Genomic DNA, 56,593 nt, shown 5'->3' with positions numbered 1-56,593 from the left:
ACCGGGCCGCCGACGCCTACGAACGTCGCCGTCGCGGGCTGCTCGCCGCGCTGGCCGACCGGGGCGTGGCGGGGCACGGCCGCAGCGGCATCAACGTCTGGCTGCCGGTGCCCGACGAGACCGCCACGGTCACCGCGCTACGCGACGCCGGCTGGTCGGTCGCGCCAGGTGGCCTTTCCCGGCTCGGCAGCCCGCCCGCCGTGCGGATCACGGTCAGCGCGCTCGACGACGCCGACCTCGTGCCGCTGGCCGACGCGGTGGCGGCGGCGGTCCGCCCCGCAGGCCCGGTCGGTTTCACCGCCTGACCCGCGCCGTCGGCCCGCTCCCGCCCCGCTGCCCGGGGGTCGGTTCCGGTGGCGCGGTCAACCCCGCCGGACGTACGAAGACCTTCCGGCGGGCGACCGCGTCGCCGGCTGCGTCCAGTTGGTAGCCCTCCAACCAGACCCATCCGTCGTACGTGGGCCAGTCGAGCACCCGGATGACCCGCAACCGGATGGGTCGGAGAAACTGCACGCTGGCGGCGCTGGTCACGTACACCAGGTCGCCAGCCCTCACCGGCCGTCCCGGTCCCGTCGGGCGCGCAGCTTCCGCTGGACGCGCCGGTCCCGCCAGGCGCGCAGCGTCGCGCCCGCGTCGGCGAGGCGGGCGCACGAACCGTCCGGCCGGCACCTGGAGCAGGCGTTGCGGTGGTGGAAGTCGACGACGTAACCGGCCATCACCACGGCGAACGGTGTCGCGGTCGTGGGCCGGGGCCTGATCTGTTGTACGACGTTGACAGGTTCAACAGGCGGATGGAACCACTTCCGACGAGACATGCGCGCTTCCTGACACTAGTACGGCAGCCGCCGTTCGGGATCATGGCTGGTGTTCGAGGTTGAGGCGTCGGGTGTAGTGGGCTTGTCGGGCTCGGGCTTGATGGCGGCGGCGCCAGTCTGACCAGCGCAGACAATGGGTGAGGTGGTGGATCGGTCGGATGACGCAGGCGTTGATCAGCCGGCGGATCTCGTTGATGGTGAGCTTGATCAGTCCGGTGTCGGCCGGGTCGTGGTCGGCGGCGTCGGCGGCGCAGATGGCCAGGACGGCGAGGGCGGCCAGGGCAAGGGTGGTGAACCGGTGCCAGGAGTCCCAGCGGCGGACCTGGTGCTGGTCGAGACCGACCTGGCCCTTGGCGGCCTGGAAGCTCTCCTCGATCGTCCAGCGGATGCCCGCGACCCGCACGAGTTGGGCCAGGGTGGCCGGTTGTGGGGTCCAGCAGCGGTAGAAGGCCAGCTCGTCGGTGGTGGTGTTGCGGCGGATCAGGAGGCTGTGGTGGCCGCCGTCGTCGGGGTCGGCATCGGCGCAGACGTCGTCGAGCCACGCCCATGCGTAGAAGCGTGGGCCTTTGGATCCGGCTCCGGCGCTGCGGCGTTGCCACGCCGAGGCCGGTAGCTCGGCGGCGACCCGGTCAGCCCGAACCCGGGTCTTGCCGCTGTCGAGGGGGACCAGGTGGCTGCGGGACACGGCCAGGACGTAGCCCAGGCGGTGTCCGCGCAGGTGGGCGCGGAAGACGTTGCTGTTGCCGTAGGCCTCGTCCGCAGCCGCCCACCCGGCCGGGACGCCGGCATCGAGGGCAGCGGTGATCATCTCTGCGGCGAGGTCAGGCTTGGTGGCGAACTCGATCGTGTCGGGGACTCCGGCGGCCTGGCAGCGGACCCGGTCATCAGTCCAGGACACCGGCAGGTAGACCCTGCGGTCGACCAGCGTGTGCCCATGCCGGCTGGCATAGCCGCAGAGCACCCCCACCTGTGCGTTCTCGATCCTGCCGGCGGTGCCGGTGTACTGGCGTTGCACCCCGACCGTGTGCACACCCTTCTTCAGGTCCCCGGTCTCGTCCACGACCAGCACCGCGTCCGGATCACCGAACCGGCCCACGACCACCGCCCGCACGTCGTCGCGGACCTCATCGGCGTCCCACACCGCCCGGGACAACAACCGCTGCATCGCATCCGGCCGGGCATGCCCGGCCCGTTCCGCCAACTGCCAACACGTCTTGACCTCGACATCCGAGAGCAGCCCCGACACGAACGCCGCCGCCGTCCGACGCGGCTCGACCCGCCCGAACCGTCCCGCGAACGCCTCGCACACCCCGGCCAGGACCTGCCGCCACCGGGCAGGGTCTACCCTGTGGCACGCGGCCACCGCCAGATCTGAAGTTATGTCCACAGCAGACAGATGATCACGCGGTGGCCGCACCTCGTCCACCCGGCTCCACCAGCAACATCTCAAACGGCGGCTGCCGTACTAGGGCTGGCGAAAAGTCGAGTGCGTCGCGGCAGCGGCTTCCGTGGTGCACGATTTTCCGGGCAGCAATAGCGGGGCACAGAAGGTTTGTTGCCATCGCATCCCATATCTAAGATTGTGGGTATGGCTCTGCTCAGAGGAACCCGGTTGGAGGTGTGGGGAGCTGGCGAGATCCAGGAGCGTCTGGGGATCTCACGGCAGCGCGCCTACATCCTGATCGGACGCAGGGATTTTCCTCCGCCGGCCGCTATTCTCAAGATGGGTCAGATCTGGTTGAGATCCGACGTGGAGGCGTGGATTCTTGAGAAGCGACCTCACCTGGTCGAGGTCGATGAGGAGTTGTAGCGGAACGCTCCAGTCGAAAGTCGTTGGTGTGCGTCAATGGTTTCGGTGGTTCTGGAGCCATGTGGTCTTGCGCATCTCGTTGCCTCTTGAGGTGTTGGTGAGACGCGCGAGGTCTGAACCCGGGTCACTTTCTGTGCCCGTCATGTCACCACATTAGGCCTGTCTAGACAGGAGTGTGGTGGGAGTCGTCGCAACCGGTGGGTAAGTTGACGGATGTGCCTACCCCGCACGTAGAGCCGCGTCGGTACCGGATCGTGGCCGACGAGTTGCGCCGCCGGATCACGGATGGCGCGATCCCACCCGGCTCCCTGCTGCCCAGCGAATCCGCCCTCATGGCGGAGTTCTCCGTCGCCAGGGGTACCGTGCGGGAGGCCTTGGCGCTGCTGCGCGCAGAGGGCCTGACCGTGGCAGAGAAGGGCAGGGGCACCTACGTTCGCCCGGTCGTGCCCGTTCGCCGGCTCGGCTCCGAGCGGTACCGAGTCGAGCTTGACCAGGTACGGAACGGTGAGCTGGGCACGGCCTTCACCGTCGATCAGCAGGTGGCCTGGTCGGCGTACACCCTGGACAGGGAGTTCAGGGATATTCCCGCGGCTGCCCCTGTGGCAGGACTCTTCGGGGTGCCGCCCGGGACGATGCTTTTGGAGCGTCGATTCGTCTTCCGTACCCACGGTGTCCCGCAGCAGATGTCCACCTCGTACCTGTTGCTGTCGATGGTGGCGGGTACCCCGGTGGCCGATCCCGCGAACGAGCCGTGGTCCGGCGGCAACACCTCCCAACTGCACAGTCTGGGCCATGCCGTTACCGCCGTGCGTGAACAGGTGAGCGCGCGAATGCCACTGCCGACCGAGATACAAACCCTGCGGATTCCGGGCGGTATACCGGTCGTCGCCATTACTCGGCAGACCTATGTGGATGACGTGGTCGTGGAGGTCGCCGATATCGTGCTCCCGGGAGACCGGGTTCGCCTCGACTACCTGATCGACCTCGCCTGAGCGGCCTGACACGACTGAGAACGTGCCGGCCCGGTGGGTCCGTCGCGGGTGCACTGGCGGGAACGGGTAGAACAGTCGCCATGGCCGAGCAGACCGACGCACCCGGTGCCCAGCAGTTCATCCCGCCGCAGGCCGGCACACTGGCCGAGCTGCGGGCCGCAGCCACCGGTTGCCGGGGCTGCGAGCTGTACCGGGACGCCACCCAGACCGTCTTCGGCCGGGGCGACGAGAGCGCCCGGGTGGTCTTCGTCGGCGAGCAGCCCGGCGACCTGGAGGACCAGCACGGGCTGCCTTTCGTCGGCCCGGCCGGCCGGCTGCTGCGCCGGGCGGTCGACGACGCCGGCCTCGACCCGGCCCACCTCTACATCACCAACGCGGTGAAGCACTTCCGGCACGAGTTGCGCGGCCGGCGTCGCATCCACCAGACCCCGGACCGGGTGCACATCGTCGCCTGCCGGCCGTGGCTGGTCGCCGAGTTCGCCCGGCTCCGCCCGCACCTGGTGGTGGTGCTCGGCGCGACGGCGGCGAAGGCCCTGCTCGGCCCGACCTTCCGGGTCACCCGGCAGCGTGGCGAACTGCTGCCCTGGCCGGCTGCCGCCGAGCATCCGGGGGACTTCACCCGGGCTCCGGACCGCGCCGGCGCGCCCGCCGCCCGGGTGCTCGCCACCATCCACCCGTCGGCGGTGCTGCGCGCCGACAACCAGGACGTCGCCTACCGGGGGCTGGTGGACGACCTCACGGTCGCCGCCCGCGCCCTGACCGGTGCTCCACAGGGGAGTGTCGACCGTCCTGACCGGGTAACCGGACGGTATGGCCGAACGAACGCCGGGACGTCGTGAACTGCTGCTCCGGCTCGGTGCTCCCGGGCCGTACGTCCTGGCGGCGGCCTTCGCCACCGCGCTGTGGTTTCCGCTGCGGCTCTTCGAAGACCCGGACCGGTCGATCCCGCTGGCCCTGGTCCGGGCCGGGTTGACCGGTGTGGTGTGGGGGCTGTTCCCGTTCCTGATGGCCGCCGTGTCCCGCTCCCGGGCGCAGGACCGGAGCCTGGTCGCGCTGCGTCGGGGCGTGGTGCCGGTGGACGAGCCCGACCGGGCGGCCGTGGTCGACCGCCTCCCGGCGACCCGGCGGGGCGCGCTGATCGCGGTGGTGGGCGGCGTCCTGCTCTTCGGTGGGCTGGCGGCACTCGCCCCGACCGTCGACCGGACCGCCTCCGGGGTGGCGTTCCTCGTGGTCCTGATGGTCGTGCTCACGATCGCCGGGGTCACCCTCGGCCGGGTTCGCCGGCTCGGCCGCCGGCTGGCCGGCACCCCGCAGGCGTCCCGCCCACCGATCTGACCGGCCGGACCACGTCCCCGGCCGGGGGGACTGCCGCCCCTGCCGTCACCCGGGACGCCGTTCGGTCGCGGCCCCACCGGGAACCCCGGTGCGGGCGGGGGGCGGGCTGCGCGAGGATGGCCTCCCCGGACCAGGAGCTGCGATGACCGTCGACCTGCGCGTGCCCGCCCGGCCCGACGTCGCCCCGATCCAACGGCGTACGTTGCGGCTGCTCGTCGCCACCCAGACCATCGGTGGGGTCGGGGTGGCGATCGGGATCTCGGTCGGGGCGCTGCTGGCGGCCCGGGTCGCCGGCACCGCCGTGGCCGGGCTGGCGCAGAGCTGCGGGGTGGTCGGCGCGGCGCTGCTCGCCGTACCGGTCACCCGGATCATGAACGGGCACGGCCGGCGGCCGGGGCTGGTGGTGGCCTACCTGACCGGGGCGGTCGGGGCGCTGCTGGTGGTGCTCGCCACGGTCACCGGCGGGGTGCCGCTGCTCTTCCTCGGGATGCTGCTGTTCGGCGGCGGCACGGCGGCCAACCTCCAGGCCCGCTACACGGCGGTGGACCTCGCCGAGCCGGCCCGCCGGGGCCGGCAGCTCTCCCTGGTCGTCTGGGCCACCACCATCGGTTCGGTGGCGGCACCCAACTTCGCCGCGCTCGCCGACCGGGTCACCCGGTCCCGGGGGCTGCCGTCGCTGGCCGGCCCGTTCGCGTTCAGCGCCGTCGCGTTCGGCCTGGCCGCGGTCGTACTGCTGCTGTTGCTGCGGCCCGACCCGCTGCTCACCGCGCGGCGGCTCGCGGCGGCCGAGGCGGGGACGCCGCCCGGGGCCGCCACCCCGGCGACGACCGCGCCGGGCGCGCGGCGGGCCGGTATGCGGGTGGCCTGGCGGGTGGTGCGCGGCCGGCCGGCGGCCCGGCTGGGCATCGCCGCCGTCGCGGTCGGCCACCTGGTGATGGTCGCGGTGATGGCGATGACCCCGGTACGCCTCGGCGAGTCGCACTCCGACGCGGACGTGCTGCGGGTCGTCGGCATCGTGCTGAGCGTGCACATAGCCGGCATGTACGCGTTCTCACCGGTGGTGGGTTGGCTCACCGACCGGTGGGGCCGGCGCGCGGTGATCCTCACCGGCGTCGGCACGCTGCTTTCGGCGTGCGCGGTCGCCGGCACCGCCGGGCACCACACGCCGCGCCTGTCGGTCGGCCTGGCCCTGCTCGGGCTGGGCTGGTCGGCGACCATGGTGGCCGGCTCGACGCTGCTGTCCGAGGCGGTGCCGGCCCGGGTGCGCCCCAGCGTGCAGGGGCTCTCCGACCTGACGATGGGGTTGGCCGGGGCGGGCGCGGCGGCGGCCAGCGGGTTTGTCATGCGGGTGGCGGGCTATCCGACCCTGACCCTGCTGGCGGCGATCGCGGTGGTGCCGCTGGTGGCGCTAGCGTTGCGGCGGGTGCCACCGACGGCACCCGACGAGGAGGAGTGATCACGTGCGGCTGACCGACTTCTGGACCCGGCTGGACGAGGCGTTCGGGTCGGGCTACGCGACCAGCATCGCCAGCGACCAGGTGCTCTCCCAACTCGACGGGCGGACAATCGAGCAGGCCCTCGCGGCCGGCGAGCAGACCCACGTGGTGTGGCGGGCGGTGGTCGCCGCGTACCCCGACCGGGTGCCCGCGCGACTACGTTGAGCTGCCGTCGGACCCCGTCCGCGTGTCGCTTGCCGGCTCGTACACCTGTTCGGCTATTGTCCACAGCGGGGTGCTCGTCCACAGCTCGCGGCCCGTCGGCTGGTTTTCTGTCGGACCCAGCGCCTAGCGTGTCCGCGTGACGCGAAGCTCAGGAAAGACGCCGGCGAAGGCAGGAGTGGCAAACATGGCCGCAGGGCCCGACCGGGAGAAGGCACTCGACCTTGCTCTCGCTCAGATCGACAAGCAGTTCGGCAAGGGGTCGGTGATGCGGCTGGGCGAGCGCCCGGTCGTCCAGACCTCGGTCATCCCGACCGGTTCCATCGCGCTCGACGTGGCGCTCGGCGTGGGTGGCCTGCCCCGGGGCCGGGTCGTCGAGATCTACGGTCCCGAGTCCAGCGGTAAGACCACGGTCGCCCTGCACGCGGTGGCCAACGCCCAGCGGGCCGGCGGCATCGCCGCCTTCGTCGACGCCGAGCACGCGCTCGACCCCGACTACGCCAAGGCGCTCGGTGTCGACACCGACGCCCTGCTGGTCTCCCAGCCGGACACCGGCGAGCAGGCGCTGGAGATCACCGACATGCTGGTCCGCTCCGGCGCGATCGACATCATCGTGATCGACTCGGTGGCGGCCCTGGTGCCGCGTGCCGAGATCGAGGGCGAGATGGGCGACAGCCACGTCGGCCTCCAGGCCCGTCTGATGAGCCAGGCGCTGCGGAAGATCACCGGCGTGCTCAACAACACCGGCACCACGGCGATCTTCATCAACCAGCTCCGCGAGAAGATCGGTGTCATGTTCGGCTGTATGTCGTACTCGACCAGGGTGACCCTGGCCGACGGCACGCAGGAGAAGATCGGCAAGATCGTCAATCAGCGGATGGACGTCGAGGTTCTCTCCTACAACCCGGAAACCGACCGGGTGGAGCCGAAGCGGATCACCAACTGGTTCAACAACGGCCCCGCCGAGCAGTTCCTCCAGTTCACCGTGGCCAAGTCGGGCGGCAACGGCCGTGCACAGTTCGCCGCCACCGCCAACCACCTGATCCGCACGCCCGGCGGTTGGCGGGAGGCCGGCGAGCTGATCGCCGGTGACCGGGTCATGCTGGCCGAGCCGCGTCAGCTCAGTGAGCAGCAGTGGCAGGTCGTGCTCGGTTCGCTGATGGGTGACGGTGCCCTCTCGCCCAACCGGGCGGACCGCTCCGGTGTCCGTTTCCGCCTCGGGCACGGCGCTGCGCAGGTCGACTACCTCGACTGGAAGGTGTCCCTGCTCGGCAACATCACCCACTCCCGCCGCACCGACGAGCGCGGTGCCGCGTTTGCCGACTTCACGCCCCTGCCCGAGCTGGACGAGTTGCGTCGTGCGGTCTATCTGGGCGACGGCAGGAAGCACCTCAGCTGGGACTACCTCAAGGCCCTCACGCCGCTCGCCCTCGCCGTGTGGTATATGGACGACGGGTGCTTCACGGTCCGCTCCAAGGGCGTGCAGGAGCGCACCGCCGGTGGCTCCGGCCGGATCGAGATCTGCGTCGAGGCGATGGCGGAAGGCAGCCGTGAGCGGCTGGTGGAGCATCTGCGCGACGCGTACGGCATGGAGGTGAAGCTGGTTTCCCGGGGTGCCCGGGGAACGGCGTCGATCATCTTCACGACGGCGTCGTCCGCCCGGTTCCAGGAACTGGTCGCGCCGTACGTGCCGGCGGCGATGCACTCGAAGCTGCTTCCCCGGTTCCAGGGGCAGTGCGCGGTCGAGCCGCAGTTCGCCTCGGCGGAACTCACCCCGGTGCCGGCCCGGATCATCGACGTGCACGTCAAGCCCAGGACCCGCTCGATGAACCGGTTCGACATCGAGGTGGAGGGCAACCACAACTACTTCGTCGACGGGGTCATGGTGCACAACAGCCCCGAGACGACCACCGGTGGTCGGGCGCTGAAGTTCTACGCCTCGGTCCGGCTCGACGTGCGCCGCATCGAGAGCCTCAAGGACGGCACCGACGTGGTCGGCAACCGCACCCGGGTCAAGGTCGTCAAGAACAAGGTCGCCGCGCCGTTCAAGCAGGCCGAGTTCGACATCATGTACGGCAAGGGCATCTCCCGCGAGGGCTCGCTGATCGACGTCGGCGTGGAGCAGGCGATCATCCGCAAGTCGGGTGCCTGGTACACCTACGACGGTGACCAGCTCGGCCAGGGCAAGGAGAAGGCCCGGGAGTTCATGAAGGAGAACCCGGACGTGGCCGCCGAGATCGAGAAGAAGATCCTGGAGAAGCTCGGGGTCGGGGTCGGCGCGGGTGACGCCGCCGGTGGCCCTGAGCTGCCGCCTGTCGACTTCTGACCGGTCGCGCCCCGATGGCAGGACGACGCGCCCGCACGGGGCGGGGCTGGGACGCCTCCCCACCCCGTGCGGGTGCCGATGACACGACGCCCCGCCCCCGGCGAGGTCGCCGGGGGTCGTCGGACGAGACCGAGCCGACCTCTGGTGAGCCGACGCCCCGGGACGAGGGCGAGATGGCCCGGGAGATCTGCCTGCGGCAGCTCGCGGTGCGCCCGCGTACCCGGGCCGAGCTGGCCGGGGCGCTGGCCAAGAAGGGCATCTCCGACGAGGTGTCCGCCCAGGTGCTCGACCGTTACGACGAGGTCGGCATCATCGACGACGCCGCCTTCGCCCGCGCCTGGGTCTCCAGCCGGCACAACGGTCGCGGGCTGGCCCGCCGGGCGCTGGCCAACGAACTGCGCCAGCGGGGCGTGGACGGCGAGGTGGCCAGCGAGGCGCTGGGCGAGCTGGACGAGGAGACCGAGGCGCAGACCGCCCGCGCCCTGGTCGACCGGAAGCTGCGGACCGCCCGGGGTGAGCCCGACGCGGTGTTCCGCCGGCTGGTCGGCATGCTCGCCCGCAAGGGCTACCCGCCCGGGGTGGCGATCCGGGCGGTGAAGGACGCCCTGGCCGCGCAGAGCGCCGAGGCGGCCGAGTTCGCCGAGCAGATCGACGCCGACGCGCTGGCCGACGCCGAGGGCGAGCGGGGCTGACCGTGTGGAAGGCGTCCCTCAACGGTGCCCGGCGGCGCGACGAGCACCCCGCCGTGCCGCTGACCGCGGCCGAGCTGGCCGCCGACGCGGTGCGCTGTGCCGAGCTGGGGGTGGCGGCGGTGCACGTCCATCCCCGCGACGCCGACGGTGCCGAGTCGCTGTCCCCGTCGGTGATCGCCGGGGCGGTGACCGCGATCCGCGCCGCCCGGCCGGGGCTGCCGGTGGGAGTGAGTACCGGCGCGTGGATCGCACCTGATCCGGCCGACCGGGTCGCCGCCGTCCGCGCCTGGTCGGTGCTGCCCGACTTCGCCTCGGTCAACGCCCACGAGGACGGTGCCGAGGCGGTCGCGGCGGCCCTGCACGAACGAGGCGTGCTGGTCGAGGCCGGCCTGTGGACGGTGGACGCGGTCCGCGCCTGGCGCGCCTGGCGGGTGCCGACCGGTCGGGTCCTGGTCGAATGCCTGGCCGACGAGCCGGACCGGGCGCTGGCCGACGCCGCCGACATGCTCGCCCGCCTCACCCCCGGTGATCCTCCGGTGCTGCTGCACGGCGAGGGGCCGGCCACCTGGCCGGTGTTCTTCGAGGCGGTCCGCCGGGGTCTGGACACCCGGATCGGCCTGGAGGACACCCTGCACCTGCCGGACGGGTCACCCGCCCCCGACAATGCCGCCCTGGCGGGCTGCGCCCGCGCGCGGGGGGCCCGCTGACCCGACCGGGTCCGGCCCCGACACCGCGGACCTTTGGGTTTTTTGTAACGCCGTGTCCGGACTCGGATCACCGCTCGGTGACGTTGTCAACTCTCTCCGTTCGGGGGGTTTGATCATGAGTTCTTGACCGAACGGCCTTCCGCGACCTAGCCTCGCCATACAGGCTCACTTTGCCCGACCAGCGCAGGCTAAGCGCACAACATAGATCGCGTAACGGAACTGCAACACTTTGGCCAGCTCCACCGGCCTTGACGGTCCCTCCGGACAGCCGGTCCGGAGCCGATCCGACAACTGCACCCGGCTGTCGGCGATGCCGCATGGGCATCGCCGACGGAGAGCTATCCCCACGGCCAGCCGCTCGGTCGGGCGTCCGGAGCCGCAGAGGTGGCGTGCCGTCGGCACGGTTTCCCTGCGGCGTAGACGTTTGGGGAGGCGCGACCATGGCTGGTCGGCACAGGGACCGGGGGTCCCCAGGAGGTGACGGCGCGCGCAGTCGCGCCGGCACGGTGTTGCGGCCCACCGGCCCGGGTGACGGGACACCGGCATGAGCACCTTCGACGTGGTGCTCCTGATCGTCGTCGGGGTCCTCGCCGCCGTCGTGGTCGGCGTCGTCCTGGTCGGCGTACGGGCGCTGCGCCGGATCGGCACCGCCCCCGCCCCGGAGGATCCCGCCTTCATCGCGGAGAAGGACCGGCAGGAACAGTCGCTGGCCGCGTTGCGCAGCGCCGCCGACGAGGTGAACAGCACCATCGACGTGGCGAAGTCCGCCGCCTCGGCGGCGCGGGCCGAGGCGGCCGGGGCCAAGGCGGAGGCGAAGTCGGCCCGTGCCGAGGCGCGCCGGGTCCTCGACGACGCCCGCGCCGAGGCGGACACCGTCCTGGAGCGGGCGCACAAGCAGGCCGAGGCGGACGCCGAGCAGTTGCGGGCCGCCGCCCGGCGCAGCGGTGAGCGTGAGGTGGCGGTGCTCGCCGCGACGACGCGGGAGCAGGCGGCCGAGGTGGAACGCCGGGCCGCCCGGATGGACGAGCGGGAACGGCTGCACACCGAGGAGGTGGAGCGGCTCGCCGAGCGGGAGCGGCAGCTCACCGCCGCCAGCGCCGCGCTGGCCGAGCGGGAGGCGGCGGTCACCGCCCGGGAGGCGGCCCTGACGGTGGCCGAGGAGCAGCGCCGGCGGGAGTTGGAACGCGTCGCCGGGCTCACCGCCGACTCGGCCCGCACCGAGCTGATCGAGGCGATCGAGACGCAGGCGAAGCGGGAGGCGGCGCTGCTGGTGCGGGACATCGAGTCCGACGCCCGCAACACCGCCGAACAGCGCGCCCGGCACATCGTGGTGGACGCCATCCAGCGGGTGGCCAGCGAGCAGACCGCGGAGAGCGTGGTCAGCGTGCTGCACCTGCCGGGGGACGAGATGAAGGGGCGGATCATCGGCCGGGAGGGGCGCAACATCCGCGCCTTCGAGTCGGTGACCGGGGTCAACCTGATCATCGACGACACCCCGGAGGCGGTGCTGCTGTCGTGCTTCGACCCGGTGCGCCGGGAGGTCGGCCGGCTCACCCTGGAGAAGCTGGTCCTCGACGGTCGAATCCACCCGCACCGGATCGAGGAGGTGCACGACCTGGCCCGGCAGGAGGTGGAGGAGCTGTGCCACCGGGCCGCGGAGGACGCCCTGGTGGAGGTGGGCATCACCGAGATCCACCCCGAACTGGTCACCCTGCTCGGCCGGTTGCGCTACCGCACGTCGTACGGGCAGAACGTGCTCAAGCACCTGGTGGAGACCGCGCACATCGCCGGGATCATGGCCGCCGAGCTGCGACTGGACGTGCCGACGATCAAGCGGTCGGCGTTCCTGCACGACATCGGCAAGGCGCTCACCCACGAGGTGGAGGGCAGCCACGCGATCATCGGCGCCGACCTGGCCCGCAAGTACGGCGAGAGCGAGGACGTGGTGCACGCCATCGAGGCGCACCACAACGAGGTGCCGCCGCAGACCATCGAGGCGGTTCTCACCCAGGCCTCCGACGCCTGCTCGGGTGGGCGGCCGGGGGCCCGGCGGGAGAGCCTTGAGGCGTACGTCAAGCGGCTGGAGCGGATCGAGGAGATCGCGGCCGGCAAGCTCGGCGTGGAGAAGGTCTTCGCGATGCAGGCGGGCCGGGAGATCCGGGTGATGGTCAAGCCGGACGACGTCGACGACATCGGCGCGGCGGTCCTGGCCCGGGACGTGGCCAAGCAGATCGAGGAGGAGTTGACCTACCCGGGGCAGATCCGGGTGACCGTGGTCCGCGAGTCCCGGGTCACCGAGATCGCCCGCTGACCCCGTACGACCAGGAAGGGCCGGCCCGGAGATCCGGGCCGGCCCTTGTCGTGTGCGGGTCAGTTGCCGCCCGCGCCCTCGGCCTGGGAGGCGAGTGCGGTGGGCGGGGCCTGCGGGGCGGGCGTGCCGGCCGACTTGCGCCCGCGGGACAGCCGCCGCTGGACGAACTGGGCCAGCTTCGACAGCGAGTAGTTGGCCAGGATGAACAGTGCGGCGATCACCACGTAGACCTGGATCGGGTTGTCCAGCACGCCGATGATCTGCTTGCCGATGTTGAGGGTCTCCTCGTAGCTGATGATGAAGCCCAGCGAGGTGTCCTTGAGTACCACGACGAGCTGGCTGATCAGCGCCGGCAGCATGATCCGGAACGCCTGCGGGAGCAGGATCATCCGGGTGGTCTGGGCGGGGGAGAGGCCGATCGCGGCGGCGGCCTCGGCCTGCCCGCCCGGCAGCCCCTCCATGCCGGACCGGAGGATCTCGGCGATGACCACGGAGTTGTAGACGGTCAGGCCGATGACCAGGTACCACAGCGTGTCGAAGGAGATGCCGAACTCGGGGAAGCCCCGGGCCACGAAGAAGATGGTGAGCACCACCGGCAGGCCCCGGAACACCTCGACGCAGACCCGGGTGACCGCCGAGAGGGTGACGCTGAGCCCGCGCAGCAGGTAGGCCACCGGGGTGGCCATCCCGGTGAAGCGCCGCCGGGTGAGGCTCTTGAGCTGGATGCGCAGCATCGCGAGCAGGGTGCCGACCACCAGTGAGGCGATGATGGCCAGCACGGCGGCGGTGAGGGTGTTCTTCAGCCCGAAGCCGATCCGGTCCCAGACCTGGGAGAAGTTCTCGTGGGAGGGGTCGACCAGCGGCCCCCACAGCTCCATCGAGAACTGGCCCTTGTCGTCCAGCGGGCGGTAGATCAGGAAGTACGCGCCGACGGCCAGCAGCACGGTGGCGACGATGCTGCTGATCAGGGTGATCCGGCGCTGGCGCGGGCCGGGGACGTCGTACAGGACGCTGGTCTGCTGACTCATCGGGCCACCGCCTGTCGCTTCTCCAGCCGGTCGAGCAGTGCGCCGAGCGGCACGGTCATGATCAGGTAGCCGATCGAGATGCCGATGGCGACCGGGATGAAGGCGTAGCCCTCGGCGGAGGTGAGCTGGTCGGCGCTCTGGGACAGGTCGCCGACCACGCCGAAGAAGCCGATCAGCGCCGAGTTTTTGATCATCGCGATGATCACCGAGCCGAGCGGCACCACCGACGCCTTCCAGGACTGCGGCAGCACCACGTGCCGCAGGTTCTGGCCGAAGGTCAGGCCGAGCGAGCGGGCGGCCTCGGCCTGGCCCGGCGGCACCGCGTTGACCCCGGAGCGCAGCGCCTCGCAGACGAACGCGGCGGTGTAGAGCACCAGGGCGAGCAGCGCGAAACGGAAGTACGGCAGGTCGGTGCCGAGCCGGGTGAACAGCGAGTCCAGCACGGGGACGCGCAGGAAGTCGGCGTTGGAGCCGAGCGCCGGCAGGCCGAAGGCGGCGAAGAACATCACCACGGTCAGCGGCATGTTCCGGAAGATGTTCACGTACGCGGTGCCGACGGCGCGCAGCGGCGGCACCGGCGAGATGCGGAGCACCGCCATGACGGCGCCCAGGATCAGGGCGCCGATCGCGGCGAGGACGCAGATCTGGAGGGTGAGCCAGAAACCACCCGCGAAGACGTCGAACTTGTCGATGAGCACACTCACGGGTCGGTGTTCCTCCCCACCCTCCAGATCGAGGTCAGATCAGTAGCGGTTGATGGTGGGCGCGCTGCCCAGCTCCGCGCCGAACTTGCCGGCGGTGTCGTCCCAGGCCTTCTTCCAGCTGCCGTCGTTGAACGCCTTCTCCAACGTGTCGTTGATGAAGGTGCGGAAGTCGTTGTCCTCCTTCTTCACCCCGATGCCGTACGGCTCCTTGGTGAAGTTGTCCCCGGCCAGCTTGAACGACGCCTCGTCCTCGGCGATGTAGCCGAGCAGGATCACGTTGTCGGTGGTGACGGCGTCGACCTGACCACCCTTGAGGGCGTCGCGGCACTTGGGGTAGGTGTCGAAGAGCACCAGCTGGGTGCCGACGTCCTTGATGTACTTCTTGATCTCCTCGGCCGGGGTGGACCCGGTCACCGAGCAGACCTTCTTGGTGCCGTCCTTGAAGGAGTCCGGCCCGGTGATGGTGGTGTCGTCCTTCTTGACCAGGATGTTCTGGCCGGCCTCGTAGTACGGCCCCGCGAAGGCGATCCGCTCCTTGCGCTTGTCGTTGATCGTGTAGGTCGCCGCGACCAGGTCGACGGTGCCGTTGACGATGGCGTCCTCACGGACCTTCGACGGCGTCTCGACGTACTCGATCTTGTCCTCGGGGATGCCCAGCTCCTTGACGATGAGCTTGGCGACCTCGACGTCGAAGCCCTCCGGCTTGCCCGACAGGCCCTTCTGGCCGAAGCCGGGCTGGTCGAACTTGGTGCCGATCTTGATCTTCTGCGCCTTGTTGAGCTTCTCCATGGTGCTGCCTGCGGCGAAGGACTTGCTGCCGGCGCCGGTGCCCTCGTCGGCGTCGTCGCCACCGCAGGCGGCCAGACCGAGCGCCAGGGTGGCCGCCGCGGCGACTGCCGCCACGCGCTTCATACGCATACTGAACTCCTTCTTCGTCGGAATGCACCGGTGACCGGCGCGCTCCACTACGGACGCCTAGTGCGTGAGGATCTTGGAGAGGAAGTCCCGGGCCCGCTCGCTGCGCGGGTTGGCGAAGAACTCCGTCGGCGGGGCGTCCTCGACGAGCTGCCCGTCGGCCATGAAGATCACCCGGTTGGCGGCGTGCCGGGCGAAGCCCATCTCGTGGGTCACCACCACCATGGTCATGCCCTCACTCGCCAACGAGGTCATCACGTCGAGCACCTCGCCGACCATCTCCGGGTCGAGCGCGCTGGTCGGCTCGTCGAAGAGCATCGCCTTGGGCTGCATGGCCAGCGCGCGGGCGATCGCCGCCCGCTGCTGCTGGCCGCCGGAGAGCTGGGCCGGGTACTTGTCGGCCTGGTTGGCGATGCCGACCCGGTCGAGCAGGGCCAGGCCGCGCTCGCGGGCGGCGGCCGGCTTCTCCTTGCGGACCTTGACCGGCCCGAGGGTGACGTTCTCCAGGATGGTCTTGTGGGCGAAGAGGTTGAACGACTGGAAGACCATGCCGACCTCGCTGCGCAGCTTCGCCAGCGCCCGCCCCTCGGCCGGCAGTGGCTGCCCGTCGAAGGTGATCGTCCCGTCGTTGATCGGCTCCAGCCGGTTGATCGTCCGGCAGAGCGTCGACTTGCCCGAGCCGGACGGCCCGATCACCACCACGACCTCGCCCTTGCCCACCGAGAGTGACACGTCGTCGAGCACGTGCAGGGGGCCGAACCACTTGTTGACCTTGTCCAGCACGATCAGCGGTTCGCCGGTCGCCACGTCGTCCACCGTCCCTGTCGTCGTACCGGAAAGCGGGGTCGGTCGACCCCCGGTTGGGCCACTGTAGGCGGGGCGGCGTGGCGGATCGCAACTCAACGGGTCACGGAGAGGTAACACCGGTGTCGGGTGTACGCCGACGTCCGAATTCCGTCACTCCGCCGGGCCGTCAGGTGGCGGCGCGGCGGGGTGACGGAGATCATGGGGGGATGACCGACCGGGTCCGCCTGACCGAGTACGCGCGTGGTGGCGGCTGCGCCTGCAAGATCCCACCGGGCGAGCTGGAGGCGATGGTCGCCGGCCTCGGGCCGGCCACCGGCACCGCCGAGCTGCTGGTCGGCCTGGACCACGGCGACGACGCCGCGGTGGTCCGGCTGGACGGGCACACCGGATTGGTCACCACCGCCGACTTCTTCACCCCGGTCGTCGACGACGCCTACGACTGGGGGCGGATCGCCGCCGCGAACGCCCTGTCCGACGTGTACGCCATGGGCGGCACTCCGCTGGTCGCCATCAACCTGCTCTGCTGGCCCCGGGACACCCTCCCGCTGGAGCTGGCCCGGGAGGTGCTGCGCGGCGGTCAGGAGGTGGCCCGGGAGGCCGGCTGCCACCTGGCCGGCGGGCACAGCGTCGACGACGACGGCCCCAAGTACGGGCTGGCGGTGACCGGGCTGGTCCGCCCCGACGAGCTGATCACCCTGGACGCCGGCCGGGCCGGGCTGCCGCTGTCGCTGACCAAGCCGCTCGGCGTCGGGGTGCTGAACACCAGGCACAAGGCCACCGGCGAGGTCTCCGCCGAGGCGGTGGCGTCGATGACCACGCTCAACCGGGACGCGGCCCGCGCCGCCGTCGCGGCCGGCATCCGCTGCGGCACCGACGTGACCGGTTTCGGGCTGCTCGGGCACGCCTCGAAGCTGGCCCGTGCCAGTGGCCTGACGGTGGCGATCGACGCCGCCCGGGTGCCCTACCTGCCCGGTGCCCGGGCGGCGGTGCGCGACGGGCACGTCAGTGGCGGCACCCGGCGCAACCTGGACTGGGTCAGCCCGTGGACCGGGTTCGGGTCGACGGGTGAGGCCGACCGGCTGCTGCTGGCCGACGCGCAGACCTCCGGCGGGCTGCTGCTGGCCGGCGAGGTGCCCGGCGGCACGGTGATCGGCGAGCTGCTGCCCCGGGGCGCGTCGATGGTCGTGGTGCGCTGACCCGCCCGGCCCGGTGACGCGCGCCCTGGCCCGGTGACGTGCCCGGCCGGGTGAGGTGCGCCCGGTCTGCTGGCGCGTCCGGTGGGCGTCGGGGCGGCGGCGCGCCGCCGGGCTGGCCCGCGCCGGGCACCGTACCCGATAAACTGTCATCTTCCTGCCACTCCCAGCAATGGCACCCCGGGAAATTTTGCCCGGAATGGTCACAGACCGGTAACTTGCCCCCGGCTGGGGGCAAATGCCCCCCACCATCGTCAGTAAGGCCCGATCCGGAGGCCGGTGGGAACTAACGCAGCGAGGAGGCGGCATGACCGAGCTGTGGAACTGGAGAATCGACCGGGCCGAACCCGTGACGGTCTACCCGGCCCTGGCCGAGGCGCTCGGCCGGGTGGTGATGCCGCTGGCGGTGGCGGACCCGGCCCGGCTGCCCCGGCACGCGGTGATCTGCGACGTCTGGCAGGCCCCGGGGGAGTTCGGCACCATGGTCGACTGTTACGGCGTCCCGGAGTCGCGGCACGAGCTGGGCACGATCGCCGCGCTGGCCCGGTTGCTCGACCGGGACTGCCTGCTCACCGACGACACCCTCGACGCCGGCCGGCACCTGCTGGTCGCGCCGGGCGGCACGATCCGCCCGGTGCACTTCGAGGTGACCGAGACCGACGACGGCGAGCTGCTCTCCGCCCGCCGGCTCTGCACCCTGGCGCACCCGGCCTGCCGTGGCTGGTCGCGGTGCCGCGGCTCCCGCTGGGCCCCCGACTCGGTCAACCCCGCCCTCGCCGCCGCCTGACCCCCCACCCCACCCCACCCCACCCCGTCGATCATGGAGTTGTGGCGCTCGCAGAACAGGTCAAACCGGCCTAATGCGTCCACCACAACTCCATGATCGACAGGAGCGTGGGGGGAGCGTGGGGTGAGGGTCAGGGGGCCGGGGTGGGGCGGGTGCTGCGGACCTGCAACTGGTCGAGGAGGGTCGCGGTGGCGGCGGTGACCGCCTGCACCGCCGCCTCGAAGGCCGCCGCGTTGTGCGCGGCCGGGGCCCGGAAACCGGAAACCTTCCGCACGTACTGCAACGCCGCCGCCTCGATGTCGGCAGGGGTGACCGTCGGGACGTACGGCTCGCGCAGGGTCTTGATGCTCCGGCACATGGTTCCTCCATCGTCGGGGTCTTCCCGGTCGGCCCGGGTCGGTCGGCCCGGATACGCTGTGCACGTCATGACTACCGCAGCCGCGGGCAGCCCGCGCACCTACCAGGTGCGCACGTACGGCTGCCAGATGAACGTGCACGACTCCGAGCGCATCTCCGGCCTGCTGGAACAGGCAGGTTACGTGCGGCTCGCCGAGGCCGACGACAACCCGGACGTGGTGGTGTTCAACACCTGCGCCGTCCGGGAGAACGCCGACAACCGGCTCTACGGCAACCTCGGTCACCTGCGCCCCGTGAAGGACAGGCACCCGGGGATGCAGATCGCCGTCGGCGGTTGCCTGGCCCAGAAGGACCGCGGCGACATCGTCCGCAAGGCCCCCTGGGTGGACGTGGTGTTCGGCACCCACAACATCGGCTCGCTGCCGGTGCTGCTGGAACGGGCCCGGCACAACACCGCCGCCGAGGTGGAGATCCTCGAATCCCTCGACGTCTTCCCGTCCACCCTGCCGACCCGGCGCGAGTCGACGTACGCCGGCTGGGTGTCGATCTCGGTGGGCTGCAACAACACCTGCACGTTCTGCATCGTGCCCTCACTGCGCGGCAAGGAGAAGGACCGCCGCCCGGGTGACGTCCTCGCCGAGGTGCGCGCGCTGGTCGCCGAGGGGGTGCTGGAGGTGACCCTGCTCGGGCAGAACGTCAACTCCTACGGCGTCGAGTTCGGCGACCGGTACGCCTTCGGCAAGCTGCTGCGCGCGACAGGCGAGATCGACGGGTTGGAACGGGTCCGGTTCACCAGCCCGCACCCGAAGGACTTCACCGACGACGTGATCGCCGCGATGGCCGAAACCCCGAACGTCTGCCACTCGCTGCACATGCCGTTGCAGTCCGGCTCCGACGACGTGCTGAAGGCGATGCGTCGCTCGTACCGGTCGGAGCGGTACCTCGGCATCATCGAGAAGGTCCGCGCGGCGATGCCCGACGCGGCGATCACCACCGACATCATCGTCGGCTTCCCCGGCGAGACCGAGGCCGACTTCGAGCGGACCCTCGACGTGGTCCGCGCGGCCCGGTTCTCGTCGGCGTTCACCTTCCAGTACTCCAAGCGCCCCGGCACCCCCGCGGCGACCATGGACGGCCAACTGCCCAAGCAGGTCGTGCAGGAACGCTACGAGCGGCTGATCGCCTGCGTCGAGGAGATCACCTGGGCGGAGAACAAGCGGCTGGTCGGCGAGACCGTCGAGGTGCTGGTCGCCGTCGGCGAGGGCCGCAAGGACGACCGCACCGGCCGGCTCTCCGGCCGGGCCCGCGACGGCCGCCTGGTGCACTTCGCCACCGGTGGGCCCGGTGAACCGGGCGCGGCCGGCACCGTCCGGCCGGGCGACATCGTGCACACCACCGTCACGTACGCCGCCCCGCACCACCTCAACGCCGACGGCGCGCCGCTGGCGCACCGCCGCACCCGGGCCGGGGACGCCGCCGAGGCGGGCCGCGCACCGCGTACCCCCGGGGTGTTGCTCGGGTTGCCCACGGTCGGCGCACCGGCCGTGCCGCCCGCGCCGACGACCGGCTGCGCCGCGCACTGACCCCGGCCGGGGCCCGCCACGCCGGCGGACCCCGACCGGTGCGCGGTCAGACCGAGATCCGGCCCGCGCCGGCGCCCGCCGTCACGATGGACTTCACGCTGCTCGCGCTGTCCAGGGTGTACGGGTACGGGATGCCGGCGACGCTGCCGCCGGTCTGCCCGGCGGGCGAGTTGACGAAGTGGTTGTTGCGGGCCACCAGGCTGCCCGGCCCGGAGTCGGCCTCGCCGAGGTGGTAGGTGTCCTTGACGTTCTCGAAGTAGTTGCCCTCGACGAGCACCCCGGCGCTCATCGTGGACGCCACCCCGTAGCCGGCGTTGTTGTAGTAGTAGTTGTTGTAGACGTGCACCGGGTTGCCGAAGCGGACCCGGGGGTTGCGCTGCTTGCTGCCGTCGTACCAGTTGTGGTGGTAGGTCACCCGCAGGTGCCCGATGTCCTGGCTGCCGTTGTCGTCGCTGTGCCCGAGCAGCATCGTCTTGTCGTGGCTGTAGACCCGGTTCCAGGAGACGGTGACGAAGTCGGAGCCGCGCTTGATGTCCACGGTGCCGTCGTAGCCGTTGCTGAACGTGTTGTGGTCGATCCAGATGTTGGTGGCCGAACTCTCCACGTTGACCGCGTCGTCGCTCCAGTTGCGGAACGTCAGGTTCCGGATGATCACGTTGCGGTCGCCGTTGACGGTGAAGCCGCAGCCGACGATCGTCGCCCCGACGTTGCCGAGGATCGTCTTGTTGGACCGGACCCGCAGCATGCCCGAGCAGTTGATGGTGCCGGAGACCCGGATCACCGCCGCGCCGGTGGCGTTCAACGCGCTGGTCAGCGCCGAGGCGGTGGAGACGGTCGTCGCGCCCGCGTTGCCGCCGCCGGTGGTGCCGCCGTTCTGGGTGGCCCAGCCGACCAGGCCGGTCTGCGGCACGCTGGGCGGCGGGGTGGTCGCCGGTGGGGTGGTCGGCGGGGGCGTCGTCGGCGGGGGTGTGGTCGACGGCGGGGTGGTCGGCGCACCGGTGGGGGCGGTGCTTCCGGTGCAGGTCACCCCGTTGACGGTGAAGCTGGTCGGCGTCGGGTTGCTGGAGTTGTTCCAGGTGCCGTTGAAGCCGAAGGAGACGGTGCCGCCGGTCGGCACGCTCCCGTTGTAGCCGACGTTGGTGGCGGTCACCGTGCTGCCGCTCTGGGTCACGGTGGCGTTCCAGGCGTCACTGACCGTCTGGCCGGCCGAGTACGACCAGCGCAGGCTCCAACCCGACAGCGGGTCGCCGAGGTTGCTGATGGTGATGTTGCCGGTGAATCCGCCCTGCCACTGCCCGCCGACGGTGTAGCTGACCGCGCAGCCGGGGGCGGCGTGGGCGGCGACGGCGGTGAGCGTGCCGGTGGCGAGCAGGGCGACGGTGGTGGCGGCGATCAGCGTCGTACGACGCCGAGGTGTGCGCATGCTGCGTCCCTTTCGGGTGGGACAGGCGGCCGTCGACGGGGGAGCCGCCGGTGGGCGCCGCGCCCGTCGGCACCGGTGACTCGCCGCGTTCGCCGATCGGCCCCTGCCGGGGGGTCAGGTCGGTACGAGGTGGCTCCCGTGTGGTGCGCCCGCGGCCCGGACAAGCGCTTTCCCGAGCAAAGCATAGACAGTGACGGATGTAAATCGGCGTGCCGGTCACCTCCCGGCAGTGCCGCAACGGCCGGCGGGCCGCCGGTCGACGGACGTGTCGACAGGCGGCCCGCCAGGGTGCGGACGGGACCGGCTCAGCAGGCGGTGCCCTTCAGCTTCACCGAGGCCGGTGCGGCGGCCGTACCGTTGGCGGTGAAGCCCACGGTGATCGACGCGCCCGCCGCCAGCGACGGAGCGTAGCTCGGCCCGGCGGCGGTCACCGTCGTGCCGGACTGGGTGACCGTGGCGTTCCAGCCGTTGACCAGGGTGACCCCGGCCGGCCAGGTCCAGGTCACCGACCACGGGTTCACCGCCGCCGAACTGGTGTTCTTGACGGTCAGCTCACCCTGGAAACCACCCTGCCAGGCGTTGACCTGCTTGTAGGTGGCGGTGCACCCACCCGCCGGCGGGGGCGTGGTGGTGGGCGGCGGCGGGGTGGTGGTCGGCGGGGGAGGCGTGGTGGTCGGCGGCGGCGTCGGCCCGGTGGTGGTCGGCGTCGGGGTGCCCGTCGGGTCGACCCCACCGGCCACCGGCGCGATCAGATACGGCTGGAGGATCGCCTGCTTGGCGGTGTTGATGTTGGTCCAGTCGTCCAGCGCGATGCCACCCGTGTCACCCGAGTTCGGGTTCCACGACCAGTAGGTGAAGGACATCCCGTTCACGCCGGTGCCGGTGTAGGCCATCAGCTTCTCCAGCCACACCTTGTCCCGGGGGTCGGCCAGGGTGCTGCCGAACTCGCCCATCATGATCGGGGCGATGTTCTGCTTGTAGAGGTAACCCCAGTAGCGGTCCCAGACCGCCGGCAGGTTCGCCGGGAAGTCGGCCGCCTTGAACCACTCCTGCTCGTAGACGCTGGTGGCGTACTCGTGCGGCGAGTAGACCAGCCGGTTCGCCACGTTCAGCCGGACCGGGAACTGCCCGGCCTTGGACAGGTTGCCACCCCACCAGCCGCAGTCCTCGTCGTTGCTGGTGTCGTTGTCCCAGACGTTCGACAGGCCGCCGCTGGGGCAGCTCACCCCCTCCACGAAGATCAGCCAGTTCGGCTGCACCCCGAGGATGGCGTTGCCGGCCCGCTCGGCGGCCAGCCGCCAGTCCCGGGTGGTGTCGCCGCAGCCCCAGCAGGCGCCGGTCGCGGCCGGGTTGGTGCCCTCGGCGTGCGGCTCGTTGTGCAGGTCCGCGCCGATCACCGTGGTGTTGCCGGCGTACCGCTGGGCCAGCATCTTCCAGTCGGCGAGCCAGGTCGCCTCGGAGACCGTGGAGGTGTACCAGAGCGGCGACTGACCGGCCGACGTCGGCCGGTGCCGGTCCAGGATGACCCGCATGCCCTTGCTGCCGGCGTAGGCGATCACCTTGTCGAGGATCTGCAACGGGGAGAGCCCGATCAGGTCCGGGTTGACGAAGTCGTTGATCCCGGTGGCGGTCGCGCCCGGCTTCACCGAGTCGTTCGAGTACGGGATGCGCAGCGTGTTGTAGCCCAGGCTGGCCATCTTGTCGAGCTGCCCGCGCCACGGGTTGTTCGACCACAGGCCGTGGAACGTGCGGTTGTCGGTCTCCATGCCGAACCAGTTGATGCCGGTCAGCCGTACCGTCGCGCCGGTGCTGTCGACGATCTTGTTGCCGTTGGTGTGCAGGTAGCCGGTGCCGGTGCCGCCGACGGCGGCGGCGGCCGGGGTGGTGCTGACGGCGGCGGCGACGAACACGCCGGCCGCAGCGGTGGCGAGCGCGGTGAGCGCGGCGCCGAGAGTGCGGGGTCGGTACATGCGGGCTCCACTTCGGATGCCCGGCGTCGCGACGGCGACGCGGGGCGGAAAACCGGGGGAAACGCCGGCCGCCGCCGTCCGTCCCGCTCGTTTCGGGATACGCGGACAGTGCGCGACGCGCCGGGTCACGTGGACACGGCCACTCGCTGCGGTGCACCGGCGACTCCCGACGACGGTGTCCGTCGTCGGTGCCCTCGCGCCGGTGGGATCGACCTGGCTCTGCCGCTCATTCTGATCAGCCGGTCTCGATGCGTCAACCGCAGGTCGCGGCGGCCCCGCCGGATGGGTGGTTCCGGCTGGTCGCCGACGTGCCCGGGATGCTCCCCGCCCGGGTGGTCCGCTCGGCGACCAGCGCGGACACGCGCGAGCCCCCGGTCCCTTCACCAGGGACCGGGGGCTCGGGTGTGTCCGATCAAACCGGCGCGGACGGCCGGCCGGGGTCAGCCGGCCTGTTCGGCGAGCTGGAGGAACTGCCGCTTGGAGGCGAGCGCCTGCTCGGCCTCCTTGACCCGGCGGGCGTCCCCGGCGGCCTGGGCGCGGGCGAGCCGCTCCTCGGCCTCGGCGACCTGCGCCCGCATCTGGGCGAGCAGCGGGTTGTCCTCCTTGGTGGTCCGCCGCCAGGCCGAGTCCATCACCTCGCGGACCTTGTCGTCGATGGCCCGTAGCCGCCGCTCCAGGCCGGCGGCGGCCTCCCGGGGCACCCGGCCCGCCTCGTGCCACTGGGCCTGGATGTCGCGCAGCTTCGCCTGGGCGCCCTTCGGGTCGCCGTCGACGTCGAGCGCCTCGGCCTCGGCTAGCAGCGCCTGCTTGCGCTCCAGGTTGGCCCGCTGCTCGTTGTCCCGGGCCGAGAAGACCTCACTGCGCCGGCTGAAGAAGGCGTCCTGGGCGGCGCGGAACCGTTCCCAGAGCTTCTGCTCCGACTCCTTGGAGGCGCGCGGGGCGGCCTTCCACTGGTTCATCAGCTCCTTGAGCTGGTTGGCGGTGGCCGCCCAGTCGGTGGAGTCGGAGAGCTTCTCGGCCTCGGCGACCAGCTCCTCCTTGACCGTGTGCGCCTGCTTGCGCTGCTGGTCGAGGGAGGCGAAGTGGGCACCCCGACGCCTGGTGAAGCCGTCCCGGGCGGCGGCGAACCGCTTCCACAGCTCACCGTCGGCCTTCTTGTCGATCCCCCGGATGGTCTTCCACTCGTCGAGGATCTCCTTGAGCCGGTCGCCGGCGGTCTTCCAGCCGGTCGACTCGGCGGCCAGCTTCTCGGCCTCCTCGACCAGGGCGGTCTTACGGGCGAGCGCCTCACCCCGGGCGGCCTCCCGGGCGGCACGGGCCTCGCCGGCCTTCTCCTCGGCGAGCACGGCCAGCTTGTCCAGGCGCGCGGCGAGGGCGTCGATGTCCCCCACGACGTGGGCCTCGGCCAGCGAGGCGCGGATCCGCCGCACGGTGCTCAGCGAACCTCCCGCGTCGGCGGCGCCCGAGTTGAGCCGGGCCTCGGTGAGGTCCACCTCGGTGACCAGGTCGGCGAAGCGGCGGGCGAAGTGGGCCAGGCCCTCCTCGGGCGCGCCCGCCTGCCAGGAACCGACCACCCGCTCGCCCTCGCTGGTCTTCACGTACACGGTGCCGTCCGCGTCCACCCGTCCGAAGGCAGTCCAGTCGCTCATGTGCCCATCCTCGTTCTCCCGGCGTCGTCGGGAAACCCCCCGCGATCGCCGCCACGGCGCAGCCAACTTGCTCCCGGCATTGTCACAGGTCCGCCCCCGTCCGCGTCGAGCGCCTGTCTCTGACCGTGACCATACGGTGTCCTAGCACCCACACACAGGCTCCGTGGGGCGAGTGTCGCAATGCGCCGTACGCTGTACGGTAGGCCGTACAGGATGCTGCCGCCCGTGCTGCGGGCGGGCGAGGAGGAGCAGGATGACCCAGTCCCACACCCGGATGACGCCCCCGGCCGACCCCGGGTTCGTGCCCGACGCCGCCGATCTCGCCGAGCTGGACGAGTGGTTCCGCCGGTACGACGCCCTGGCCGAGGCGGGTGACGTCGCCGGCACCGCCGACCTGGCGATGTTCCCGCTCAACACGGTCACCGACGACGCGGCCGGCGAGGGGTCGGCCCGCCAACTCGACCGGGCGGCCTACCTGGAGATGATGGGCGGCGTCCTCGGCGGCGGGGGCGACCTGCGGATGGAGAGCCGCCGCACGCCCTACTTCCTCACCCGCAGCCTGGCCGTGGTGCTCACCGAGGCCGAGTTCACCCTCGACGGCCAACGCCAGCGGGTGCGCTACGCCGACCTGCTGGTCCGCACCGGCGGGCAGTGGCGGTTCCAGACCATGGTGCAGGGCGGCTGGGGCGGCCAGACCGGCTGACCGTCGACCCCCGAGCCGGCGGCCGGGCCGACCACCCGCATGCCCGCCCCCGCGCCGCACCCGGGCATGCCCGACGGCGGGGTGGGCGGAGCGGGCGGTGCCCGGCCGCTACCGACGTGCGCGGCGCGCTGGAGCGGCGGCTCGGACTGGCGGGGTGGGCGGAGCGGGCGGTGCCCGGCCGCTACCGTTGCCTGGTGCCACTGCTCGCCGCCGCCGTCTGCCCACACCCGCCGCTGATCGTGCCGGAGCTGGCCGGGGCCGCCGCGCCCGAGCTGGCGGAGCTGCGTGACGCCTGCGCCGCCGCCGTCGCCGCCCTCTACGCGGCCGGGGCGGACACCGTCGTGCTGGTCGGTGCCGGCGAGCGCACCACCGAACTGGCGCTGCCCCGCCGGGGCAGCTTCGCCCCCTGGGGACTGCCCCTCACGGTCGACCTCGGAACACCCCACCCCGACCCGGCCAGCCCCTCCCCGGTCCGGACCGCCCCGCCACGGTCCGACCACCCTGCGCTTCTGCGGGCCGTGCCTCCCCGGGGCGGCAGTGGGTCGCTGCCGGCCGTGCCCCCGCCGGGCGGCGTGGAGCCGGTGCCGCTGCCGGCCGACGACGCGGGGCTGCCGTTGAGTCTGCTGGTCGGGGCCTGGCTGGTCGAGCGGACCGCCCCGCCGGCACCGACCGCATGGCGGATGGTGAGCGTCGCGTCGGACGAGCCGGCCGACCGGTGCGCCGCCCTCGGGGCCGGGCTGCGGGTGGACGGGCCCTGGGCCCTGCTGGTGCTCGGTGACGGGTCGGCCTGCCACGGCCCGAAAGCGCCGGGCTACGACGACCCGCGCGCCGGGGCGTACGACGAGGGGGTCGCCCGTGCCCTGGCCGACGCGGACGCCGACGCGCTGCTCGGCCTGGACCCGGTGCTGTCGGCGCAGCTGGGGGTCGCCGGTCGGCCGGCCTGGCAGGTGCTGGCCGGGGCGGTCCGCGCGGCCGGCGGCGACTGGCACGGCGAACTGCGCCACCACGGCGTCCCCTACGGCGTCGGCTACCTGGTGGCCTCCTGGACGCGGACGGACCCGACCGGCCCGGACGGGACGCCGGCGGGTGACGCCGGGACAATGGCGGGTGACGCCGGGACGGCAGCGGCGGGCGGTGTGACGCGGTGAGCGGCACGGTCGTCGCCGTGGTCGGCCCGACCGCGGCGGGCAAGTCGGCGCTGAGCATCGCCCTGGCGCACGCCCTCGGCGGTGAGGTGGTCAACGCCGACTCGATGCAGCTCTACCGGGGCATGGACGTCGGCACCGCCAAGCTCACCCCGGCCGAACGCGACGGGGTACCGCACCACCTGCTGGACATCTGGCCGGTCACCGAACCGGCCAGCGTCGCCGAGTACCAGCGGCTGGCCCGCGCGGCGGTCGACGACATCCTGGCCCGGGGGCGGGTGCCGCTGCTCGTCGGCGGCTCCGGCCTGTACGTGCGGGCGGTGCTGGAACAGTTCGAGTTCCCCGGCACCGACCCGGCGGTACGCGGCCGGCTGGAGGCGGAGCTGGCGCAGCTCGGCCCGGCCCCGCTGTACGCCCGGCTGGCCGGGGCGGACCCGGCGGCGGCGGCGGGCATCCTGCCCGGCAACGGTCGACGCATCGTCCGGGCGCTGGAGGTGATCGAGCTGACCGGGGCGCCCTTCACCGCCGCGCTGCCCGCCCCGACCCCGTACTACCCGGCGGTGCAGCTCGGCGTCGACCTGGACACCGCGCTGCTCGACGAACGGATCGCGGCGCGGGTCGACCGGATGTGGGCCGACGGGCTGGTCGCCGAGGTCCGTACGCTGTGCGGGCAGGGCCTGGCCGACGGCCGGACGGCCAGCCGCGCGCTCGGCTACCAGCAGGTGCTGCGGTTCCTGGCCGGGGAGACCGACGAGGCGCAGGCCCGGGACGAGACGATCCGGGCCACCCGCCGGTTCGTCCGACGGCAACGCTCCTGGTTCCGCCGTGACCAGCGGATCCACTGGCTGGACCCGACCGTGCCGACGTTTGTCGAGACTGCCCTGCGGGTGGTCGCCGGGCATCGGCCATGATGGGGGCGTGGAGTTCACCAAGGGTCACGGCACCGGCAACGACTTCGTCATCCTGCCCGACCCGGACGGCGCCCTCGATCTGACCCCCGGCCTGGTCGCCGCGCTCTGCGACCGGCGGCGCGGCCTCGGCGGCGACGGCGTGCTGCGGGTGGTCCGGGCGGCGAAACACCCCGACGGGGTCGCCCTCGCCGGGGAGGCCGAGTGGTTCATGGACTACTGGAACTCCGACGGCTCGTCCGCCGAGATGTGCGGCAACGGGGCCCGGGTCTTCGTCCGCTACCTGCTGGCGACCGGGCTGGCCACCACGACCGGCGGAACCCTGCCGGTGGCCACCCGCGCCGGCCTGGTGCGGGCCCGGGTCGACGGCGACACCATCGCCGTCGAGATGCGCCGCCCCCGGCTGTACGACGCCTCCCGCGCCGTCCTCGGCGGACTGACCCTGCCCGGCACGGCGGTGGACGTCGGCAACCCGCACCTGGTCTGCGCCCTGCCGGCCGGCATCGACCTGGCCGACCTGGACCTGACCCGCGCACCCGAATTCGACCCCCGGGTCTTCCCGCACGGGGTGAACGTCGAGTTCACCGCCCCCGCCGACCCGGTCGACGGCACCGACGAGCACGTCCTGATGCGGGTCTACGAGCGTGGCTCGGCCGAGACCCTGTCCTGCGGCACCGGTGCCTGCGCGGTCGCCGCCGTGGCGCTGCGCGACGCCACCCGGGACACCGGCATCGTGGCGGTGGACGTCCCCGGTGGCCGGCTCACGGTCACGGTGACCGCCGACTCCTGCTGGCTCGCCGGCCCCGCCGTCCTGATCGCCACCGGCACCCTCACCCTCCCCTGACGCCGCTCCCTCCCTCCCTCCCTCCCGTCTCGCCTGCCCCTGCTTGCCTTGCCCCCGCTTCGCCGTGCCCCCGCTTCGCCTTGCCCCGTGATCAAGAGGTTCAGGTCAGAACCGGGGCCATGGATGACGCATACCTCTTGATCACCGGCACCGGAGGGGGTGGTGTCGGGTGATCAAGAGGTATGCGTCAGAGATGGCGGGTGGGTTGACGTGAACCTCTTGATCACCGCTGTCAGGCGGGTGGCGCGGGGTGATCAAGAGGTTTACGTCAGAGTCGGGGCCTTGGGTGACGTATACCTCTTGATCACCGGCACCGGAGGGGGTGGTGTCGGGTGATCAAGAGGTATGCGTCAGAGATGGCGGGTGGGATGACGTAAACCTCTTGATCACCGGGGCGAGGTGGGGGAGGTGGGGCGAGGTGGGGGAGGTGGGGACGGGGAGGGGCGTCGGGGTCAGGGGGTGGCGCTGGCGGTGGCGGCGATCTCGGGAAGGTCGGCCGGGCCCGGGTCGGCGGCCGGCGGCGGGGTGACGGCCGGGTTCTGGGCGGCGGCACGGACGGCGGCGGCGACCGCCGGGGCGACCCGGGAGTCGAAGACGCTCGGCACGATGACCGTTGGGTTGATCTTGTCCTCACCGACCACGTCGGCGATGGCACGGGCCGCCGCGATCGCCATCTCCTCGGTGAACTCCTCGGCGTGCGCGTCGAGCATGCCCCGGAAGACGCCTGGGAAGGCAAGCACGTTGTTGATCTGGTTCGGCTGGTCGGAGCGGCCGGTGGCGACGATCGCGGCGTGCTTGCGGGCCTCCCGGGGGTCGACCTCCGGGTCGGGGTTGGCCAGCGCGAAGACGATCGCGTCCTTGGCCATGGTGGCGATGTCGTCGCCGGTCAGCAGGTTGGGGGCGCTCACCCCGATGAAGACGTCCGCGCCCCGGACCGCGCCGGCCAGGTCGCCGGAGTAGTTGTCCCGGTTGGTGTTCTCGGCCAGCCACTGCCAGGCCGGGTTGAGGTCGGGCAGGTCGCGGTGCAGGGCGCCCTGCCGGTCGTACGCGATGATGTCGCCGACGCCCTGGCGCAGCAGCAGTTTCATGATCGCGGTGCCGGCCGCGCCGGCCCCGGAGACGACCACCCGGACGTCGGCGAGCTGCTTGCCCACGACGCGCAGCGCGTTGGTCAGCGCGGCCAGCACGCAGATCGCGGTGCCGTGCTGGTCGTCGTGGAAGACCGGGATGTCCAGCGCCTCGCGCAGCCGGGCCTCGATCTCGAAGCAGCGCGGCGCGGCGATGTCCTCCAGGTTGATCCCGCCGTACGCGGGGGCGATGGCCTTGACGATCGCCACGATCTCGTCGGTGTCCTGGGTGTCGAGGACCACCGGCCAGGCGTCCACCCCGCCGAACCGCTTGAACAGGGCCGCCTTGCCCTCCATCACCGGCAGCGACGCCGCCGGGCCGAGGTTGCCCAGACCGAGCACGGCCGAGCCGTCGCTGACCACGGCGACCGTGTTGCGCTTGATGGTGAGCCGGCGGGCGTCCGCCGGGTTCTCCGCGATCGCCATGCAGACCCGGGCCACCCCCGGGGTGTACGCCCGGGACAGCTCGTCACGGGTCCGCAGCCCGACCTTGGAGTGCACCTCGATCTTGCCGCCGAGGTGCAGCAGGAAGGTCCGGTCGGAGACCTTACGCACGTCCACCCCGTCCAGGGCGGTGAGCGCCTCGACGACCTGGTCGGCGTGGCCGGCGTCGGCGGTGTCGCAGGTGAGGTCGACGATCACGTGGGTCGGGTCGGAGTCGACCACGTCCAGCGCGGTGACGATCGCACCTGCCTCGCCGACCGACGTGGTCAGCCGGCCGATCGAGGAGGCGTCCGCGGGGACCGCGATCCGGATCGTGATCGAGAATCCGGCACTCGGCAGTCGGGTGATGGCCACGGAAATACCTCCGTCGTCGCTGGCGGCTCGTCAGCATTTCTACTCGCCCGCCGGGCCACGGCGGCAGCCGGCCCCGCGTTCGGCGACCTCCACCACGGGCATATAGCAGTCGCGCTCGGCGTTGACCCATGTCAGGATTACTCGGTACATGCACAGAACGGACAGGAGTCGCAGCTTGCGAGACCAGGAGACCCAGACCCCCTACTCGGACGACGACCTCGACGCCACGACCGGCGAGTACGAGCTGTCGGAGCGGCAGGCGTTGCGGCGGGTCCCCGGCCTCTCCACCGAGCTGACCGACGTCACCGAGGTCGAGTACCGCCAGCTGCGGCTGGAGCGGGTCGTCCTCGTCGGCGTCTGGACCGAGGGCACCCAGCGCGACGCCGACAATTCGCTGACCGAGCTGGCCGCCCTGGCCGAGACCGCCGGTTCACAGGTGCTCGAAGGGCTGATCCAGCGCCGCAGCCGTCCCGACCCGGCCACCTACGTCGGCCGGGGCAAGGTCGACGACCTGACCGGCGTGGTGCTCTCCACCGGCGCCGACACGGTGATCTGCGACGGCGAGCTGTCCCCGTCCCAGCTGCGGAACCTGGAACAGCGCACCAAGGTCAAGGTCGTCGACCGCACCGCGCTGATCCTCGACATCTTCGCCCAGCACGCCAAGAGCAAGGAGGGCAAGGCGCAGGTCGAGCTGGCCCAGCTCGAATACCTGCTGCCCCGGTTGCGTGGTTGGGGTGAGACGCTCTCCCGGCAGACGGGTGGTTCCGGGCGGGGTGGCGGCGCCGGTGGCGGGGTGGGCCTGCGTGGTCCCGGTGAGACCAAGCTGGAGACCGACCGTCGGCGCATCCGGCACCGCATCGCCCGGCTACGTCGGGAGATCAAGGCCATGAAGACGGTACGCCAGACCAAGCGTGCCCGTCGTTCCCGCAACGCCGTTCCCGCCGTGGCCATCGCCGGTTACACCAACGCCGGCAAGTCGAGTCTGCTCAACCGGCTCACCGGCGCGGGCGTGCTGGTGGAGAACGCGCTCTTCGCCACCCTGGACCCGACCACCCGCCGGGCCACCACCTCGGACGGGCGGCTCTACACGCTCTCCGACACGGTGGGTTTCGTCAGGCACCTGCCGCACCAGATCGTCGAGGCGTTCCGCTCGACGCTGGAGGAGGTCGCCGAGGCCGACCTGGTGGTGCACGTGGTCGACGGCACCCACCCCGACCCGGAGGAACAGGTCCGGGCCGTCCGCGAGGTGCTCTCCGAGGTCGGTGCCGACCGGCTGCCCGAGCTGCTGGTGGTCAACAAGACCGACGCCACCGACGAGGAGACCCTGCTGCGGCTCAAGCGGCTCTGGCCGGACGCGGTGTTCGTCTCCGCGTACAGCGGGCGCGGCATCGAGGCGTTGCGTGAGGTGATCGAGCAGCGGCTGCCCCGCCCGGCGGTGGAGGTCCGCGCGGTGCTGCCGTACGACCGGGGTGACCTGGTGGCCCGGCTGCACCGGCAGGGTGAGGTGCTCAGCACCTCCCACCTGCCCGAGGGCACGCTCCTGCACGTCCGGGTGGGGGAGGCGCTGGCGGCCGAGCTGACGCCGTTCGTGGCGGCGGGTGATCCGGCGGTGGCCGGCAGTCGGTGAGCGCTCCGGTGTGACCTGAGGTTCATCGCGGCATGCGACACTGACGCCATGCGCCGCGCTGTCTCCTCGGTCACGGTTGCCCTCGCCCTGTTCGGCGCGGCCGTGGCACCCGCTGCTGCCGCCGGGGCGGCACCGGTCTCCGCCGTCCCCGCCGGGGTGGCCCCGCCCGTCACCGGAGCGGGGCCGCTGGCCGTCGGGGCGGGTCCGCTCGCGGCGGCGGGCAAGAAGAAGTGCACGATCAGCGACGAGCGGCTGCGCGAGGTGTCCGGTCTGGTCGCCACGAAGACCGGCTACATCGTGATCAACGACGGCACCCTGGAGGAGAGCCGCAAGCGGGTCTTCTTCCTGGACACCAAGTGCAAGATCGCCAAGGAGCCGGTGAAGTACTCCGGTGACGGCCCGTTCGACACCGAGGACCTGGCCCTCTCGCCCGACGGCAAGACCCTCTGGATCGCCGACACCGGCGACAACGTCACCAGCCGGGAACGGCGTACCCGGGTCGCGGTCTGGACGATGCCGGTCTCCGGGTCCAAGCAGCCGGTGCTGCACCGGCTGTCGTACCCGGAGCGTAAGCCGCACGACGCCGAGGCGCTGCTGGTCGGCGCGGACGGACTCCCCCTGGTGATCACCAAGGTGCCCAGTGGCAAGGCGGAGATCTTCACCCCGGAGGCCAAGCTCGACCCTGACGGCAACACCGATCCGGTGCCGATGAAGAAGGTCGGCGAGATCACCCTGCCCAAGACCACCACCGACAACCCGCTGAACATCATCGGCCGGGTGGCGATCACCGGGGCGGCCCGCTCGCCCGACGGCAGCCGGGTGGTGTTGCGTACCTACGCCGACGCCTTCGAGTACGACGTCAGCGGCGACGACATCGTGGCCGCCCTGACCACCGGCAAGCCCCGGGTCACCCCGCTGGCCGACCCGTTCGGCGAGGCCATCTCGTACACCCCGGACGGCACCGGGTTCGTCACCGTCTCCGACGGCGGGGAACTCGCCCCGGAGGACCCGATCGACATCCTCGGCTACACGCCGTCGACCAAGGGTGCCGAGCCGGTCGAGGGCGAGGCGGGGGCCAAACCGGCGACCGAGAAGTCCTGGTACGACAACCTCAGCCTGGACCAGATCACCTATCTGATCGGTGCTGTCGGCGTGGTCGGCGCGCTCCTGGTGGGGGCCGGCATCGTCGGGATCGTCAGGTCCCGGCGGCGGGCTGCGACGGTCGGCGACGACCCGGTCGACCAGGACGACGACGTGTTCACCTCCGGCGCGGTCTCCCGCGCCGAGGGGCGGTCGGCAGGCGACGGTCCGCACGCCGCCGAGCCGGTCGCGGACCGGCCACGCGGCGGTGTCTACGGTGCTCCGGCGACGCCCGGCGGGTCGCCCGCCCGCCCGGCCGGCGGCGGGGTCTACGGCGGTGGCCGGCCCCCGGCCGGGTCCGGTGCGGCTCCCGCCGGCCGTCCGGCCGGTGGGCCGCCACCGACCGGCGGTCGCCCGGCGGGCGGCGGGGTCTACGGCGGTGGTCGTCCCGCCGGCGGCGGGGTCTATGGTGCCGCCCCGGCGGGTAACGGCGCGGGTCCGCGCGGTGGTGCTCCCCATGGTGCCCCGGCCGGCGGCGCGTCCCGGGGCGGCCCGCCGGCTGTGGACCCGCGTGGCGGTGCTCCCGCCGGTGGGCGTGGTGGTGCCCCGGCCGGCGGCCGAGGTGTCCCTCCGGGGGGCCGTGGCGGTGCCCCGGTGGCCGGGCGCGGCACGCCGCCGGGTGCCCGGGGTGGCACGCCGCCGGACGGGCGCGGCGCTGCCCCGGGCGGTGGCCGTGGTGGTGCCCCGGCCGGCGGCCGGGGCGGTCCGCCTCCGGGCGGCCGTGGTGGCGCGCCGGCCGGTGGCCGGGGCGGCGGTGGCGGTGTCTACGGCGGTGGCGGTGGGCGGGCCGAGCCGCCGCGCCGGGAGACCGACCCCCGCGAGCCGCGCTCCGGCCCACGTCGTGAGGGCCACGACGACCGGCGCGGCGGCCAGTACGGCCCACCGCCCGGCCGCAGCGGCGAACGCTACTGACGCGACGGCGAACCTCCCGACACACCTGACCGGTCGCCCTTCCTCCCGGGAAGGGCGACCGGTCAGGTCACGGGTCAGATCCGGCGGAGCACGGCGACGACCCGGCCCATGATGGTGGCGTCGTCACCGGGGATCGGATCGAAGGCCGGGTTCTGCGGCATCAGCCAGACGTGGCCGTCGCGTCGCCGGTAGGTCTTGACGGTCGCCTCGCCGTCGAGCATGGCGGCCACGATGTCACCGGCCTCGGCGGTCGGCTGTTGCCGGACGACCACCCAGTCGCCGTCGCAGATCGCCGCGTCGAGCATCGAGTCGCCCTTGACCTGGAGCATGAAGACCTCGCCTTCACCCACCAGCTCGCGGGGGAGCGGGAAGACGTCCTCCACCGCCTGCTCGGCGAGGATCGGGCCGCCGGCGGCGATCCGGCCCAGCATCGGCACGTACGCCGGGGTGGGGCGCTGGGCGCGGCTCAGCTCGTCGTCGGCGTCGCCGCCGGGGGCGCGCACGTCCACCGCGCGGGGCCGGTTGGGGTCGCGCCGCAGGAAGCCCTTCTTCTCCAGCTCCTTGAGCTGGTAGGCGACGCTCGACGGGGAGACCAGGCCGACCGCCTCACCGATCTCGCGGACGCTCGGCGGGTAGCCGTGCCGCTCCACCCAGCTGCGGATGAACTCCAGGATGCGGCGCTGCCGGGCGGTCAGGTCGACGGCGGTGGGGTCGGGGAAGCCGCTGACCACCGGGGTGACCGGGCGGACGGCCGGTTGGCCGGTACGGCTGCGGGCGGCGCGGGGACGCCGACTGGCCGGGGGACCCGCCTCGGCGCTCGGCTGCGGGTTCTTCTGCCGGCTGGCCCGGTCCTCGGTCACGTCCGTCCTCCCTGGTCGGCGCTGGGTGCCTTGGCGGCTCGTGGTGCGTGCGGGGGTGTCGCGGTGCCGGACCGACGTGGTGCGCCGTGCCCGGTCGTTCATGACCGTATAGGTGAGATCGGTCATTTTCAAACATCTGTACGACGCAACTCGGCGTGTCGGGTGGAAATCCTGGCCTTTCGTACGCCTGTTCTGGTAGATGGTACGTCCCGCCGGGCCTGGTCCTCCGTCCGGAGGGTTGTCCGGGTGGCCGGTAACCTCCCGTGGCTCCGGTCGGTTGCACTCAGCGTGCCCCCGGGATGACGGGTCGCCGCCGGTGGTCGCCGGTGACGCGCCAGACACGCGGGCAACTTGACCCGACTCCCTCGGCGGCCTACGGTCGACCCCTAGATGTAGTAGTCACACGGGCGTAAGTTGCCCACAGGTTGGGTTACGACTACCCACCGCACTCCCGTACCGTCGACCACGGCGACGGCTGGCGAAGCCGGCTCCGCCGGGCCGACGCGTGCCCGGAGGTGGGCGGGCGGCCCCGGTCGATCAAGGAGGTCAGGCGATGCGGTGCCCGTACTGCCGGCACGCCGACTCCCGGGTGGTCGACTCGCGTGAGGCCGACGACGGTCAGCTGATCCGTCGCCGGCGCTCCTGCCCGGAATGCGGCAAACGGTTCACCACGGTCGAGGAGGCCGTGCTCGCGGTGGTCAAGCGCAGTGGCGTGACCGAGCCGTTCAGCCGGACCAAGATCATCGGTGGGGTGCGCAAGGCGTGCCAGGGGCGGCCGGTCGACGAGGACTCCATCGCCCTGTTGGCCCAGAAGGTCGAGGAGACCGTCCGGGCCAAGGGTGCGGCCGAACTGCCGAGCCACGACGTGGGACTGGCGATCCTGGGTCCACTGCGCGACCTGGACGAGGTGGCCTACCTGCGCTTCGCCAGCGTCTACCGCTCGTTCGACTCGCTCGCCGACTTCGAACGGGAGATCGAGACGCTGCGGGCCGCCGCACAGGCCCGCGCCGACGCGGCCGGGGCCGCCGGCCGTACCGACTGAGTCTTTTCCGACAGCAACGACGTGGATTCTGACAGAGACGACGCGTGGCGGGTGGCCGCGCAGACGAGGGGGCCGATGAGATGGCGGGGGACGGCGTGACAACAAGCCGGTCGCGGGCGGCGAAGAACGGCGCGGTGACGGGGCTCAAGGTGCAGCGGGTCTGGACGACCGAGGGCGTGCACCCGTACGACGAGATGACGTGGGAACGCCGCGACATCGTCATGACCAACTGGCGGGACGGCTCGATCAACTTCGAGCAGCGCGGGGTGGAGTTCCCCGAGTCGTGGAGCGTCAACGCGGCCAACATCGTCACCACCAAGTACTTCCGGGGCGCGGTGGGGACCCCGCAGCGCGAGTGGTCGCTCAGGCAGCTCATCGACCGGGTGGTCAGCACCTACCGGGCCGCCGGCGAACAGCACGGCTACTTCGCCACCCCCGGCGACGCCGAGATCTTCGCGCACGAGCTGACCTGGATGCTGCTGCACCAGGTGTTCAGCTTCAACTCGCCGGTCTGGTTCAACGTCGGCACCCCGTCGCCGCAGCAGGTCAGCGCCTGCTTCATCCTTTCGGTCGACGACTCGATGGACTCCATCCTGGACTGGTACAAGGAGGAGGGGCGGATCTTCCAGGGCGGCTCCGGCGCCGGGGTCAACCTGTCCCGCATCCGGTCCTCGAAGGAACTGCTCTCCTCCGGTGGCACCGCCTCCGGCCCGGTCAGCTTCATGCGCGGCGCGGACGCCTCCGCCGGCACCATCAAGTCCGGCGGTGCCACCCGGCGCGCGGCCAAGATGGTCATCCTCGACGTGGACCACCCGGACATCGAGGAGTTCGTGGCGACCAAGGCGCGCGAGGAGGACAAGATCCGCGCGCTGCGCGACGCCGGCTTCGACATGGACCTGGGCGGCGCCGACATCGTCAGCGTCCAGTACCAGAACGCCAACAACTCCGTCCGGGTCTCCGACGAGTTCATGACGGCGGTGGAGAACAACGGCGGCTTCGACCTGCGCGGCCGGCTCGACGGGCAGACCATCGAGACGATCGACGCGCAGAAGCTGTTCCGCACCATCTCCCAGGCCGCCTGGGAATGCGCCGACCCCGGCCTGCAGTACGACGACACCATCAACGACTGGCACACCTGCCCGGAGACCGGCCGGATCACCGCGTCGAACCCGTGCTCGGAGTACCTGCACCTGGACAACTCCTCGTGCAACCTGGCCTCGCTCAACCTGATGAAGTTCCTCAAGGCCGACGGCGGCTTCGAGGTGGAGAAGTTCGTCAGGTCGGTCGAGTTCGTCATCACCGCGATGGACATCTCGATCTGCTTCGCCGACTTCCCGACCGAGAAGATCGGCGAGACCACCCGCGCCTACCGGCAGCTCGGCATCGGCTACGCCAACCTCGGCGCGCTGCTGATGGCCTCCGGCCTGCCGTACGATTCGGAGCAGGGCCGGTCGGTGGCCGCGGCGATCACCTCGCTGATGACCGGCACCGCGTACCGCCGGTCGGCCGAGCTGGCCGGCATCGTCGGCGCGTACGACGGCTACGCCCGTAACGCCGAGCCGCACAAGCGGGTGATGCGCAAGCACGCCGCCGCCAACGACGCCATCAAGCCGGCCGGCACGGTGGCCACCGCGATCCAGCGCGAGGCCACCCGGCAGTGGACCGAGGGCAACAAGGTCGGCGACCGCAACGGCTGGCGCAACTCGCAGGCCAGCGTGCTCGCCCCGACCGGCACCATCGGCCTGATGATGGACTGCGACACCACGGGGGTCGAGCCCGACCTGGCGCTGGTGAAGTTCAAGAAGCTGGTCGGCGGCGGTTCGATGCAGATCGTCAACCAGACCGTGCCGCGTGCCCTGCGTAGCCTCGGGTACCCGGAGGAGCAGGTCGAGGCGATCGTCGAGCACATCGCCGACCACGGGCACGTGGTGGACGCCCCCGGCCTCAAGCCGGAGCACTACCCGGTCTTCGACTGCGCGATGGGTGAGCGGTCGATCGCGCCGATGGGGCACGTGCGGATGATGGCGGCCGTCCAGCCGTTCATCTCCGGGGCCATCTCCAAGACGGTCAACATGCCGGAGCAGGCCACCGTCGCCGACGTCGAGAAGATCTACTTTGAGGGCTGGAAGCTCGGCCTGAAGGCGCTGGCGATCTACCGGGACAACTGCAAGGTCGGCCAGCCGCTGTCGGTGGCCAAGCCCAACAAGGGCGCGGCCGAGACCGTTGCCCCGGCCGCCGAGGTCGAGAAGGCCGTGGAGAAGGTCGTCGAGTACCGCCCGGTGCGCAAGCGGCTGCCGAAGAAGCGCCCCTCGCAGACCGTCTCCTTCTCGGTCGGCGGCGCGGAGGGCTACCTCACCGCCTCGTCCTACCCGGACGACGGCCTCGGCGAGGTCTTCCTCAAGATGTCCAAGCAGGGCTCCACCCTGGCCGGGGTGATGGACGCCTTCTCGGTGGCGATCTCCATCGGCCTGCAGTACGGCGTCCCGCTGGAGACGTACGTCAGCAAGTTCACCAACATGCGCTTCGAGCCGGCCGGCATGACCGACGACCCGGACGTGCGGATGGCCGCCTCGGTGATGGACTACATCTTCCGTCGCCTGGCGCTGGACTTCCTGCCCTACGAGCGCCGTGCCGAGCTGGGCATCTTCACCGCCAAGGAGCGGGCCGCGCAGCTGCGGGCCGAGGCCGACGCGGAGGCCGCCGGCACCGACCTGACGGCGATGGCGTCCTCCGCCCCGGTCGAGGCGGTCGAGCCGAAGACCGGTCCGGTGGCCCAGCCGGCGCAGGAGCTGGCCGGGGCGGCCACCGTCAAGCCGGCGCCCGCCGTTGGTTCCTCCACCGAACTGCTGGAGGCCGTGATCGGCAAGGCCGCCGACGCGCCGCTCTGCTTCACCTGCGGTACGAAGATGCGCCCCGCCGGCAGTTGCTACGTCTGCGAGGGCTGCGGCTCCACCAGCGGTTGCAGCTGACGTACGCGTCGAACGGAGGGCCGGCACCCGACGGGTGCCGGCCCTCCCGCGTTTCGTCCCCATCATCGACCCCGGTGGCCGGGGTAGCGGCAACGGTCCTACCCGGACACCGCCACCTCGCGCCCGTTACGCGGATCACGCCCACGGCGGCGCACCGGGGACCCCGCCGGACGGGCGCGGCGGGAATGATCGGGGCATGACCACCGCCGACCGGTACGTCGAGTTCGCCACCCGGGAGGCGCACGGGGTCTCCCCGGCCTACGAACGGCTGGCCCACGCGGTCACCCGCGACGACGAACTGCTCGCCCTGCTGGACACCCTGCCCCCGGCCAAACGGCAGCCGCAACTGCTCCTCGGCGTGGTCCGCTGGCTCGGTGGCCCGGTCGACGACCCGGCCGCCTTCCGAGCCCACACCGTGGCGCACTGGCCCGCCGTGCGGGCCGCGATGCTCACCCGGGCGGTGCAGACCAACGAGGCCGGCCGCTGCGCGGCGCTGCTGCCGGTGCTGGCCGCGTTGCCGCAGCCGCTGGCGCTGCTGGAGGTCGGTGCGTCCGCCGGTCTCTGCCTCTTTCCCGACCGGTACGCCTACCGCTACGGCGACCACCTGCTCGGGGCGGGGGAGCCGGTCCTCGACTGCACGCTGACCGGGATCGGGCCGCCGACCACCCGCCCCGAGGTGGTGTGGCGGGCCGGCCTCGACCTGAACCCGCTCGACGTCACCGATCCGGCCGACGTGGCCTGGCTCGACGCGCTGATCTGGCCGGAGCACACCCACCGCCGGGCCCGGTTGCGGGCGGCAGCGGCGGTGGCCGCCGCTGACCCGCCGGAGCTGGTCCGCGGTGACCTGGTGGACGACCTGCCGGCGTTGGCCGCCCGGGCACCGGCCGGCGCGACACTGGTGGTCCTGCACACCTCCGTGCTCTACCAGGTGCCGCCGGCCTCTCGGGCGGCCTTCGTCGCGCTGGTCCGCGCCCTGCCCGGCCACTGGGTGTCCGCCGAGGCGGCCGACGTGCTCGCCCTCGACGGGCTGCCGTCCCCGCCCGACGGGACGTTGTACAACGTGCTCGCCCTCGACGGGACACCGCTGGCCTGGATGCGCTCGCACGGCCAGGAGGCACACTGGTTCACCCGCCCCTGACCGCCAACCCGATCCGCACCGCGCCCCGGTCGACCCGCACCCGTCACGCCAAGGCCACGGCTGACCCGCACGAAACGGCCCGACCGTCCGCGAAACCGCCGGCCCGGCCATGCGCACGGCCCAGCCCGCCCGGTCCGTAGACTCCTCGTGGTGAGTGGCGAACGACGTCCGCTGGCGGACCGGCCGCTGACCGAGCCGCACCCGTCCCGGCTGCCGCCGGAGCACCCCGACCGGGCACGGATCCTGACCGCACACGCCGCTGCGCTCGCCGCCGGGGACGCCGGCTATCCCGACCCGGCCACCGGCCTGTTCGTCCTCACCGCCGGTTTCCTGGCCCGGCGCGGCACCTGCTGCGGGCGTGGCTGCCGGCACTGCCCGTACGTCGACGACTAATCCAGGTGCCCCGGCCACCCGGCACACCTAGGTTGGGTGCGGACCGACGGGGGATCGATGACGGCACAACTGACCGGTGGCCGGGCAATGCGCCGGCCGCTGTGGCGGGACCGCAGCTTCGCCCTGTTCTGGGCCGGCCAGACGGTCGGTGAGCTGGGCACCCGGATGTCCGGGGTGGCGGTGCCGCTGCTGGCCGCCGGCCCGATGCGGGCCAGCGTGTTCCAGGTCTCCCTGCTGACCGTGCTGGCCTGGCTGCCGTACCTGGTCTTCGCGCTGCCGGCGGGGCTGCTGGCCGACCGGGTCGACCTGCGCCGGCTGATGATCGGCTGTGACCTGGGCCGGGCCGCGCTGCTGTCGTCGCTGCCGGCGGTCGCCCTGGTCGGCCGGCTCACCCTGGCTTTCCTGTACGTCGTCGTCGGGCTGTGCGGGGTGCTCACGGTGCTCTTCACCGTGGCCTACAAGAGCATCGTGCCGGCGCTGGCCCCGGCGGACCGACTGGTCGAGGCGAACGCCGGGCTGACCGTCACCGCCGACACCGCCGCGCTGGTCGGGCCGACCGTCGGCGGGGTGCTGGCCGGGCTGGTCGGTGCCGCCCGGACGTTTCTCGGCACCGCACTGGCGTTCCTGCTCAGCGCGGCGACGCTGGCGGCGGTCCGCCCGGTGGTCCGGGACCGCGGGCCCACCGACCGGGTGCCGGTGCGGGTCGCCCTCACCGGGGGGTTGCGTTTCGTCGGCCGACGTCCGATCCTGCGCAGCATCCTGGCCTGCACCGCCACCTCGAACTTCTTCGCCATCGGCACCACCGCGCTGGAGGTCAGCTTCCTGGTCCGGGAGCTGCGGGCCGGCCCGGCGACGGTCGGGCTGGTCTTCTCCCTGGGGGCGGTCGGCGGCCTGGTCACCGGCGCGTTCGCCGCCCCGCTGTCCCGCCGGATCGGCACGGCCCGGGTGATCTGGGTGGCGATGGCGGTGCCGGGACCGCTCTATCTGCTGGTGCCGTTGGCCCGACCCGGGTGGGGGCTGGCGCTCTACGTCGTCGGGCTGGCCGCGTTCTCCGCCAACGCGGTGCTGTTCAACGTGTCGATCCTGTCGTACCGGCAGCGGATCACCCCGCCGGAGCTGCTCGGCCGGGTGAACGCCGCGTTCCTGTGGGTCTGCTTCGGGGTGGTGCCGTTGGGGGCGCTGACCGGCGGCCTGCTCGGCAGCCACTGGGGACTGCGGCCGGCGCTGGTGGTCTGCGCGCTCGGCACCTGGAGTGCCGCCCTGTTCGTGGTGCTGTCTCCACTGCGGACCCTGCGCGACCTGCCGCCGGGCTGACCCGCCGGGGCGGGCCACCCGGGGTCTTCCGTCCGGCAACCCCAACCCGTACGGTTTCCGACGGACACCGGCGGGCTTTCCGTCGACGATCACGGAGGTGTGCCCGTGCACGGGCGGATCTGGCTGGCCGGCGTGGGCGTGCTGCTGACCACGGGCTGTGGCGCGTCGGAGGTCGAGCCGGTACGGCTGCCCGCCGGGGAACCGGCCACCGTGGAGGTGGCTGCCGCCTCGTCCGGTGGGGCGTGCCGGCTGCTCGACTTCGCGGTGATCGAGGAACACGCCGGGGTCCGCTTCGACGTGGCCGCCGCCAGCGACCGCGGCGACACCCGCACCTGCGTGGTGCGGGCCACCGACGCCACCTGGCCGGAGCTGACCCTGACGGTCACCGACACCTCGATCGACGTGCCCACCTTCACCGCCGACGTGCTGCCCGCCGGGGCGAAGAAGGTGTCGAAGCTGGGCCAGGCCGCCTACCGCCGGACCGGTGCGAAGACCGCGAAGCGCGGCCCGACGGCCGAGGTGGGCTGGCTCGCCACCGAGGACCGGCTGGCCACGCTCCGCTGGACCTGCCGGCCGGCCGACGACCGGGCGACCGCCGACGAGGTGGCCGACCACCTCGTCGACCTGGCCAGGACCCTCGACACCCGGTCGCTGTGACGGCTGGTCGCTGGGACGCCCGGTCGCTGTGACGGCCGGGCCGCCGCCGGGGTGGTCAGTGGGCGGCGACGAAGACCCGGGAGGCGACCTCGCGGGGCAGCCGGACCCGTTCGCCGGAGCGGTCGATGAACACCCCGTCGCGTTCCTGGGCGACGGTCACCGTGGCGCCCGGGTCCACCCCGGCGGCGTGCAGCTGCCGCAGCACGTCGGCGTCGGTCTGGACGCTCTCGCAGATCCGCCGGACCACCACCTGCCCGGTCAGCCCGGGGAAGGCGAGGTTGCGTTCACCCTCGACCGGATCGCTGGCTCCGGCCTGCGGCGGACCCAGCTCCTCAAGCCCCGGGATCGGGTTGCCGTACGGCGAGCGGGTGGGACGGTTGAGCAGGTCGTACACCCGCTTCTCCACTGCGTCGCTCATCACGTGCTCCCACCGGCAGGCCTCCTCGTGGGCCTCCTCGTAGGGCATCCCGATCACGTTGACCAGCAGCAGCTCGGCCAGCCGGTGCTTGCGCATCACCGACACGGCGCTGCCCCGGCCCAGCTCGGTGAGCGCCAGGTGCCGGTCGCCCTCGACGGTGAGCAGCCCGTCGCGTTCCATCCGGGCCACGGTCTGGCTGACGGTCGGCCCGCTCTGCCGTAACCGCTCGGCGATCCGGGCACGCAGCGGCGGCACCCCCTCCTCTTCGAGTTCGAGGATGGTGCGCAGGTACATCTCGGTCGTGTCGACCAGGTCATGCTTCACGTCAGCGGCCTCCCGGTGGTCGATGCTACCCCGGCGCGCGAAGATCGACCTGCGCCGAAACGCGAGGTCGCTGCCGCGATGGTGTTGACTGGACGTCATGTCCGGTACCGATGACCCCCTGATCGAGCCGGACCGGCTCGCCGCCGAGCTGGCCCGGCCCGACACACCGACCCTGCTGGACGTCCGCTGGCGGCTGGCCGGCCCGCCGGGCCGCGACGACTACGTCGCCGGGCACCTGCCCGGCGCGGTCTTCGTCGACCTGGACACCGACCTGTGCGGTCCGCCAGGCGCGGCGGGCCGGCACCCGCTGCCCGACCCGGCCGCCCTCCAGGCCGCGCTGCGGGCCGCCGGCGTGCGCACCGGCCACCCCGTGGTGGTGTACGACGACGGCGACGGCCTGGCCGCCGCCCGCGCCTGGTGGACGCTGCGCTGGGCCGGGCACCGGCAGGTGCGGGTGCTGGCCGGCGGCTGGGCGGCCTGGTGCGCCGCCGGGCTGCCGTACACCGTCGAGGTGCCCACCGTCACGCCCGGTGACGTGACCGTCCGGCCTGGTGCGCTGCCGGTGCTGGACGCCGACGCGGCGGCGGCCCTCGCGGCGGCCGACGACGGGGTGCTGATCGACGTGCGGGCGGCGCCCCGCTACCGGGGCGAGACCGAGCCGATCGACCCGGTCGCCGGGCACGTGCCGGGCGCGGTGAACCTGCCCGCCCCCGGGTACGTCACCGAGGGCCGTTACCCGGCGGCCGATGTGCTGCGGGACCGGTTCGCCGCGGTCGGGGTGCGGGCCGACGCGCCGGTGGGGGCGTACTGCGGGTCGGGGGTGACCGCCGCGCAGGCGGTGCTGGCCCTGCACCTGGCGGGCCGGCCGGACGCCGCGCTCTACGTCGGATCGTGGAGCGGATGGGTCGCCGACGGGTCCCGGCCGGTGGCGACCGGCCCGACACCTGGCGGCTGACCTGCACGTGTGGTGGGCGGGCGGTGACCGTCGTGCGACGATGACCCCATGTCGGACGACACGCTGGTGGTGTGGGACGAGTCCCTGCTCGACTACGACATGGGGGAGCACCCGCTGGACCCGGTCCGGGTCGAGCTGACCGTGGCGCTGGCCCGGGAGTTGGGCGTCCTGGACCGGCCCGGGGTGCGGCTGGTCGAACCCGAGCCGGCCGACGACGCGACGCTGACCCGGGTGCACCGGCCCGACTACCTGGACGCGGTCCGGGCCGCGCCGCGCGATCCGCTCTTCGCCGGGTACGGACTGGGCACCTCGGACAATCCGGTCTTCGACGGGATGCACGAGTCCAGCGCGCTGATCGCGGGGGCGAGCGTGGCCGCCGCCGAGGCGGTCTGGCGGGGCGAGGCCCGGCGTGCGGTCAACGTGGCAGGTGGCCTGCACCACGCCATGCCCGATCGGGCCGCCGGGTTCTGCGTCTACAACGACCCGGCGGTGGCCATCGCCCGCCTGCTCGACCTCGGTGCCGAGCGGGTCGCCTACGTCGACGTGGACGTGCACCACGGCGACGGCGTGCAGGAGATCTTCTACCACGACCCCCGGGTGCTCACGGTGAGCCTGCACGAGACCCCGCTCGCGCTCTTCCCCGGCACCGGCTTCCCCGACGAGACCGGTGGGCCGGGGGCGCAGGGCAGCGCGGTCAACGTGCCGCTGCCGCCGGGCACCGACGACGCCGGGTGGCAGCGGGCCTTCCACGCGATCGTGCCGTCGGTGCTGCGCGCGTTCCGGCCGCAGATCCTGGTCACCCAGTGCGGTGCCGACGGGCACCGGATGGACCCGCTGGCCGACCTGCACCTGTCGGTGGACGGGCAGCGCGCCACCTACCTGGCGTTGCGGGCGCTCGCCGACGAGTTGTGCGACGGCCGCTGGGTGGCCACCGGCGGCGGCGGGTACGCCCTGGTGGAGGTGGTCCCCCGGGCCTGGACGCACCTGCTGGCGGTGGCCACCGGCGACCCGCTCGACCCGGCCACCCTCACCCCGCCCGGCTGGCGCACGCTGGCCGCCCACCGGCGACCCGGCCACGACGTGCCGCTGCGGATGACCGACGACGTCGACCCGGAACACCGGCCGTGGCAGCCGACCGGGGAACCGAACTCGGTGGACCGGGCCGTGGCGGCCACCCGCAAGGCGGTGTTCCCGCTGCTCGGGCTGGACCCGTACGACCCGCGCGACTGAGCCGGGGACCTGGGGAGGGACCGGTGACCACTGTCGACCAACCGGTGGACGTGCTGCTCAGCGACGGCAGCACCGTCGGACTGCGACCGATCCGGCCGCAGGACGCCCCGGAGATCGTCGCCATGCACGGGCGGTTCTCGGAACGCACCCGCTACCTGCGCTACTTCTCGCCGTACCCGCGCATCCCGGAACGGGACCTGCACCGGTTCGTCACCGTCGACCACCGGGACCGGGAGGCGCTCGTGGTGCTGGCCGGTGACCGGATCGTCGCCGTCGGCCGGTACGAGCGGCTCGGGCCGGCGGCCCCCGAGGCCGAGGTGGCGTTCGTGGTGGAGGACGCCTACCAGGGCCGGGGGATCGGTTCGGTGCTGCTGGAGCACCTGGCCGACGCCGCCCGCCGGGCCGGCATCGGGCACTTCGTCGCCGAGGTGCTGCCCACCAACGGGGCGATGCTGCGGGTCTTCGCCGACTTCGGCTACCAGGTGCAGCGCCAGTTCGCCGACGGGGTGGTGCACCTGACCTTCCCGATCGCGCCGACCGAGGCGACCCTGGCGGTGCAGCGTGGCCGGGAACACCGCACCGAGGCGCGGTCCATCGCCCGGCTGCTCGCCCCACGCGGGGTGGCCGTCTACGGGGCCAGCGCCACCGGTCAGGGCGTCGGCGCGGCGCTGCTCGGGCACCTGCGCGACGGCGGCTACCCGGGGGCGGTCGTGCCGGTGCACCCGGGGGCGCGCACGGTGGCGGGGCTGCCCGCGTACCCGTCGGCGGCCGACGCGGGGGTGGCGGTCGACCTCGCGGTCGTCGCGGTGCCCCCCGACGTGGCGGCCGGGGTGGTGGCCGACGCCGCCGCGGCCGGCGCGCACGGCCTGGTGGTCATCTCCGCCGGCTTCGCCGAGGCCGGCCCGGCCGGCGCGGCGGCCCAGCGGGCCCTGGTCCGGGCGGCGCACGCCGCCGGCATGCGGGTCGTCGGCCCGAACTGCCTGGGGGTGGCGAACACCGACGAGCGGGTACGCCTCAACGCCACCCTGGCCCCGGTGCTGCCGGCCCCCGGCCGGGTGGGGTTCTTCAGCCAGTCCGGCGCGTTCGGGGTGGCGCTGCTGGCGCAGGCGCAGCGTCGCGGGCTGGGCCTGTCGAGTTTCGTGTCGGCCGGCAACCGGGCCGACGTGTCCGGCAACGACCTGCTCCAGTACTGGCAGGACGACCCGGGCACCGACGTGATCCTGCTCTACCTGGAGACCTTCGGTAATCCGCGCAAGTTCGCCCGGCTGGCCCGCCGGATCGGCCGGGCCAAGCCGGTGGTGGCGTTGGCGTCGCTGGCCCGCCCGGCCGGCCCGGCGCTGGACGAGGCGGCCGTCAGCGCGCTGTTCGCCCAATCCGGGGTGATCCGGGTGGACACCGTCGCCGAACTGCTCGACGTCGGGGTGCTGCTGGCCCACCAGCCGCTGCCCGCCGGTGACCGGGTCGCGGTGGTGGGCAACTCGTCGGCGCTGACCGGGCTGGCCGCCGCCGCCTGTGTCGGGCAGGGCCTCACCGTCGCCGACGGCTACCCGCTCGACGTCGGCCCGCACGCCGGGGTCGCCGAGTTCACCGCCGCGCTGGCCGGGGCCGCTGCGGACGACCGGGTGGACGCGCTGGTGGCGGTCTTCGCCCCGCCGCTGCCGGGGCAGCTCACCGTCGAGGAGGCGGACGTCACCGCCGCCCTGCCGGCGACGCTGGCCGCCGGCAAGCCGACCGTGGTGACGTTCCTCGCCGGGCGGGTGCCGGCGGGTCTGCCCGCGTACCCGAGCGTGGAGGAGGCGGTGCGGGCGCTGGGCCGGGTCGGCCGGTACGCCGGGTGGCTGCGGCGGGACCCGGGCACGGTGCCGGAGCTGACCGGGGTGGACCGGGACGCCGGGCGGGCCGCGTTGCGCGGTGACGCCGCCGACGCGGTGGCGCTGCTCGCCGCGTACGGCGTCGAGGTGGTCGGGTCGGTGCCCGCCGGCAGCGTCGACGAGGCGCTCGCCGCCGCCGACCGCTGCGGGTGGCCGGTGGCGTTGAAGGCCGCCGCGCCCGGCCTGCGGCACCGCCTCGACCTGGGCGCCGTCCGCCTCGACCTGGCCGACCCGGTCGCGCTGCGCCGGGCGTACGCGGACCTGGCGGCGGGTTTCGGCGCGCAGGTGCTGGTCCAGCCGATGGTGCCGCCCGGGGTGGCCTGCGTGGTGGAGCTGCGGGAGGACCCGGCGTTCGGGCCGGTGGTCGGCTTCGGGCTGGGTGGTGTCGCCACCGAACTGCTCGGCGACCGGGCCTGGCGGGCCGTGCCGTTGACCGACCGGGACGCGGCCGAACTGGTCGACGAGCCCCGGGCGTCGCCGCTGCTGCGCGGGCACCGGGGTGCCGTCCCGGTGGACCGGGCGGCCCTGGCCGACCTGCTGCTGCGGGTGGGACGGCTCGCCGACGAGCAGCCCCGGGTGCGGTCGCTCACCCTCAACCCGGTGCTGGCCCGCCCGGACGGCATCGCGGTGCTGCACGCGGCGGTGGGGGTCGGCACCGCCGGGGCCCGCCCCGACACCGGCCCGCGCCGCCTCTGACCGGGTGCCGCCGGCCTGGCACCCGGCGGGTGGTCACCGCAGAGAACGGTCAGGCCCCCGGCGAACCGCCGGGGGCCTGACCGCGAACCGTCCCGCTCAGCAGGCGTACGCCTCCAGCCGCTGCGCCCGCTCCGGGTCGCGCAGCTTGAGCAGGGTGACCTTCTCGATCTGCCGGATGCGCTCCCGGGACAGGCCGAACTCCTTGCCCACCTCGTCGAGGGTGCGCTGCCGGCCGTCGTCGAGGCCGAACCGGAGCCGGATCACCGCCTGCTCCCGCTGGGAGAGGGTGGCGAGCACGATGCGTACCTCGTTGCGTAGTTCGCCGTTGGCGGCGGCGTCACCCGCCTCGGTGCGCGGGTCCACCGAGGCGACGAAGTCACCCAGGGCGCTCTCGCCGTCCTCGCCGACGGCCTGGTCGAGGCTGACCGGCTCCCGGTCGTACGAGATCAGCTCGATGACCTGGAACTCGGGGATCTCCATGGCCCGCGCCACCTCCGAGACGATCGGCTCGCGGCCCAGCGTGACCGACAGCTCCCGGCGGACCCGGACCATCCGGTTGACCTGCTCGACCATGTGCACCGGGATGCGGATGGTGCGGGCCTGGTCGGCCATCGCCCGGGTGATCGCCTGCCGGATCCACCAGGTGGCGTACGTGGAGAACTTGTAACCCTTCGCGTAGTCGAACTTCTCGACCGCGCGGATCAGGCCGAGGTTGCCCTCCTGGATCAGGTCGAGGAAGGCCATCCCCCGCCCGGTGTAGCGCTTGGCGATGCTGACCACCAGCCGCAGGTTCGCCTCCAGCAGGTGGTCCTTGGCGGCGCGACCCTCCCGGGCGATCAGCGCGAGGTCGGCGTGCAGGTCGCCGGAGACGGGGGTGCACGTCGACAGCTTCTCCTCGGCGAACAGCCCGGCCTCGATCCGCTTGGCCAGCTCCACCTCCTGGGCTGCGGTGAGCAGCTTGGTCCGGCCGATACCGTTGAGGTAGGCCCGGACCAGGTCGGTGGAGACCCCGCGCTCGTCGGTGGCGTCGAGGTCGGTGAGGGCTTCGGTGCCGTGCTCGGCGTCGATGGTGGTGGCCGGGCGCGTCTTGTTATCGATCATCTGCAGGGCCATCTCTGTGTCTCCCCGTGTCCGCTTTCGTGTCGCCTACCGGTGCCATCGGCCCCGGTGACGAACAGCTTTCCAACCGGGACGTGAAACGGGGGTGAGGCGATCGGGGAACCGACACCAATCCGGTCGGATGCGGGGTGTGCCGCAGGTGGTCTTGCCGGGTCCGGCTACCGTGCCAGCGGTCGACCATCCGGGTCGGCCCTGAACAGGCAATGGAGGACGTGGTGGTCTTCAAGCGGCTCATGCAGTCGATGGGGGTGGGCGGTCCGTCGGTGGAAACCGTGCTCGCCAATCCGAACTGCCGTCCCGGCGGGGTGCTGGAGGGGCGGGTCCACGTGGCCGGCGGCGACCACGCCACCGACATCGAGTACGTGGCGCTCGGGCTGGTCACCCGGGTCGAGGTGGAGGGCGCCGACTCCGAGTACGAGACCACCCAGGAGTTCGCCAGGCAGCAGGTCACCGGCCCGTTCCGGCTGGAGGCGGGCCAGCGGTACGACATCCCGTTCCGGTTCGCCGTGCCGTGGGAGACCCCGCTGACCGACCTGTACGGCCACCGGCTGCACGGAATGACGATGGGGCTGCGTACCGAGCTGGAGGTGGCCCGCGCGGTCGACAAGGGTGACCTGGACGCGGTGTCGGTGCATCCGCTGCCGGCCCAGGAGCGGCTGCTGGAGGCGCTGCTGCGGCTGGGCTTCCGGTTCGCCCGCGCCGACGTCGAGCGCGGCCACATCTACGGCGTACGGCAGAGCCTGCCGTTCTACCAGGAGATCGAGTTCTACCCCGCCCCGCAGTACGCCGGGGCGATCAACCAGCTCGAGGTCACCTTCGTCACCGACCCGCACCAGATGCAGGTGGTGCTGGAGCTGGACAAGCGCGGCGGCCTGTTCACCGAGGGCCGGGACACCTTCGGCCGGTTCACCGTCGACCACGCCAACGCCGACCACACCGACTGGGCCGCCCAGCTCGACGGCTGGCTCCGCCAGTCCCTCCAACGCCGGGGCCTCTTCTCCTGACCCACCCCCGCTCCGCCCGCCCCGCCCCCACCCCCGCTCCGCCCGCCCCGCCCCCGCCCCCGCCCCCGCCCAACCTCGCCCCGCCCCCGCCCAACCTCGCCCCGCCCCCGCCCCCGCCCACCCCGCCCCGGTGATCAAGAGGTTTGCGTCAACTGATCAAGAGGTTTGCGTCAACTTCGATCTTCAGAATGACGTAAACCTCTTGATCACCGGGGCGGGCGCGGGCGGGGGGCGGGGGTGGGGAGTGGGAGGGGGTGGGAGGGCCGGGTCAGAGGTCCAGGAGGAGGGTGCGGGGGCCGGTGTTGATGCTCTCGACGAGCATGTGGGCGCGGAAGCGGCCGGTCTCGACCGTCGCGCCCCGGGCGCGCAGCGCCTCCACCACGGCGGTGACCAGGGGTTCGGCCACCTCGGCGGGGGCGGCGGCGGTCCAGCTCGGCCGGCGGCCCCGGCGGGTGTCGCCGTAGAGGGTGAACTGGCTGACCAGCAGGATCGGGGCGTCGGTGTCGGCGGCGCTGCGCTCGTCGTCGAGGATGCGCAGCTCGTGCACCTTGCGGGCCATCGTCGCGGCCAGCTCGGGGGTGTCGGTGTGGGTGATCCCGAGCAGCACCAGCAGGCCGTCGGTGATCGCGCCGACCACCTCGCCGTCGACGGTGACGCTGGCCCGGCCGACGGTCTGCACCACCGCCCGCATCAGTCGGTCACCGGCTCGACGATGCCCCGCTCGACCAGGTGCGCCACGATCGGTCCGGCCGCCTCGGCCAACTCGTCGGTGGTCACGTCGTGCGCGGCGGCGAGCAGGGCGAGCTGGTCGCGCAGTGGCAGCCGCCCGTCGCAGCCGCCGACCAGGGCCAGCACCAGCGGGTCGATCTCCTCGCTCCAGCGCAGCCCGTGCGGCATCGTCAGGACCTGCCGGTCCACCGCCCAGCCCTCGTCGCCGATGGTCGCCTCCTGCCGCAGTTGCAGCCCCGGGGCGGCCCGGTAGCGGGCGTCGAGCACGCCGTCGCCGCCCCGGGCGCGCAGGAAGTCCTGCCTGTCGAACCAGGCGGCGACCTGGTCGCCCAGCGGGGCCTCGACCCGCTGCCGCAGATCCTCCACCCGGACGACGGGGTCGGTGTGCCCGCCCCGGCGCAGCGAGACGATGCCGAACCCGACCGCCTCGATCTTGTGCGCGTCGAACCAGTCCAGCCAGGCCGCCGCCCGGTGCGGGTCGGCCGCCTCGCCGACGTCGGCCAGCCACAGGTTGACGTACGCCATCGGGTCGGCGACCTCGCGTTGGATCACCCAGGCGTCCAGGCCGGTGCCGGCGAACCAGCCGGTCACCCGCTCGGCCCAGTCCTCCCCGGCGACGTGCACCCAGTTGGCCAGGTACTGCATGGTGCCGCCCTCGGTGAGCAGGCCCGGGGCGGCGGCGGCCAGTTCCGCGCCGATCGCGTCGCCGACCCGGCCGGAGTCCCGGTAGACGTGGGTGGTGGTGCCCGGCCCGACCACGAACGGCGGGTTGCTGACCACCAGGTCGAACCGGCGTCCGGCCACCGGGGCGACCAGGTCGCCGCGCAGCAGTTCCCAGTCCTGCCCGTTGAGGGCGGCGGTGGTGGCGGCGAAGCGCAGCGCCCGCTCGGACACGTCGGTGGCGGTGACCTGCCGGGCCCGGGTGGCCAGGTGCAGGGCCTGCACACCGGAGCCGGTGCCGAGGTCCAGCGCGGTGTCCACCGGGCGGCGGACGGTCGCCCCGATCAGGGTCTGGGTGGCCCCGCCGATGCCGAGCACGTGTTCGGCGGGCAACGGTCGACCCGGGCGGGCGCCGGCCGGCACGTCGGCGAGCACCCACCAGGCGTCGCCGTACGGCTCCAGGTCGATCCCGGCGCGCAGGCCGTCACCGGAGGGCTCGACGAGGCCGGCGGCGACGGCCTCGGCGAGGTCGAGGGGGGCGAGCGCGGCGGCGACCGCCGATTCGGGCTCGGTCTGGTCGCAGACGAACACCCGGATCAGGGTGGCCAGCGGGTCGCGCTCCTCGGTGGCGCGCAGCGCGGCCCGGAAGTCGTTGCGGGCCACCGCGCCGGTGGCCTGTGGCCCGAGCCGGCCGGCGATGCCGTTGGCGGTGAAGTCGGCGTCGGTGAGCGCGGTGCGCAGCGCGTCGACGCCGGCGGGGGAGAGCAGCATGTCGTAACGGTCCACCTCGTCATCCTGCCTGGCCGGGGGCCGGCGGCGGCGGGCACCCGTTGACTTCCATAACACCAGCTCAATCCCCCAGCCGTTATCTCTGTTACGTACGTCGATGTCTCGTTAACATTCCCTCCAACATCCGTCGATGGGACGTTCGGACGGCCCCCGCCTGTCCGGAGGTACCCGGTAGGGAGTTCAGACGATGTCCGACGTGTCCGTCCCCCGGCGTCGCGCGATCCGCGCGGTCGCCGTCGCGGCCGCCGCCGCCGCGCTCTCCGTCGCCGCGGGCGCCCCCGCCCTCGCCGCCCCCACCGGTCAGATCCGCTACGCCTCCGCCCCGGACGCGATCAGCGGCAGCTACCTGGTCGTGCTGAAGGGCGAAGCCGTCGGTGCCGCCAACAGCCGGGCCGCCCGCACCGCCGTGCCGGACCGGGCCGCCAGCCTCACCAAGCGGTACGGCGGCAACGTCGCCGACGTCTACAGCGCCGCGCTCACCGGGTTCAGCGCGAAGATGAGCGCCGGCCAGGCCCGCCGGCTCGCCGCCGACCCGTCGGTGGCCTACGTCGAGCAGGACCGGGTGATGACCGCCCAGGCGACCCAGGCCAACCCGCCGTCCTGGGGCCTGGACCGCATCGACCAGCGCAACCTGCCGCTGAACTCCAGCTACACCTACCCGAACACGGCCACCAACGTGCGGGCGTACATCATCGACACCGGCATCCGGATCACCCACACCGACTTCGGCGGCCGGGCCACCTGGGGCACCAACACGGTCGACTCCAACAACACCGACTGCAACGGCCACGGCACGCACGTCGCGGGCACCGTCGGCGGCACCAAGTACGGCGTCGCCAAGGGCGTCCGGCTGATCGCGGTGAAGGTGCTCAACTGCCGGGGCAGCGGCAGCACCACCGGCGTGATCAGCGGCGTCAACTGGGTGACCGCCAACGCGGTCAAGCCGGCGGTGGCCAACATGAGCCTCGGCGGCGGGGTCAGCACCACCCTCGACAACGCGGTCGCCAGCTCGATCAGCTCGGGTGTCACGTACGCCCTGGCGGCCGGCAACTCCAGCGCCAACGCCTGCAACTCGTCGCCGTCGCGGGTCGCCTCGGCGATCACCGTCGGTGCCACCACCAGCACCGACGCGCGGGCCTCCTACTCCAACTACGGCACCTGCGTCGACCTGTTCGCCCCCGGGTCGAGCATCACCTCGTCCTGGAACACCAACGACAGCGCCACCAACTCGATCAGCGGCACCTCGATGGCGTCCCCGCACGTCGCCGGTGCCGCCGCCCTGGTCCTGTCGGCCAACCCGTCGTACACCCCGGCGCAGGTCGCCAGCTACCTGACCAGCAACGCCACCCCGAACGTGGTGACCAGCCCCGGCTCGGGCTCGCCGAACCGGCTGCTCTACGTCGTGAACTGACGCCCCACGGCACCGACGGCCCGGTGGACCCCGTGTCCACCGGGCCGCGCCGTGTCCACCTAGGCGCGCCGCGTCCTGGCGGTACCGGCGCGACGGACCGGACCGGTTGTCGGCCGGGCGGGCGGCCGGGACGGGCAGGATGGGGGCATGACGCTCTCGTTGCCCATCGACAGCGAGGCCAACCGGCTGCTGGAGCGCAGCCCACTGGCCCTGCTGACCGGGATGCTGCTCGACCAACAGGTGCCGATGGAGAAGGCGTTCTCGTCACCGTACGTGCTCGCCCAGCGGCTGGGGCACGACCCGGAGGCCCGGGAGTTGGCCGACCACGACCCGGCGGAGCTGGTCGAGGTCTTCGCCCGGCCACCCGCGCTGCACCGGTTTCCGAAGGCGATGGCCGGCCGGGTGCAGGAGCTGTGCCGGGTGCTGGTCGACCGCTACGACGGCGACGCCGGCCGGCTCTGGGCGGACGTCGCCGACGGGCCGGAACTGCTGCGCCGGATCGCCGACCTGCCCGGCTTCGGCACCCAGAAGGCGCAGATCTTCGTCGCCCTGCTCGGCAAGCGGTACGACGTGCGTCCCGAGGGCTGGCGGGAGGCCGCCGGCGGGTACGGCGACCCGGACACCTACCGCTCGGTCGCCGACGTCACCGACGCGGACTCACTGCGCCGGGTACGCGAGTACAAGCAGCAGGCCAAGGCGGCAGCCAGGGCCGAGCGGGGCTGACGCAACCGGAGCCGGGTCGGCTCGTTGAGATCCGCGACAGCGGCGACGGGTGGACGATGGCGGACGAACGGGGGGCGGCGCTGCTGCGCGGCGGGGTCAGCTCGCCCCGGGCCACCTTCCTGGAACTCTTCTTCGACCTGGTCTTCGTCTTCGCCCTGACCCGGGTCTCCCAGCGGGTGATCGACGATCTGAACACCCCCCAGCGGGACCTGCCCGTCGAGATCACCCAGACCCTGGTGATCTTCCTGGCCTTCTGGGCGGTCTGGACCTTCACCGCCTGGGTCACCAGCCGGTACGAGCCGGAACGGCCGGAGATCCAGCTCGTGGTGGTCTACGCGATGCTGGGCTGCATGGTGATGGCGGTGGCCACGCCACGTGCCTTCGACACCCGCGCGGTGGCCTTCGCCCTCGCGTTCGTCGCGGTGCAGGTGGGCCGGCCGCTCTTCCTCACCCTGGCGCTGCACGGCCACCCCCGCCGGCTGGTCACGGTGCGGGTCGCGTCCTGGGCGGTGGTCAGCGCCGTGCCCTGGGTGCTCGGGGCGGTGCTGCCCGGGGCGTGGCGGCTGGCCTGCTGGTCGGCGGCCGTCGTCATCGACTACGGCGGGCTGATGTTCGGCTGGCCGGTGCCCCGCCTCGGGGCGACCCGCACGTCCACCTGGGCGGTGCTGGGGGAGCACCTGGCCGAGCGGCACCAGCAGTTCTTCCTGATCGCCCTCGGTGAGAACATCCTCGTCATCGGGTTGACGTTCAGCGGGCACAGCTTCTCGGGCGCCAGCTCCGGGGCGTTCCTGCTCTCCTTCGTGACCACCGTGCTGCTCTGGCGGATCTACTTCCACCGGGCGGGTCACCTGCTCACCGAGGCGATCCGGGTGGCCCGTGCCCCCGGCCGGCTGGGGGAGTCGATGAGCTGGACCCACCTGGTGATCGTCGCCGGGGTGCTGACCACGGCGGTCGGCTACGAACTGGCGATCGTGCACCCGTACGAGCGGACCAAGCTGTCCTGGGCGGTCTTCCTGATGGGTGGTCCGGCGGTCTTCCTGCTCGCCCGCGCCCGGTTCGAGCACGAGGTCTTCGGGCGGGTGTCCCGGGCCCGGATCGTCGGGATGCTCGCCCTGGCCGTACTGACGCCGCTGGCGACCCTGACGGTCAGCGTGGTGGCGCTCGCCGCAGCCGCCGCCGTGCTGGCGGCGATCACGGTCGCGGACTACCGCCGGGCGTACGGGCAACCACCGGAGCGGCCCCACCCGGCCCTGTGAGCCGGACCGGTCAGGCGGCGGTGGGGCGGGACAGCGAGGCGAGCGCCCGGCGTACGTCGGCCAGCGAGACGGTGGCCGAGTCGTCCAGGTCGGCCAGGCCGGCCTCGATCCACTGCCGCATCAGGGTGGTGACGCCGATGCCCCGTGCCTCGGCCGCGGCCCGGACCCGTTCGTAGGTGTCCATCGGCAGGCGTACCGAACGGCTGACCATCGGCACGTCGGTGTCGGGGGTGGGCAACTCCACCGGCTGACTGTCGTCGATCAGCTCGGCGAACGTGTCGTCGCCGCCGTGGAATCGCTTCATGGCCTCGTCACGGTTCATCGCCGTCGCCTCCTCTATCGGCGCGTTCTCCGTACGGTCTCGTCGTAGCGCTTGGCCTCGACGTCGCTCAGGTCGCGGGCGGAGAGGACGTCCCAGTCGTGGTCGGTGCCGTCGGCCTCGGCGAGCAGGACGGCCAGCCGCCGGCCGCGACCGCTCGCCGCGTAGACGACGGTCAGGTCCTCGCCGAGGTGCCGGATCACCCGGCGGGTGCTGTGCAGCGCCTCCCAGACTTCCCCGGGGGTGACGTCGTAGACCCGCAGGTTGGCCAACGCCTCCTCGGTGAAGCTGAACCGGCTGCCCACCGCGGCAGCGTACCACGTACGTAACACGCATCCGGTATGCGTCGATTTTCGCTGATCAAGGTGGTGCGGTGGGAGGATGGGTGGCAATCCCCTCAGGAGGTCCATGGTGAAGCGTCAGGCGTACCAGCCGATTCTGATCACCGAC

Annotated in this window: 52 protein-coding genes and 3 pseudogenes (2 of these 55 only partly in view); 36 read left to right on the top strand and 19 right to left on the bottom strand. The window is 72.7% G+C overall.

Annotation, left to right across the window (positions count from 1 at the left end; translation table 11 throughout):
• A protein-coding gene (locus tag ACWCHM_RS19780; protein ID WP_454219317.1) for an aminotransferase class I/II-fold pyridoxal phosphate-dependent enzyme crosses the window boundary here: on the top strand, window positions 1-305 show its 3' portion. Its footprint begins 1,036 nt before the window's first position; only the last 305 of its 1,341 coding nucleotides appear in the window; the start codon falls outside the window, past its left edge; its stop codon occupies window positions 303-305.
• Here the strand turns inward: ACWCHM_RS19780 and ACWCHM_RS19775 are convergent.
• From ACWCHM_RS19775 to ACWCHM_RS19765, 3 genes are all read right to left on the bottom strand, one after another.
• Window positions 295-555, bottom strand: coding sequence for a hypothetical protein (locus ACWCHM_RS19775; protein ID WP_204956984.1), 261 nt, complete (start codon window positions 553-555; stop codon window positions 295-297). The genes ACWCHM_RS19780 and ACWCHM_RS19775 overlap by 11 nt on opposite strands.
• The gene (locus ACWCHM_RS19770) at window positions 552-719 is read right to left on the bottom strand and encodes a hypothetical protein (RefSeq protein ID WP_454219316.1); all 168 of its coding nucleotides are present in this window, start codon (window positions 717-719) and stop codon (window positions 552-554) included. The genes ACWCHM_RS19775 and ACWCHM_RS19770 overlap by 4 nt, the downstream gene beginning before the upstream one ends.
• Window positions 720-855: 136 nt before the next feature.
• Window positions 856-2,178: an IS701 family transposase gene (locus ACWCHM_RS19765; protein ID WP_454219315.1), complete on the bottom strand. Its 1,323-nt coding sequence runs from the start codon at window positions 2,176-2,178 to the stop codon at window positions 856-858.
• A 225-nt stretch (window positions 2,179-2,403) separates the two neighbouring features.
• Here ACWCHM_RS19765 and ACWCHM_RS19760 point away from each other — a divergent pair, with 225 nt between their 5' ends.
• The 12 genes and pseudogenes from ACWCHM_RS19760 (at window position 2,404) to rny (ending at window position 12,646) form a co-directional block, all read left to right on the top strand.
• A complete protein-coding gene (locus tag ACWCHM_RS19760; RefSeq protein WP_204956986.1) occupies window positions 2,404-2,625 on the top strand; it encodes a helix-turn-helix transcriptional regulator in 222 nt (73 codons plus the stop codon).
• A 254-nt stretch (window positions 2,626-2,879) separates the two neighbouring features.
• A complete protein-coding gene (locus tag ACWCHM_RS19755; RefSeq protein WP_454219314.1) occupies window positions 2,880-3,617 on the top strand; it encodes a GntR family transcriptional regulator in 738 nt (245 codons plus the stop codon).
• Between the two features lie 80 nt (window positions 3,618-3,697).
• The gene (locus ACWCHM_RS19750; protein ID WP_454219313.1) at window positions 3,698-4,456 is read left to right on the top strand and encodes a UdgX family uracil-DNA binding protein; all 759 of its coding nucleotides are present in this window, start codon (window positions 3,698-3,700) and stop codon (window positions 4,454-4,456) included.
• Window positions 4,428-4,952, top strand: a complete 525-nt coding sequence (locus ACWCHM_RS19745) for a hypothetical protein (RefSeq protein ID WP_454219312.1) — start codon at window positions 4,428-4,430, stop codon at window positions 4,950-4,952. The genes ACWCHM_RS19750 and ACWCHM_RS19745 overlap by 29 nt, the downstream gene beginning before the upstream one ends.
• Before the next feature lie 142 nt (window positions 4,953-5,094).
• Window positions 5,095-6,408 (top strand): MFS transporter, encoded by a 1,314-nt coding sequence (locus ACWCHM_RS19740; protein ID WP_454219311.1) that lies wholly within the window; start codon window positions 5,095-5,097, stop codon window positions 6,406-6,408.
• 4 nt (window positions 6,409-6,412) lie between these two features.
• On the top strand, window positions 6,413-6,613 hold the full coding sequence (locus ACWCHM_RS19735; protein WP_204923937.1) for a DUF3046 domain-containing protein: 201 nt from the start codon (window positions 6,413-6,415) through the stop codon (window positions 6,611-6,613).
• Between the two features lie 184 nt (window positions 6,614-6,797).
• A pseudogene (gene recA / locus ACWCHM_RS19730) lies at window positions 6,798-7,649 on the top strand (recombinase RecA); the annotation flags it as partial.
• 60 nt (window positions 7,650-7,709) lie between these two features.
• A pseudogene (locus tag ACWCHM_RS19725) lies at window positions 7,710-8,264 on the top strand (LAGLIDADG endonuclease); the annotation flags it as partial.
• 171 nt (window positions 8,265-8,435) lie between these two features.
• Complete coding sequence (locus ACWCHM_RS19720) at window positions 8,436-8,936, top strand: hypothetical protein (protein WP_372445910.1); 501 nt, start codon at window positions 8,436-8,438, stop codon at window positions 8,934-8,936.
• A 14-nt stretch (window positions 8,937-8,950) separates the two neighbouring features.
• On the top strand, window positions 8,951-9,628 hold the full coding sequence (locus ACWCHM_RS19715) for a regulatory protein RecX (protein WP_454219310.1): 678 nt from the start codon (window positions 8,951-8,953) through the stop codon (window positions 9,626-9,628).
• 2 nt (window positions 9,629-9,630) lie between these two features.
• Window positions 9,631-10,335 (top strand): 3-keto-5-aminohexanoate cleavage protein, encoded by a 705-nt coding sequence (locus ACWCHM_RS19710; RefSeq protein WP_454219308.1) that lies wholly within the window; start codon window positions 9,631-9,633, stop codon window positions 10,333-10,335.
• Window positions 10,336-10,879: 544 nt separating this feature from the next.
• Window positions 10,880-12,646 (top strand): ribonuclease Y, encoded by a 1,767-nt coding sequence (rny, locus tag ACWCHM_RS19705; protein ID WP_204956993.1) that lies wholly within the window; start codon window positions 10,880-10,882, stop codon window positions 12,644-12,646.
• Between the two features lie 59 nt (window positions 12,647-12,705).
• Here rny and ACWCHM_RS19700 read toward each other — a convergent pair whose 3' ends face one another.
• The 4 genes from ACWCHM_RS19700 to ACWCHM_RS19685 are packed head-to-tail and all read right to left on the bottom strand — an operon-like array spanning window position 12,706 to window position 16,109.
• The gene (locus ACWCHM_RS19700) at window positions 12,706-13,674 is read right to left on the bottom strand and encodes an amino acid ABC transporter permease (protein ID WP_281899619.1); all 969 of its coding nucleotides are present in this window, start codon (window positions 13,672-13,674) and stop codon (window positions 12,706-12,708) included.
• Entirely contained in the window at window positions 13,671-14,378 is a 708-nt protein-coding gene (locus ACWCHM_RS19695; RefSeq protein ID WP_204956995.1) for an amino acid ABC transporter permease, read from the bottom strand. The genes ACWCHM_RS19700 and ACWCHM_RS19695 overlap by 4 nt, the downstream gene beginning before the upstream one ends.
• Window positions 14,379-14,417: 39 nt before the next feature.
• Entirely contained in the window at window positions 14,418-15,296 is an 879-nt protein-coding gene (locus tag ACWCHM_RS19690) for a glutamate ABC transporter substrate-binding protein (RefSeq protein WP_281899617.1), read from the bottom strand.
• A 57-nt stretch (window positions 15,297-15,353) separates the two neighbouring features.
• Window positions 15,354-16,109, bottom strand: a complete 756-nt coding sequence (locus tag ACWCHM_RS19685; protein WP_281899615.1) for an amino acid ABC transporter ATP-binding protein — start codon at window positions 16,107-16,109, stop codon at window positions 15,354-15,356.
• 197 nt (window positions 16,110-16,306) lie between these two features.
• Here ACWCHM_RS19685 and selD point away from each other — a divergent pair, with 197 nt between their 5' ends.
• Both selD and ACWCHM_RS19675 read left to right on the top strand, forming a co-directional pair.
• Entirely contained in the window at window positions 16,307-17,296 is a 990-nt protein-coding gene (gene selD / locus ACWCHM_RS19680) for a selenide, water dikinase SelD (protein ID WP_454219306.1), read from the top strand.
• Window positions 17,297-17,600: 304 nt separating this feature from the next.
• The gene (locus ACWCHM_RS19675) at window positions 17,601-18,080 is read left to right on the top strand and encodes a hypothetical protein (protein WP_067314369.1); all 480 of its coding nucleotides are present in this window, start codon (window positions 17,601-17,603) and stop codon (window positions 18,078-18,080) included.
• Window positions 18,081-18,210: 130 nt separating this feature from the next.
• Here ACWCHM_RS19675 and ACWCHM_RS19670 read toward each other — a convergent pair whose 3' ends face one another.
• The gene (locus ACWCHM_RS19670; protein WP_421489053.1) at window positions 18,211-18,438 is read right to left on the bottom strand and encodes a DUF2277 family protein; all 228 of its coding nucleotides are present in this window, start codon (window positions 18,436-18,438) and stop codon (window positions 18,211-18,213) included.
• Between the two features lie 67 nt (window positions 18,439-18,505).
• On the opposite strand from ACWCHM_RS19670, the gene miaB reads away from it, so the two are divergent.
• On the top strand, window positions 18,506-20,020 hold the full coding sequence (gene miaB / locus ACWCHM_RS19665; RefSeq protein WP_454219304.1) for a tRNA (N6-isopentenyl adenosine(37)-C2)-methylthiotransferase MiaB: 1,515 nt from the start codon (window positions 18,506-18,508) through the stop codon (window positions 20,018-20,020).
• A 46-nt stretch (window positions 20,021-20,066) separates the two neighbouring features.
• On the opposite strand, the gene ACWCHM_RS19660 is transcribed toward miaB, so the two are convergent.
• The 3 genes from ACWCHM_RS19660 to ACWCHM_RS19650 all read right to left on the bottom strand — a co-directional run bounded on the left by ACWCHM_RS19660 (window position 20,067) and on the right by ACWCHM_RS19650 (window position 25,062).
• Entirely contained in the window at window positions 20,067-21,443 is a 1,377-nt protein-coding gene (locus tag ACWCHM_RS19660; protein WP_454219303.1) for a pectate lyase family protein, read from the bottom strand.
• 305 nt (window positions 21,444-21,748) lie between these two features.
• Complete coding sequence (locus ACWCHM_RS19655) at window positions 21,749-23,413, bottom strand: cellulase family glycosylhydrolase (RefSeq protein WP_454219302.1); 1,665 nt, start codon at window positions 23,411-23,413, stop codon at window positions 21,749-21,751.
• A 440-nt stretch (window positions 23,414-23,853) separates the two neighbouring features.
• Window positions 23,854-25,062 carry a DUF349 domain-containing protein gene (locus ACWCHM_RS19650; RefSeq protein WP_204957002.1) on the bottom strand — a complete coding sequence of 403 codons (1,209 nt, stop codon included), beginning with the start codon at window positions 25,060-25,062 and terminating at the stop codon, window positions 23,854-23,856.
• A gap of 253 nt (window positions 25,063-25,315) precedes the next feature.
• On the opposite strand from ACWCHM_RS19650, the gene ACWCHM_RS19645 reads away from it, so the two are divergent.
• From ACWCHM_RS19645 to dapF, 4 genes are all read left to right on the top strand, one after another.
• A complete protein-coding gene (locus ACWCHM_RS19645) occupies window positions 25,316-25,765 on the top strand; it encodes a hypothetical protein (protein ID WP_239484649.1) in 450 nt (149 codons plus the stop codon).
• 194 nt (window positions 25,766-25,959) lie between these two features.
• Window positions 25,960-26,913 carry a hypothetical protein gene (locus tag ACWCHM_RS19640; protein WP_454223116.1) on the top strand — a complete coding sequence of 318 codons (954 nt, stop codon included), beginning with the start codon at window positions 25,960-25,962 and terminating at the stop codon, window positions 26,911-26,913.
• On the top strand, window positions 26,910-27,821 hold the full coding sequence (miaA, locus tag ACWCHM_RS19635) for a tRNA (adenosine(37)-N6)-dimethylallyltransferase MiaA (RefSeq protein ID WP_454219301.1): 912 nt from the start codon (window positions 26,910-26,912) through the stop codon (window positions 27,819-27,821). Before ACWCHM_RS19640 ends, miaA begins: the two co-directional genes overlap by 4 nt.
• A 7-nt stretch (window positions 27,822-27,828) precedes the next feature.
• A complete protein-coding gene (gene dapF, locus ACWCHM_RS19630) occupies window positions 27,829-28,662 on the top strand; it encodes a diaminopimelate epimerase (RefSeq protein WP_454219300.1) in 834 nt (277 codons plus the stop codon).
• Window positions 28,663-29,114: 452 nt separating this feature from the next.
• Here the strand turns inward: dapF and ACWCHM_RS19625 are convergent, their stop codons facing one another.
• Window positions 29,115-30,587 carry an NAD-dependent malic enzyme gene (locus ACWCHM_RS19625; protein ID WP_204957005.1) on the bottom strand — a complete coding sequence of 491 codons (1,473 nt, stop codon included), beginning with the start codon at window positions 30,585-30,587 and terminating at the stop codon, window positions 29,115-29,117.
• Between the two features lie 175 nt (window positions 30,588-30,762).
• On the opposite strand from ACWCHM_RS19625, the gene hflX reads away from it, so the two are divergent.
• Both hflX and ACWCHM_RS19615 read left to right on the top strand, forming a co-directional pair.
• Window positions 30,763-32,214, top strand: a complete 1,452-nt coding sequence (gene hflX, locus ACWCHM_RS19620) for a GTPase HflX (RefSeq protein WP_454219299.1) — start codon at window positions 30,763-30,765, stop codon at window positions 32,212-32,214.
• 48 nt (window positions 32,215-32,262) lie between these two features.
• Window positions 32,263-33,843 (top strand): annotated as a pseudogene (locus ACWCHM_RS19615) (hypothetical protein); the annotation flags it as partial.
• A gap of 497 nt (window positions 33,844-34,340) precedes the next feature.
• Here ACWCHM_RS19615 and lexA read toward each other — a convergent pair.
• Window positions 34,341-35,126, bottom strand: coding sequence for a transcriptional repressor LexA (gene lexA, locus ACWCHM_RS19610; RefSeq protein ID WP_204957008.1), 786 nt, complete (start codon window positions 35,124-35,126; stop codon window positions 34,341-34,343).
• Window positions 35,127-35,679: 553 nt separating this feature from the next.
• On the opposite strand from lexA, the gene nrdR reads away from it, so the two are divergent.
• From nrdR to ACWCHM_RS19580, 6 genes are all read left to right on the top strand, one after another.
• Window positions 35,680-36,168: a transcriptional regulator NrdR gene (nrdR, locus tag ACWCHM_RS19605; protein ID WP_204957009.1), complete on the top strand. Its 489-nt coding sequence runs from the start codon at window positions 35,680-35,682 to the stop codon at window positions 36,166-36,168.
• 80 nt (window positions 36,169-36,248) lie between these two features.
• Window positions 36,249-39,137 (top strand): vitamin B12-dependent ribonucleotide reductase, encoded by a 2,889-nt coding sequence (locus ACWCHM_RS19600; protein ID WP_421489046.1) that lies wholly within the window; start codon window positions 36,249-36,251, stop codon window positions 39,135-39,137.
• 196 nt (window positions 39,138-39,333) lie between these two features.
• The gene (locus tag ACWCHM_RS19595) at window positions 39,334-40,275 is read left to right on the top strand and encodes a DUF2332 family protein (protein ID WP_454219298.1); all 942 of its coding nucleotides are present in this window, start codon (window positions 39,334-39,336) and stop codon (window positions 40,273-40,275) included.
• 150 nt (window positions 40,276-40,425) lie between these two features.
• Complete coding sequence (locus ACWCHM_RS19590; RefSeq protein ID WP_421486342.1) at window positions 40,426-40,668, top strand: DUF5522 domain-containing protein; 243 nt, start codon at window positions 40,426-40,428, stop codon at window positions 40,666-40,668.
• A gap of 57 nt (window positions 40,669-40,725) precedes the next feature.
• Window positions 40,726-41,982, top strand: coding sequence for an MFS transporter (locus ACWCHM_RS19585; protein WP_454219297.1), 1,257 nt, complete (start codon window positions 40,726-40,728; stop codon window positions 41,980-41,982).
• Window positions 41,983-42,087: 105 nt separating this feature from the next.
• Window positions 42,088-42,639, top strand: a complete 552-nt coding sequence (locus tag ACWCHM_RS19580; RefSeq protein ID WP_421489041.1) for a hypothetical protein — start codon at window positions 42,088-42,090, stop codon at window positions 42,637-42,639.
• A gap of 55 nt (window positions 42,640-42,694) precedes the next feature.
• Here the strand turns inward: ACWCHM_RS19580 and ACWCHM_RS19575 are convergent, their stop codons facing one another.
• Window positions 42,695-43,381: a metal-dependent transcriptional regulator gene (locus ACWCHM_RS19575; protein ID WP_204957014.1), complete on the bottom strand. Its 687-nt coding sequence runs from the start codon at window positions 43,379-43,381 to the stop codon at window positions 42,695-42,697.
• 97 nt (window positions 43,382-43,478) lie between these two features.
• Between ACWCHM_RS19575 and ACWCHM_RS19570 the strand changes: the two genes are divergently transcribed.
• From ACWCHM_RS19570 to ACWCHM_RS19560, 3 genes are read left to right on the top strand one after another with little or no spacing between them, the layout of a single operon-like run.
• Window positions 43,479-44,336 (top strand): sulfurtransferase, encoded by an 858-nt coding sequence (locus ACWCHM_RS19570; RefSeq protein ID WP_421489040.1) that lies wholly within the window; start codon window positions 43,479-43,481, stop codon window positions 44,334-44,336.
• A 48-nt stretch (window positions 44,337-44,384) separates the two neighbouring features.
• Window positions 44,385-45,566, top strand: coding sequence for an acetoin utilization protein AcuC (locus ACWCHM_RS19565; RefSeq protein WP_204957016.1), 1,182 nt, complete (start codon window positions 44,385-44,387; stop codon window positions 45,564-45,566).
• Between the two features lie 23 nt (window positions 45,567-45,589).
• Window positions 45,590-48,133, top strand: coding sequence for a bifunctional acetate--CoA ligase family protein/GNAT family N-acetyltransferase (locus ACWCHM_RS19560; protein ID WP_454219296.1), 2,544 nt, complete (start codon window positions 45,590-45,592; stop codon window positions 48,131-48,133).
• Window positions 48,134-48,229: 96 nt separating this feature from the next.
• Here the strand turns inward: ACWCHM_RS19560 and sigB are convergent, their stop codons facing one another.
• A complete protein-coding gene (sigB, locus tag ACWCHM_RS19555) occupies window positions 48,230-49,246 on the bottom strand; it encodes an RNA polymerase sigma factor SigB (protein ID WP_454219295.1) in 1,017 nt (338 codons plus the stop codon).
• Window positions 49,247-49,467: 221 nt separating this feature from the next.
• Between sigB and ACWCHM_RS19550 the strand changes: the two genes are divergently transcribed.
• On the top strand, window positions 49,468-50,256 hold the full coding sequence (locus ACWCHM_RS19550) for a sporulation protein (RefSeq protein WP_204957330.1): 789 nt from the start codon (window positions 49,468-49,470) through the stop codon (window positions 50,254-50,256).
• Between the two features lie 268 nt (window positions 50,257-50,524).
• Here the strand turns inward: ACWCHM_RS19550 and dtd are convergent, their stop codons facing one another.
• Together dtd and ACWCHM_RS19540 are read right to left on the bottom strand one after the other, a co-directional pair.
• The gene (gene dtd, locus ACWCHM_RS19545) at window positions 50,525-50,947 is read right to left on the bottom strand and encodes a D-aminoacyl-tRNA deacylase (RefSeq protein WP_281899575.1); all 423 of its coding nucleotides are present in this window, start codon (window positions 50,945-50,947) and stop codon (window positions 50,525-50,527) included.
• On the bottom strand, window positions 50,947-52,431 hold the full coding sequence (locus ACWCHM_RS19540) for a DUF7782 domain-containing protein (protein WP_454219294.1): 1,485 nt from the start codon (window positions 52,429-52,431) through the stop codon (window positions 50,947-50,949). Before ACWCHM_RS19540 ends, dtd begins: the two co-directional genes overlap by 1 nt.
• 190 nt (window positions 52,432-52,621) lie before the next feature.
• On the opposite strand from ACWCHM_RS19540, the gene ACWCHM_RS19535 reads away from it, so the two are divergent.
• The 3 genes from ACWCHM_RS19535 (at window position 52,622) to ACWCHM_RS19525 (ending at window position 55,824) form a co-directional block, all read left to right on the top strand.
• Window positions 52,622-53,845: a S8 family peptidase gene (locus ACWCHM_RS19535; protein ID WP_454219293.1), complete on the top strand. Its 1,224-nt coding sequence runs from the start codon at window positions 52,622-52,624 to the stop codon at window positions 53,843-53,845.
• A 147-nt stretch (window positions 53,846-53,992) separates the two neighbouring features.
• Complete coding sequence (locus ACWCHM_RS19530) at window positions 53,993-54,568, top strand: HhH-GPD-type base excision DNA repair protein (protein WP_454219291.1); 576 nt, start codon at window positions 53,993-53,995, stop codon at window positions 54,566-54,568.
• 56 nt (window positions 54,569-54,624) lie between these two features.
• The gene (locus ACWCHM_RS19525) at window positions 54,625-55,824 is read left to right on the top strand and encodes a low temperature requirement protein A (protein WP_454219289.1); all 1,200 of its coding nucleotides are present in this window, start codon (window positions 54,625-54,627) and stop codon (window positions 55,822-55,824) included.
• A 10-nt stretch (window positions 55,825-55,834) separates the two neighbouring features.
• On the opposite strand, the gene ACWCHM_RS19520 is transcribed toward ACWCHM_RS19525, so the two are convergent.
• Together ACWCHM_RS19520 and ACWCHM_RS19515 are read right to left on the bottom strand one after the other, a co-directional pair.
• The gene (locus ACWCHM_RS19520) at window positions 55,835-56,146 is read right to left on the bottom strand and encodes a hypothetical protein (protein WP_454219287.1); all 312 of its coding nucleotides are present in this window, start codon (window positions 56,144-56,146) and stop codon (window positions 55,835-55,837) included.
• A 14-nt stretch (window positions 56,147-56,160) separates the two neighbouring features.
• Entirely contained in the window at window positions 56,161-56,448 is a 288-nt protein-coding gene (locus tag ACWCHM_RS19515; RefSeq protein ID WP_281899565.1) for a hypothetical protein, read from the bottom strand.
• Window positions 56,449-56,551: 103 nt separating this feature from the next.
• Between ACWCHM_RS19515 and ACWCHM_RS19510 the strand changes: the two genes are divergently transcribed.
• A protein-coding gene (locus ACWCHM_RS19510) for a DUF3099 domain-containing protein (RefSeq protein WP_204957025.1) crosses the window boundary here: on the top strand, window positions 56,552-56,593 show its start. The gene runs 318 nt beyond the window's last position; the window shows 42 of its 360 coding nt (coding positions 1-42); the start codon lies at window positions 56,552-56,554; its stop codon lies off the right edge, out of view.

The sequence above is a fragment of the Micromonospora sp. SCSIO 07396 genome (assembly GCF_053667945.1).
Note: the sequence above shows the minus strand (reverse complement) of the source record. Positions and strands in the feature narration are given on the sequence as shown.

Coding starts and splice junctions, on each gene's coding strand:
- sigB (WP_454219295.1), bottom strand. CDS start 49,246: ATGGCCCTGCAGATGATCGATAACAAGACGCGCCCGGCCACCACCATC.
- ACWCHM_RS19595 (WP_454219298.1), top strand. CDS start 39,334: ATGACCACCGCCGACCGGTACGTCGAGTTCGCCACCCGGGAGGCGCAC.
- selD (WP_454219306.1), top strand. CDS start 16,307: ATGACCGACCGGGTCCGCCTGACCGAGTACGCGCGTGGTGGCGGCTGC.
- ACWCHM_RS19520 (WP_454219287.1), bottom strand. CDS start 56,146: ATGAACCGTGACGAGGCCATGAAGCGATTCCACGGCGGCGACGACACG.
- ACWCHM_RS19585 (WP_454219297.1), top strand. CDS start 40,726: ATGACGGCACAACTGACCGGTGGCCGGGCAATGCGCCGGCCGCTGTGG.
- ACWCHM_RS19525 (WP_454219289.1), top strand. CDS start 54,625: ATGGCGGACGAACGGGGGGCGGCGCTGCTGCGCGGCGGGGTCAGCTCG.
- ACWCHM_RS19745 (WP_454219312.1), top strand. CDS start 4,428: ATGGCCGAACGAACGCCGGGACGTCGTGAACTGCTGCTCCGGCTCGGT.
- ACWCHM_RS19565 (WP_204957016.1), top strand. CDS start 44,385: ATGTCGGACGACACGCTGGTGGTGTGGGACGAGTCCCTGCTCGACTAC.
- ACWCHM_RS19720 (WP_372445910.1), top strand. CDS start 8,436: ATGAACCGGTTCGACATCGAGGTGGAGGGCAACCACAACTACTTCGTC.
- ACWCHM_RS19760 (WP_204956986.1), top strand. CDS start 2,404: ATGGCTCTGCTCAGAGGAACCCGGTTGGAGGTGTGGGGAGCTGGCGAG.
- ACWCHM_RS19675 (WP_067314369.1), top strand. CDS start 17,601: ATGACCGAGCTGTGGAACTGGAGAATCGACCGGGCCGAACCCGTGACG.
- nrdR (WP_204957009.1), top strand. CDS start 35,680: ATGCGGTGCCCGTACTGCCGGCACGCCGACTCCCGGGTGGTCGACTCG.
- miaB (WP_454219304.1), top strand. CDS start 18,506: ATGACTACCGCAGCCGCGGGCAGCCCGCGCACCTACCAGGTGCGCACG.
- ACWCHM_RS19740 (WP_454219311.1), top strand. CDS start 5,095: ATGACCGTCGACCTGCGCGTGCCCGCCCGGCCCGACGTCGCCCCGATC.
- ACWCHM_RS19535 (WP_454219293.1), top strand. CDS start 52,622: ATGTCCGACGTGTCCGTCCCCCGGCGTCGCGCGATCCGCGCGGTCGCC.
- ACWCHM_RS19600 (WP_421489046.1), top strand. CDS start 36,249: ATGGCGGGGGACGGCGTGACAACAAGCCGGTCGCGGGCGGCGAAGAAC.
- ACWCHM_RS19700 (WP_281899619.1), bottom strand. CDS start 13,674: ATGAGTCAGCAGACCAGCGTCCTGTACGACGTCCCCGGCCCGCGCCAG.
- ACWCHM_RS19750 (WP_454219313.1), top strand. CDS start 3,698: ATGGCCGAGCAGACCGACGCACCCGGTGCCCAGCAGTTCATCCCGCCG.
- ACWCHM_RS19670 (WP_421489053.1), bottom strand. CDS start 18,438: ATGTGCCGGAGCATCAAGACCCTGCGCGAGCCGTACGTCCCGACGGTC.
- ACWCHM_RS19715 (WP_454219310.1), top strand. CDS start 8,951: ATGGCAGGACGACGCGCCCGCACGGGGCGGGGCTGGGACGCCTCCCCA.
- ACWCHM_RS19655 (WP_454219302.1), bottom strand. CDS start 23,413: ATGTACCGACCCCGCACTCTCGGCGCCGCGCTCACCGCGCTCGCCACC.
- ACWCHM_RS19530 (WP_454219291.1), top strand. CDS start 53,993: ATGACGCTCTCGTTGCCCATCGACAGCGAGGCCAACCGGCTGCTGGAG.
- dtd (WP_281899575.1), bottom strand. CDS start 50,947: ATGCGGGCGGTGGTGCAGACCGTCGGCCGGGCCAGCGTCACCGTCGAC.
- ACWCHM_RS19570 (WP_421489040.1), top strand. CDS start 43,479: ATGTCCGGTACCGATGACCCCCTGATCGAGCCGGACCGGCTCGCCGCC.
- ACWCHM_RS19660 (WP_454219303.1), bottom strand. CDS start 21,443: ATGCGCACACCTCGGCGTCGTACGACGCTGATCGCCGCCACCACCGTC.
- rny (WP_204956993.1), top strand. CDS start 10,880: ATGAGCACCTTCGACGTGGTGCTCCTGATCGTCGTCGGGGTCCTCGCC.
- ACWCHM_RS19650 (WP_204957002.1), bottom strand. CDS start 25,062: ATGAGCGACTGGACTGCCTTCGGACGGGTGGACGCGGACGGCACCGTG.
- ACWCHM_RS19690 (WP_281899617.1), bottom strand. CDS start 15,296: ATGCGTATGAAGCGCGTGGCGGCAGTCGCCGCGGCGGCCACCCTGGCG.
- ACWCHM_RS19645 (WP_239484649.1), top strand. CDS start 25,316: ATGACCCAGTCCCACACCCGGATGACGCCCCCGGCCGACCCCGGGTTC.